Origin of the sequence: Deferribacter thermophilus (assembly GCF_049472675.1) — a bacterium.
Classification (GTDB): Bacteria; Chrysiogenota; Deferribacteres; order Deferribacterales; family Deferribacteraceae; genus Deferribacter; species Deferribacter thermophilus.
Genome location: NZ_JAPNXM010000009.1, coordinates 1 through 57,671, shown reverse-complemented (window position 1 = coordinate 57,671; position 57,671 = coordinate 1). Strand labels below are relative to the sequence as shown.

53 protein-coding genes and 1 riboswitch (1 of these 54 running past the window's edge) are annotated in these 57,671 nt (G+C 31.0%); of the genes, 20 read left to right on the top strand and 33 right to left on the bottom strand.

Annotation, left to right across the window (positions count from 1 at the left end; genetic code table 11):
- The 3 genes in view from OWM07_RS08765 to mraZ are tightly spaced (at most 1 nt apart) and all read right to left on the bottom strand, a layout consistent with a single transcriptional unit that may run on beyond the window.
- On the bottom strand, nucleotides 1-218 hold the 5' portion of the coding sequence (locus tag OWM07_RS08765) for a hypothetical protein (RefSeq protein ID WP_423303331.1). 79 nt of this gene lie to the left of the window's left edge; only the first 218 of its 297 coding nucleotides appear in the window; the start codon lies at nucleotides 216-218; its stop codon lies beyond the left edge, outside the window.
- Nucleotides 215-1,135: a 16S rRNA (cytosine(1402)-N(4))-methyltransferase RsmH gene (rsmH, locus tag OWM07_RS08760; protein WP_423303330.1), complete on the bottom strand. Its 921-nt coding sequence runs from the start codon at nucleotides 1,133-1,135 to the stop codon at nucleotides 215-217. Before rsmH ends, OWM07_RS08765 begins: the two co-directional genes overlap by 4 nt.
- A gap of 1 nt (nucleotide 1,136) precedes the next feature.
- Nucleotides 1,137-1,601, bottom strand: a complete 465-nt coding sequence (gene mraZ / locus OWM07_RS08755; RefSeq protein ID WP_423303329.1) for a division/cell wall cluster transcriptional repressor MraZ — start codon at nucleotides 1,599-1,601, stop codon at nucleotides 1,137-1,139.
- Nucleotides 1,602-1,816: 215 nt separating this feature from the next.
- Here mraZ and OWM07_RS08750 point away from each other — a divergent pair, with 215 nt between their 5' ends.
- Nucleotides 1,817-4,042, top strand: coding sequence for a transporter substrate-binding domain-containing protein (locus OWM07_RS08750; RefSeq protein ID WP_423303328.1), 2,226 nt, complete (start codon nucleotides 1,817-1,819; stop codon nucleotides 4,040-4,042).
- Here OWM07_RS08750 and OWM07_RS08745 read toward each other — a convergent pair.
- The 5 genes from OWM07_RS08745 to fliD are packed head-to-tail and all read right to left on the bottom strand — an operon-like array spanning nucleotide 4,032 to nucleotide 8,410.
- A complete protein-coding gene (locus tag OWM07_RS08745) occupies nucleotides 4,032-4,703 on the bottom strand; it encodes an LOG family protein (protein ID WP_423303327.1) in 672 nt (223 codons plus the stop codon). The two genes, OWM07_RS08750 and OWM07_RS08745, sit on opposite strands and share 11 nt — an antisense overlap.
- A gap of 12 nt (nucleotides 4,704-4,715) precedes the next feature.
- Nucleotides 4,716-5,018 (bottom strand): hypothetical protein, encoded by a 303-nt coding sequence (locus tag OWM07_RS08740; RefSeq protein WP_423303326.1) that lies wholly within the window; start codon nucleotides 5,016-5,018, stop codon nucleotides 4,716-4,718.
- 57 nt (nucleotides 5,019-5,075) lie between these two features.
- A complete protein-coding gene (locus tag OWM07_RS08735) occupies nucleotides 5,076-5,387 on the bottom strand; it encodes a hypothetical protein (RefSeq protein WP_423303325.1) in 312 nt (103 codons plus the stop codon).
- Between the two features lie 2 nt (nucleotides 5,388-5,389).
- Entirely contained in the window at nucleotides 5,390-5,818 is a 429-nt protein-coding gene (gene fliS, locus OWM07_RS08730; protein WP_423303323.1) for a flagellar export chaperone FliS, read from the bottom strand.
- Between the two features lie 9 nt (nucleotides 5,819-5,827).
- Complete coding sequence (gene fliD / locus OWM07_RS08725) at nucleotides 5,828-8,410, bottom strand: flagellar filament capping protein FliD (protein WP_423303322.1); 2,583 nt, start codon at nucleotides 8,408-8,410, stop codon at nucleotides 5,828-5,830.
- A gap of 75 nt (nucleotides 8,411-8,485) precedes the next feature.
- Here fliD and OWM07_RS08720 point away from each other — a divergent pair, with 75 nt between their 5' ends.
- The 9 genes from OWM07_RS08720 to OWM07_RS08680 all read left to right on the top strand — a co-directional run bounded on the left by OWM07_RS08720 (nucleotide 8,486) and on the right by OWM07_RS08680 (nucleotide 17,381).
- Nucleotides 8,486-8,647, top strand: coding sequence for a hypothetical protein (locus tag OWM07_RS08720; RefSeq protein ID WP_423303321.1), 162 nt, complete (start codon nucleotides 8,486-8,488; stop codon nucleotides 8,645-8,647).
- Nucleotides 8,648-8,821: 174 nt separating this feature from the next.
- A complete protein-coding gene (gene accD, locus OWM07_RS08715) occupies nucleotides 8,822-9,670 on the top strand; it encodes an acetyl-CoA carboxylase, carboxyltransferase subunit beta (RefSeq protein WP_423303319.1) in 849 nt (282 codons plus the stop codon).
- Entirely contained in the window at nucleotides 9,628-10,812 is a 1,185-nt protein-coding gene (locus OWM07_RS08710) for a bifunctional folylpolyglutamate synthase/dihydrofolate synthase (protein WP_423303318.1), read from the top strand. The genes accD and OWM07_RS08710 overlap by 43 nt, the downstream gene beginning before the upstream one ends.
- Nucleotides 10,796-12,952, top strand: a complete 2,157-nt coding sequence (locus OWM07_RS08705; RefSeq protein WP_423303317.1) for an LPS-assembly protein LptD — start codon at nucleotides 10,796-10,798, stop codon at nucleotides 12,950-12,952. Before OWM07_RS08710 ends, OWM07_RS08705 begins: the two co-directional genes overlap by 17 nt.
- Complete coding sequence (locus tag OWM07_RS08700) at nucleotides 12,949-13,941, top strand: NAD-dependent epimerase/dehydratase family protein (protein WP_423303316.1); 993 nt, start codon at nucleotides 12,949-12,951, stop codon at nucleotides 13,939-13,941. The genes OWM07_RS08705 and OWM07_RS08700 overlap by 4 nt, the downstream gene beginning before the upstream one ends.
- The gene (locus OWM07_RS08695; RefSeq protein ID WP_423303314.1) at nucleotides 13,904-14,932 is read left to right on the top strand and encodes a hypothetical protein; all 1,029 of its coding nucleotides are present in this window, start codon (nucleotides 13,904-13,906) and stop codon (nucleotides 14,930-14,932) included. Before OWM07_RS08700 ends, OWM07_RS08695 begins: the two co-directional genes overlap by 38 nt.
- A complete protein-coding gene (locus OWM07_RS08690; protein ID WP_423303313.1) occupies nucleotides 14,925-15,920 on the top strand; it encodes a DHH family phosphoesterase in 996 nt (331 codons plus the stop codon). The genes OWM07_RS08695 and OWM07_RS08690 overlap by 8 nt, the downstream gene beginning before the upstream one ends.
- 49 nt (nucleotides 15,921-15,969) lie before the next feature.
- The gene (gene rd, locus OWM07_RS08685) at nucleotides 15,970-16,131 is read left to right on the top strand and encodes a rubredoxin (RefSeq protein WP_423303312.1); all 162 of its coding nucleotides are present in this window, start codon (nucleotides 15,970-15,972) and stop codon (nucleotides 16,129-16,131) included.
- A gap of 44 nt (nucleotides 16,132-16,175) precedes the next feature.
- Entirely contained in the window at nucleotides 16,176-17,381 is a 1,206-nt protein-coding gene (locus OWM07_RS08680) for an FprA family A-type flavoprotein (protein ID WP_423303311.1), read from the top strand.
- Between the two features lie 26 nt (nucleotides 17,382-17,407).
- Here OWM07_RS08680 and OWM07_RS08675 read toward each other — a convergent pair whose 3' ends face one another.
- The 3 genes from OWM07_RS08675 to OWM07_RS08665 form a co-directional block, all read right to left on the bottom strand.
- Nucleotides 17,408-18,067: a potassium channel family protein gene (locus tag OWM07_RS08675; RefSeq protein WP_423303310.1), complete on the bottom strand. Its 660-nt coding sequence runs from the start codon at nucleotides 18,065-18,067 to the stop codon at nucleotides 17,408-17,410.
- Between the two features lie 3 nt (nucleotides 18,068-18,070).
- Entirely contained in the window at nucleotides 18,071-19,348 is a 1,278-nt protein-coding gene (locus tag OWM07_RS08670; protein ID WP_423303309.1) for a TrkH family potassium uptake protein, read from the bottom strand.
- A gap of 81 nt (nucleotides 19,349-19,429) precedes the next feature.
- On the bottom strand, nucleotides 19,430-21,085 hold the full coding sequence (locus OWM07_RS08665; protein WP_423303308.1) for an AMP-binding protein: 1,656 nt from the start codon (nucleotides 21,083-21,085) through the stop codon (nucleotides 19,430-19,432).
- A 231-nt stretch (nucleotides 21,086-21,316) separates the two neighbouring features.
- On the opposite strand from OWM07_RS08665, the gene nifJ reads away from it, so the two are divergent.
- Genes nifJ through pyrE form a run of 3 tightly spaced genes read left to right on the top strand, consistent with a single transcriptional unit; the run spans nucleotide 21,317 to nucleotide 26,196 of the window.
- Complete coding sequence (nifJ, locus tag OWM07_RS08660) at nucleotides 21,317-24,886, top strand: pyruvate:ferredoxin (flavodoxin) oxidoreductase (protein ID WP_423303307.1); 3,570 nt, start codon at nucleotides 21,317-21,319, stop codon at nucleotides 24,884-24,886.
- Between the two features lie 43 nt (nucleotides 24,887-24,929).
- On the top strand, nucleotides 24,930-25,625 hold the full coding sequence (pyrF, locus tag OWM07_RS08655) for an orotidine-5'-phosphate decarboxylase (protein ID WP_423303306.1): 696 nt from the start codon (nucleotides 24,930-24,932) through the stop codon (nucleotides 25,623-25,625).
- A complete protein-coding gene (pyrE, locus tag OWM07_RS08650) occupies nucleotides 25,618-26,196 on the top strand; it encodes an orotate phosphoribosyltransferase (RefSeq protein ID WP_423303305.1) in 579 nt (192 codons plus the stop codon). Before pyrF ends, pyrE begins: the two co-directional genes overlap by 8 nt.
- 22 nt (nucleotides 26,197-26,218) lie before the next feature.
- On the opposite strand, the gene OWM07_RS08645 is transcribed toward pyrE, so the two are convergent.
- The 8 genes from OWM07_RS08645 to OWM07_RS08610 all read right to left on the bottom strand — a co-directional run bounded on the left by OWM07_RS08645 (nucleotide 26,219) and on the right by OWM07_RS08610 (nucleotide 34,637).
- Nucleotides 26,219-27,106, bottom strand: coding sequence for a complex I NDUFA9 subunit family protein (locus OWM07_RS08645; RefSeq protein ID WP_423303304.1), 888 nt, complete (start codon nucleotides 27,104-27,106; stop codon nucleotides 26,219-26,221).
- Between the two features lie 7 nt (nucleotides 27,107-27,113).
- Complete coding sequence (locus tag OWM07_RS08640) at nucleotides 27,114-28,496, bottom strand: DUF4139 domain-containing protein (protein WP_423303303.1); 1,383 nt, start codon at nucleotides 28,494-28,496, stop codon at nucleotides 27,114-27,116.
- On the bottom strand, nucleotides 28,493-29,164 hold the full coding sequence (locus OWM07_RS08635; RefSeq protein WP_423303301.1) for a JAB domain-containing protein: 672 nt from the start codon (nucleotides 29,162-29,164) through the stop codon (nucleotides 28,493-28,495). Before OWM07_RS08635 ends, OWM07_RS08640 begins: the two co-directional genes overlap by 4 nt.
- A 51-nt stretch (nucleotides 29,165-29,215) precedes the next feature.
- Nucleotides 29,216-30,325: a peptidoglycan DD-metalloendopeptidase family protein gene (locus OWM07_RS08630; protein ID WP_423303300.1), complete on the bottom strand. Its 1,110-nt coding sequence runs from the start codon at nucleotides 30,323-30,325 to the stop codon at nucleotides 29,216-29,218.
- Complete coding sequence (locus OWM07_RS08625; protein WP_423303299.1) at nucleotides 30,322-30,924, bottom strand: DedA family protein; 603 nt, start codon at nucleotides 30,922-30,924, stop codon at nucleotides 30,322-30,324. Before OWM07_RS08625 ends, OWM07_RS08630 begins: the two co-directional genes overlap by 4 nt.
- On the bottom strand, nucleotides 30,917-32,560 hold the full coding sequence (recN, locus tag OWM07_RS08620; RefSeq protein ID WP_423303298.1) for a DNA repair protein RecN: 1,644 nt from the start codon (nucleotides 32,558-32,560) through the stop codon (nucleotides 30,917-30,919). Before recN ends, OWM07_RS08625 begins: the two co-directional genes overlap by 8 nt.
- Before the next feature lie 63 nt (nucleotides 32,561-32,623).
- Nucleotides 32,624-33,301: a DNA/RNA nuclease SfsA gene (sfsA, locus tag OWM07_RS08615; protein ID WP_423303296.1), complete on the bottom strand. Its 678-nt coding sequence runs from the start codon at nucleotides 33,299-33,301 to the stop codon at nucleotides 32,624-32,626.
- Nucleotides 33,291-34,637 carry an alanine/glycine:cation symporter family protein gene (locus OWM07_RS08610; RefSeq protein ID WP_423303294.1) on the bottom strand — a complete coding sequence of 449 codons (1,347 nt, stop codon included), beginning with the start codon at nucleotides 34,635-34,637 and terminating at the stop codon, nucleotides 33,291-33,293. Before OWM07_RS08610 ends, sfsA begins: the two co-directional genes overlap by 11 nt.
- 95 nt (nucleotides 34,638-34,732) lie before the next feature.
- Here OWM07_RS08610 and OWM07_RS08605 point away from each other — a divergent pair, with 95 nt between their 5' ends.
- Entirely contained in the window at nucleotides 34,733-35,434 is a 702-nt protein-coding gene (locus OWM07_RS08605; protein ID WP_423303293.1) for a lytic transglycosylase domain-containing protein, read from the top strand.
- A 24-nt stretch (nucleotides 35,435-35,458) separates the two neighbouring features.
- Here OWM07_RS08605 and OWM07_RS08600 read toward each other — a convergent pair whose 3' ends face one another.
- The 7 genes from OWM07_RS08600 to OWM07_RS08570 form a co-directional block, all read right to left on the bottom strand.
- Nucleotides 35,459-35,716, bottom strand: coding sequence for a hypothetical protein (locus tag OWM07_RS08600; RefSeq protein WP_423303292.1), 258 nt, complete (start codon nucleotides 35,714-35,716; stop codon nucleotides 35,459-35,461).
- A 92-nt stretch (nucleotides 35,717-35,808) separates the two neighbouring features.
- Nucleotides 35,809-37,209 carry an amidophosphoribosyltransferase gene (purF, locus tag OWM07_RS08595; RefSeq protein ID WP_423303291.1) on the bottom strand — a complete coding sequence of 467 codons (1,401 nt, stop codon included), beginning with the start codon at nucleotides 37,207-37,209 and terminating at the stop codon, nucleotides 35,809-35,811.
- Nucleotides 37,197-39,425 carry a phosphoribosylformylglycinamidine synthase subunit PurL gene (purL, locus tag OWM07_RS08590; protein WP_423303290.1) on the bottom strand — a complete coding sequence of 743 codons (2,229 nt, stop codon included), beginning with the start codon at nucleotides 39,423-39,425 and terminating at the stop codon, nucleotides 37,197-37,199. Before purL ends, purF begins: the two co-directional genes overlap by 13 nt.
- Before the next feature lies 1 nt (nucleotide 39,426).
- On the bottom strand, nucleotides 39,427-40,122 hold the full coding sequence (purQ, locus tag OWM07_RS08585) for a phosphoribosylformylglycinamidine synthase subunit PurQ (RefSeq protein WP_423303289.1): 696 nt from the start codon (nucleotides 40,120-40,122) through the stop codon (nucleotides 39,427-39,429).
- On the bottom strand, nucleotides 40,122-40,367 hold the full coding sequence (gene purS / locus OWM07_RS08580) for a phosphoribosylformylglycinamidine synthase subunit PurS (RefSeq protein WP_423303288.1): 246 nt from the start codon (nucleotides 40,365-40,367) through the stop codon (nucleotides 40,122-40,124). The genes purQ and purS overlap by 1 nt, the downstream gene beginning before the upstream one ends.
- Before the next feature lie 61 nt (nucleotides 40,368-40,428).
- A complete protein-coding gene (locus OWM07_RS08575; RefSeq protein ID WP_423303352.1) occupies nucleotides 40,429-41,097 on the bottom strand; it encodes a GntR family transcriptional regulator in 669 nt (222 codons plus the stop codon).
- On the bottom strand, nucleotides 41,087-41,755 hold the full coding sequence (locus OWM07_RS08570; protein ID WP_423303287.1) for a GntR family transcriptional regulator: 669 nt from the start codon (nucleotides 41,753-41,755) through the stop codon (nucleotides 41,087-41,089). Before OWM07_RS08570 ends, OWM07_RS08575 begins: the two co-directional genes overlap by 11 nt.
- 87 nt (nucleotides 41,756-41,842) lie before the next feature.
- Here OWM07_RS08570 and OWM07_RS08565 point away from each other — a divergent pair, with 87 nt between their 5' ends.
- Both OWM07_RS08565 and OWM07_RS08560 read left to right on the top strand, forming a co-directional pair.
- The gene (locus tag OWM07_RS08565; RefSeq protein ID WP_423303286.1) at nucleotides 41,843-42,625 is read left to right on the top strand and encodes a patatin-like phospholipase family protein; all 783 of its coding nucleotides are present in this window, start codon (nucleotides 41,843-41,845) and stop codon (nucleotides 42,623-42,625) included.
- Nucleotides 42,597-43,436, top strand: a complete 840-nt coding sequence (locus OWM07_RS08560) for an SDR family NAD(P)-dependent oxidoreductase (protein ID WP_423303285.1) — start codon at nucleotides 42,597-42,599, stop codon at nucleotides 43,434-43,436. Before OWM07_RS08565 ends, OWM07_RS08560 begins: the two co-directional genes overlap by 29 nt.
- A gap of 26 nt (nucleotides 43,437-43,462) precedes the next feature.
- On the opposite strand, the gene OWM07_RS08555 is transcribed toward OWM07_RS08560, so the two are convergent.
- The 3 genes from OWM07_RS08555 to OWM07_RS08545 all read right to left on the bottom strand — a co-directional run bounded on the left by OWM07_RS08555 (nucleotide 43,463) and on the right by OWM07_RS08545 (nucleotide 48,029).
- Nucleotides 43,463-43,741, bottom strand: coding sequence for an FmdB family zinc ribbon protein (locus OWM07_RS08555; RefSeq protein ID WP_423303284.1), 279 nt, complete (start codon nucleotides 43,739-43,741; stop codon nucleotides 43,463-43,465).
- A 93-nt stretch (nucleotides 43,742-43,834) separates the two neighbouring features.
- On the bottom strand, nucleotides 43,835-46,054 hold the full coding sequence (locus OWM07_RS08550; RefSeq protein WP_423303282.1) for an NADH-quinone oxidoreductase subunit G: 2,220 nt from the start codon (nucleotides 46,052-46,054) through the stop codon (nucleotides 43,835-43,837).
- Nucleotides 46,055-46,073: 19 nt separating this feature from the next.
- A complete protein-coding gene (locus OWM07_RS08545) occupies nucleotides 46,074-48,029 on the bottom strand; it encodes an FAD-dependent oxidoreductase (protein ID WP_423303281.1) in 1,956 nt (651 codons plus the stop codon).
- Between the two features lie 177 nt (nucleotides 48,030-48,206).
- On the opposite strand from OWM07_RS08545, the gene OWM07_RS08540 reads away from it, so the two are divergent.
- The 4 genes from OWM07_RS08540 to thiL all read left to right on the top strand — a co-directional run bounded on the left by OWM07_RS08540 (nucleotide 48,207) and on the right by thiL (nucleotide 51,877).
- Nucleotides 48,207-48,923 (top strand): DUF4412 domain-containing protein, encoded by a 717-nt coding sequence (locus tag OWM07_RS08540; protein ID WP_423303280.1) that lies wholly within the window; start codon nucleotides 48,207-48,209, stop codon nucleotides 48,921-48,923.
- 45 nt (nucleotides 48,924-48,968) lie between these two features.
- Nucleotides 48,969-49,063, top strand: a riboswitch (TPP riboswitch).
- A 54-nt stretch (nucleotides 49,064-49,117) separates the two neighbouring features.
- A complete protein-coding gene (thiC, locus tag OWM07_RS08535; RefSeq protein WP_423303279.1) occupies nucleotides 49,118-50,395 on the top strand; it encodes a phosphomethylpyrimidine synthase ThiC in 1,278 nt (425 codons plus the stop codon).
- A complete protein-coding gene (gene thiE / locus OWM07_RS08530; protein ID WP_423303278.1) occupies nucleotides 50,356-50,997 on the top strand; it encodes a thiamine phosphate synthase in 642 nt (213 codons plus the stop codon). Before thiC ends, thiE begins: the two co-directional genes overlap by 40 nt.
- The gene (thiL, locus tag OWM07_RS08525; RefSeq protein ID WP_423303277.1) at nucleotides 50,990-51,877 is read left to right on the top strand and encodes a thiamine-phosphate kinase; all 888 of its coding nucleotides are present in this window, start codon (nucleotides 50,990-50,992) and stop codon (nucleotides 51,875-51,877) included. The genes thiE and thiL overlap by 8 nt, the downstream gene beginning before the upstream one ends.
- 108 nt (nucleotides 51,878-51,985) lie before the next feature.
- Here thiL and pheT read toward each other — a convergent pair whose 3' ends face one another.
- The 4 genes from pheT to OWM07_RS08505 form a co-directional block, all read right to left on the bottom strand.
- On the bottom strand, nucleotides 51,986-54,370 hold the full coding sequence (gene pheT, locus OWM07_RS08520) for a phenylalanine--tRNA ligase subunit beta (RefSeq protein ID WP_423303276.1): 2,385 nt from the start codon (nucleotides 54,368-54,370) through the stop codon (nucleotides 51,986-51,988).
- Nucleotides 54,371-54,382: 12 nt separating this feature from the next.
- A complete protein-coding gene (gene pheS / locus OWM07_RS08515) occupies nucleotides 54,383-55,396 on the bottom strand; it encodes a phenylalanine--tRNA ligase subunit alpha (RefSeq protein WP_423303275.1) in 1,014 nt (337 codons plus the stop codon).
- A gap of 503 nt (nucleotides 55,397-55,899) precedes the next feature.
- Complete coding sequence (locus tag OWM07_RS08510; protein WP_423303274.1) at nucleotides 55,900-57,456, bottom strand: DUF3373 family protein; 1,557 nt, start codon at nucleotides 57,454-57,456, stop codon at nucleotides 55,900-55,902.
- Nucleotides 57,446-57,589 carry a hypothetical protein gene (locus tag OWM07_RS08505; protein WP_423303273.1) on the bottom strand — a complete coding sequence of 48 codons (144 nt, stop codon included), beginning with the start codon at nucleotides 57,587-57,589 and terminating at the stop codon, nucleotides 57,446-57,448. The genes OWM07_RS08510 and OWM07_RS08505 overlap by 11 nt, the downstream gene beginning before the upstream one ends.
- Nucleotides 57,590-57,671 lie beyond the last annotated feature (82 nt).

Sequence of the window (57,671 nt, the reverse complement as noted above, 5' to 3'; positions counted from 1 at the left end):
CTTGTAAAGTATGATATTTCTTCTTCATATTTTTCCACCAAGACCTCTTTCTTAAAGTGTATTTTTCTCAAATCTTCAATTTTATAACCCAATTGAATAGTTTTCACTTTAACTATAACGATAGAAAAAACTAAAGATACAAAAATAACAAAAATTAAAAATGTTCTTAAAAAGCCAAACTCCACATTTTTTAAAGCAACAGCAATAAGTTTACTCATAACCTTTTACCAACCCTCATTTTCGCACTTCTACTTAATGGATTTTCACTTATTTCTTCCTTAGAAGGGACAACTGGCTTTTTCGTTAGAATTTTAAACTCCTTTACTTTATCACATCTACATACAGGGTATTCAGGTGGACAAACACAATCTTTTTCATAAAATTGTAAATACTCTTTCACCAATCTATCTTCTAAAGAGTGAAAGGATATAAAAGCTACAACCCCTCCCTTTTTAATTATTGATGGTATTTTTTTTAGTAAAGATTCTATACTCTCAAGTTCATTATTTATGAATATTCTTAATGCCATAAAGACCTTTGTAGCTGGATGAATACCTGGTTTATGATATCTTTCTGGTATAGCTTTCTTTACGATATCAGCCAATTCTAAAGTAGTTGTTATTCTTTTATTTAATCTTGATTTTGCTATTGCTTCTGCAACTCTATCAGCAAATCTTTCTTCCCCAAACTTTTTAAAAATATTTTTTAAAGTTTCTACAGAATATTCATTGACAATTTTTTCCGCAGTTAGCTCAATTTCCTTATCCATTCGCATATCAAGGGGTCCATTTTTCCTAAAAGAAAATCCCCTTTGACTATCCTGTAAATGAAAGTTTGATATTCCAAAATCAGCATACAACCCATCTACTTTATCGATACCTAAACTTGTTATTACTTTATCTACATCTGCAAAATTACTTTTACAAACTTCAACATTGGAAAAACCATCAAACTTCTTTTTTAATCTTTTAACGGCATCTTCATCTCTATCTATAATAATAAGCTTTTCAGGCTTTATTTCCCTTAAAATCCCTTCTGCATGTCCACCACCACCGCCAGTACAATCTACAATTATCCCATTTTCTATCCCTTTAAAAAAATTTATTAACTCTTTATACAAAACAGGTTTATGCATTTTATAAAGTTATTTCTGGGTAAATATCGGTTATCTCTTCCATAAGAGTTCCCATATCAGCATTTTCAATTTCAGTTTCCCACACATCTTTTGGCCATATTTCAATTTTATTCATCATCCCGACTATCACACACTCACCATTTAACCCCACTGCATTTCTTAAATGAGGTGGAATAATAATTCTTCCTACTCTATCCACCACACAATCTTCTGCTGTAGAAAAAAGTTTCCTCATTAATTTTGCAGCATCTTTATTTTTAGGTGGATTTTCTTCAAATTTTGCCTCAACTTTTTCCCATTCTTTCAATGGATAAGCAGCTAAGTATTTACCAAGATTTACTAAAACAAGAGATTCATCCTGATATTTTGTTTTTAATACATCTCTAAACTTCGCAGGAATACTAATTCGACCAGATTCATTAATAGTATGAACTGATTTACCTTTAAAACTACTAGAAGCTCTCATACCAATTTATACCATTTTATACCATTTCATAACAAATAATACACGATTCACACCATAAGTGTCAAGGAAATTTACTAAAAAATTTTTATCTAAATGTTGAAATAACTCTTTCAGAATCTAATCAGTAAAATATATTTTAAATCAATCAGTTACAAAAAGATAAATTTTGTCACAAATTAATTTTGATTTGTAAAAAATTATGGTATAATAATTTCATGAAAAAGTTTTTTATTATATTTTGCTTCTTAATTTCATTTACATTATTTGGGCAATGCAAAGAAATAAAAATATTCTTTGCTGAATATGAACCGTTCATCTTTATAGATAGCAGAGGAGAAATACGAGGTTTTGATTATGATATATTAAAAAGGTTTTGCGATAAGTATCATTTTAAGTGTAACTTTATCCAAACCACTTTTACAGGGCTTTTAAATGCTGTCAAAAATGGTCTGTGTGATATCGCAGCAGGATCTATTTATATAACAGAGGAAAGAAAGCAGTATGGGCTTTTCACCATACCTTATTTAAACAGTGGCATTGTTGTAGTTGTCCCTTATAATAAAGAATATTCATTAAATGATCTGTTTGCTTTAAAAGTAGGTGTTAAAAAGAATGCAACTGGGCATAGATATATTCAAAATCAAATTTCAAAATATAAAAATTTAGAAGTTAAACTATTTGATAGCACATTAGATTCCTTTAAAGCATTAGAATATGGATATATAGACTGGTTAATAAATGATTATTACAACTCATTAAATCTTATATACACAAACTTTAGAGGTCAATTTAAGATTTTATCTATCAAAAAAAAACCTCTTTTTTTAGAAAAATCTAATATAGCTTTTTACTTACCTAAAAAAGATGTAACTTTATTAAAACTTTTAAACGAACACATTATCACTTTGAAAAAAAACAATGAACTAAATGAGCTTGTCAATAAATGGTTTTACATAACAAAACCAATCTCTTTAAATGATTATATTAGCTTCATTATCATTTTCACCGTTTTGATTGTATCACTTATATTCTTTATAGTTATCTTTTACTTAGCTTTCAAATCTAACAAAAAATTAAAATCGTACAATTCATTTTTAACAGCTGTCATAAATTTGCCATCTTATGTTGTTTTTATCACTGATAAAAATGGAAACATTGTCTTTTGGAATAAAGGGGCAGAATTAATAATTGGTTTAGAAAAGCCGAAGACAATAAACGAAATAATGGGATTTTCCGAAAAAATACAAGATATCTGTTTTGACAAACGCTCACCTCTGGAAAATTATATAGTCAGAATAAACACCTCTAAAGGGGTTAAAACTATTTTATTTGATATTTATCCTATTAGTGGGATATCTTCACAATTTGCCTTTTTTGGTCAAGACTTAACCGAGCTACTTGATAGTATAAATTACAAAATCTTATATGAAAATCTTTTTTATACAATTATTGAAAACTCCCCAAATGGTGTAATTCTAATTGACGAAGAAATGGTCTTTCTAAATAAAAAATCTAAAGAAATTTTTAATATTGAACAATCAAATATCTATATTTACGAACTAAAAAACGAAAATATTATAAATTACTTAAATAAATTCAAAGAAATTAATACAGAAGAATATATTTTTTATGACATTACGGATATAAAAGAGGACTTCATTTTTGATATCTATTTAAAAAAAATTACGACATCTGATAAGACCTATTATCTTCTAATCCTTATTGATAACACAGAAAAAATTAAGCAACAAAAATTAATTCAAGAAATTCAAAGAGATGAAATAATATCCAATTTAGTTACTAGTGTGGTTCACGATATTAACAATATTTTGAGTGTAATAACAAATTACTCAACACTGCTTAAATTTGACAAAAATATAGGGGATCAAAATAAAGAAATCGTTGATAAAATTTTGAAAATAACTGAAGAATCATCAAATTATCTTAAGTCATTATTAAACTTATCAAATATAGGAGATGAAACAAAACTTGTTTTTATTGACAACTTTTTAAAATCAAAAGAAAACTTTTTTAGGCAGATATTAGGTACCGAAATAAAATTTGATTTAATCATTGAAGGAAAAGGTGTAACTCTTAATCTAAATGATAACAAATTGACTCAAACACTATTGAATTTATTGCTTAATTCAAAGGATGCAATAGAATCTGCAAAAATACAAAATGGGCAAGTAACCTTGAGAAAAACAGTCAAAGAAAATAACTTGATTATTGAAGTTACAGACAATGGAACAGGGATACCTGAACATTTAAAAAATAAAATATTTAACCCCTTCTTTACAACAAAAAAAGAGAAAGGAACTGGGATTGGATTATACGCAGCCAAAATTTTTATTGAAGAATTAGGAGGAAAAATTGAAGTAGAATCTGAAAAAGGGTTGTTTACTAAATTTAGGATAATAATTCCATTAACTAAAACTTAGATAAAAAAGCCTTAATTACTTGCATTATTTCATAAACATCATCTTTGATCTGTATCAGATCCAAATCTTCAGGAGAGATAAACCCCTCAGTAAGCATTTTATCCTTTATCCAATTTATTAACCCACTCCAATAATCACTATCTACGAGTATTAAAGGGAAAGGCAATATCTTCCTTGTTTGAATTAATGTTAAAGCTTCAAAGAATTCATCCATCGTGCCAAAACCACCAGGAAAAATAACAAAAGCACTGGCATACTTTACAAGCATAACTTTTCTAACAAAAAAATAATTAAATGTAATAACTTTATTTGCATAAGGGTTCGGCTTCTGCTCAAAGGGCAATTCAATGTTAATTCCAATAGATCTCCCTCCAGCTTCAGCTGCACCTCTATTAGCAGCCTCCATTATACCTGGACCGCCACCAGTTATTACAGTGATCCCTTCTCCAGCAAGCAAACTACCTAGCTCTCTTGCCCTTCGATAATCTCTATGCCCCTCTTTAACCCTTGCTGAGCCAAAAACACTCACAGCAGGCTCAACACCTGATAAATGCTCAAACCCCTCAACAAACTCTGATAAAATTTTAAAAATACGCCAGGTGTCACCTACTTTTATCTCATCAATAAGATACTGTCTGCTTTGAATATTATTGTTTTTCATACCACACCAGTTTTAATTATAATACTTCTTGATTTTCTCTTTTTTATTAACTTTATTAATTTCACTTTTTAGAATCTCTTGTGTTTTCTTCAATCTTTCCAGCAAAGCATTATTTTTATCATTAATCTCAATTAATATATTTTTAGACTCTTCATCCATATAATTCATATTGTTTGTAATCTGGAGAAGCTGAGCAAGAAAATTTTGATACATTTGCAATTTTATGTAAAAATCGTCATTTATATCCATATCTAATAACTCATTTAAAAATCTTAAAAGATTTTCCGCAACTATCAAAAAATTATTTTTAGACATAAAAATACTGTATAGAATTTTTTAAAATTATCAAGAGGAAATAAGGGGACAATTACTTCATTCAAAGGGGTAAAACTTTAATACCTTATCCGCATTTGCATTATCATGTGCCAACAACGCTTTCTTGCTATCTTTTGTAAACAGGTTTTGCAATCCGTCCAATATCTCCTTGGCTTGCTCTTCACTTTTAACTTCAATATTTGCAGCCAACCAATTTTCATTCTTGATTTTAACGATATCAACTAGATTGGACTTCAAAACAGACTTTGATTCACCTTTTTTCTCAGTAGAAATTATACCCCTTTTACGCCCCAGCTCTTCAATTTTTTGTTTAAAATTAATTATGTTACTATCAAAATTAATAGTCATACTTATCCTGATATATTAATTTTTTTCTGCACTACCTCATCATTACCCTTAATATCAACCTTCTCTTCTTTATCCACAATTTGCTTCCAACCTTCCCTCAAAATCATCATTATCTTAATCACCGACTCGATCTTACTTTTATCCTTGTCTTTATTTGCCATGATAAGTTGATATACCATAAAATCATAAAGTTTGAGCAGATTTTCAGCAATCTCACCACCAGCTTCCATATTTAAAGTTGACATTAACTCATAAATAATATTTTCAGCTTTTACTATATTTAAATGCGCTTCAGGAATATTTTTATCATCAATATATTTACATGCCAATTTCATATACTTAATAGCTCCATCATAAAGCAATAAAACCAGCTTCCCTTTTGTAGCACCCTCAATCTCATTTTTTAAATATGTTTTAATAGGATTTTTCATAATACCCCCTTATACACTCTGTTTTGCTAATAGTTGGGCTATATAATTACCTTGCTCTTGTAAATCTGCAATTATCTGTTCCATATAAGAAAATTTTTGCCACAACCTGTTCAAGTATGACTCTACATAAGTCTCTTTAGCATCGATTTGTTTTGACAAATTGTATAACTCTCTGTCAATGGAACCAAAAGGTCTTATTTTTAAATCAATAATACCATTAGTTGATACAAACTGGTTAATAATTGACTCATACCTTCTTGCCCAACCATCAACATCACCTTTTGTAGCAAATAATTCATAAACATCATCTGGATTATTTTGCAAAGCTTCAATAAAAGTGCTGTTCTCTTCAAGTTTTTTCTTAATTGTTGAATAATCAGAACTATCTACCAATAAATAACCTTTCTTTTCAATTTCAATATTACCATCACCTGCGATATCGATACCGATATCAAACAATGAATCGTATTTACCGCTTAACCCAGAAATATTACTTAAGAGGTTGGATCTTAAAGTTTGTTTTAAGCTTCTCAATTCAGAACTTTTTCTTATAATTTCATAAGTATTAAATTTTTTCCAGTTGTCTTCGTATTGCTTCACCTCCTCTTCAGTCATATTAGACTTTTCATCATCTGTTAAAGCATCTAAATATTTTTTATCCTCATCATCAAGCTCAGGTGGATTTAGTTTCTCCACCAAAGCATTATAATGACTGATAAATGTAGCCACTGCGTCCACAGCCTTTTCAGTATCAACAGAAACATTTAAAGTTACTGTTTCGGTAGAAGAATTTAAAATGTTTAAAGTTACACCAGGAATGATATCATCTATTTTATTACTTTTTCTAATATAATCTATCCCATCAACATTTATTGAAGCATATTCCCCTTCATAACCCATCGATTTTTCAGTTTGAGTATCATCGGTAAGATTTAAAACTTCTAATAAATTACTAGTGTCATTTACTGAGCCAAAGGTTATTTTATCCACATCATTCGATTTAACAAAAACTTTATCTGATGTTGAATCATAACTTAAAGTTACCCCAGCTCCAGAATTATTTATTTTGTAAATAACATCATTCAAACTGTCATTTGTTGCATCAACATATATGGAAACCCCATTGATTGTAATTATTCCTGAAGTAACTGTATCATTTAAGCCAGCACTGTTAAGTTTTTCTGTTGGATCTATACTACCGCTGGTTGAACCTTGAGAAATTGTTGCACCTTCTGCAACAGATAACCTTAAGACAGTCAAAGCATTACTCGTATCAGAGGTATCTCCCAAAGAAATTGTACTTGCCCCATCTTCATTGGATTCAAGTACAATTCTATCATTTGTGTCATCATAATAAGCTGTCACACCAGCACCAGATCCATTAATTTTTGCAAGCAAATCGTTTACAGAAAGACTGGTATAATCATCTATTGTAATCTGAACCCCATTAATAGTAAAAGTTCCATTTATATTTGAATCTACTGTATTTAAAAAACCTGCATTTTGTAAACCAACCACCGAGGTATCTAAGCCAGAGCCAGAGCTAACTGTATTTCCTAATACTTTTGTTTTTGTTGCATAACTAGTATTTAATGTCGCATCTTGAACTATTTTTAAAGACCCTTCAGATAAAGTTCCAGAATCAGAACTAAATGTAACTCCATCAATCAAGCCAGCATTACTATCGTTTATTTTAGTAAATAAAGAGGCCAAATCACTTGAAGCAAAATAGTTATCTATATATTTTGAATTTGATTTTGTAGTTGTGTTCAATCCAAGACCTGCACTATCAGAACTAATTAAAAGAGATTTTTCATCAACTTTTAACTTATATACAGATAAAGACCAATTTGAACCATCATATTCTGCCTTTACTGAAACATATTGTATATTAGTGCTATTTTCAATTACATTAATTTTGTTGTTCAAATCATCTTGTATATTCTTTGCCACACTATTTAAACTTTCACCAGCTAAAGCATTTATAGAAATACTAATACTGTTACCATCATAATCAAAGGATATATTACCAGATTTATTTACAGATAAATTACCTACACTATCTACATCTGTTATATTTGAACCAGATAATTTTGTGACATAAGGTTGATTTAATAGCTCTATTCTATCATGAACAATATAAATAATGCTGTTTTGATAAACTTCAATATTATGTAACCCTTCTATTTGTTCATTAGGTCTACCAGAAATAGATGTAATGCCTGCACCGCTTTCAATAAGTTTTGCATGAGTAAAATTACTAAACCAGTATGCATTTTGTGCTACAGAATTAATCTTTATTGTATGAGTGCCAACAGAAGCTTCACTTGAAGCAGTCGCAGATAATAACGAAGTATTGGATGAAGAAGCTTTCATATTTTTGAATGTTGCTTGAAGTTTTAATGATAATAAATCGGTTTTTAAGTTAACCAAATCTGTGCTAATCTCTTGATAAACATTTTTTTCTAATGTTTTTAAATCATATTTTGCTTTTAAGTTATCTATAGGGATTCTTGCCTGCTTTACCAGTGTATCAACTATACCATTTGTATCTAAACCACTCATTATGCCGCCAATCCTTAGCGCATCCATAGATCCAACCTCCATGTCTTGATTTATCTATCGACATAATGTATAAAATCTTTAGAACTTTTTTCGGAGGAAAAGATGAAAAGATTATCTCTAATTTTGATACTCACGATATTTTTAACAACATTCCTGTATTCTATGTCTGATGAGGATATTTTTTATACAAAATGTACAAACTGTCACGGAACAGAGATTATTTTTAAAAAGAAATTAAATAAAAAAGGTTGGAAAAAATTATAAAAAAGATGAACAGCTATGGAGCAGGCGTAAAAAGCTCAGAAAGGGATGCAATAATAAGATTCCTATTAAAAAACAAGCAATAAAAATAATATGAATTATACTTCAGCGTTTAGTATTGATTTACTGTTCACAATAATCTAATTAGTTTGATTTAGCGAACAAAGGAGGTATAAAGTGGGCTTAAAAGATTTTCTTTTTGATAAGATAAAAAAAGTAAAAACAATTGGAGCCAAAAAAGATATAAAAGAAAATGTCTGGTTAAAATGTCCTGAATGTGGAGAAATAAACTATAAGAAAGAAATTGAAAGAAATTTTCATACCTGCCCTAACTGTGACTACCACTTCAGAATAAGTGCAATGGACAAAATCAAGCTAATAATTGATGAAGGATCTTTTGTTGAAATAGATAAAAATTTAATATCAAAAGATCCATTAAAATTTAAGGATACAAAAAAGTATCCAGATAGACTTAAAGCGGCTATTAAAAAGACTGGTTTAAATGAAGCTTTTATTAGTGGAATTGCTACTATAAACAAGAAAAGTGTACATATTGGTGCTATGGAGTTTAATTTTTTGGGCGGTTCAATGGGAAGTGTTGTTGGTGAAAAGATAACAAGACTTATAGAGTCTGCTATAATAAATAAAACACATGTCATTACCATAAGCTGTTCTGGTGGAGCAAGGATGCAAGAGAGTATATTATCACTAATGCAAATGGCAAAAACTTCTGCAGCTTTAAAAAAATTAGAAAAAGCTGGACTTGCTCATATATCTATTTTAACTGACCCTACCACAGGTGGTGTAACAGCAAGTTATGCAATGCTTGGTGATGTTATCATTGCTGAACCCAAAGCTTTGATAGGCTTTGCTGGGCCAAGAGTAATAGAACAAACTATCAGGCAAAAACTTCCTGAAGGTTTTCAAAGATCAGAGTTTTTACTTGAACATGGAATGATTGATATGGTATTACATAGAAAAGATTGGAAAAACACAATATCAAAATTACTGGAGTATTTTGGCTGATTACAGAATTTGAAAAATTTTTTTCAAATACTTCAGAATACAAATCTATCGATTTAACACTTGATAGAATAAATTCTGCACTAAAAAGTGTAAATTTTCAAGAATCAAAACTTGGCAAAATTATTCACATTGCTGGCACAAATGGAAAAGGTACTACTGCATATATCTTATATCAAATTTTAAAAAACAATGGATACAAAGTAGCTTTATACACTTCCCCTCATTTAAATTGTATTACAGAAAGAATCTTTTATAATGGAACCCAAATAAAGTTTTATACTTTTAATGAACTTTTCAAAAAATATCAGCATATCATATCTTACTATAACCTGACTTACTTTGAAGCAATTACTCTTTTAGCCTTTAAATATTTTGAATCTCTACATCCAGATTTCTCAGTTATCGAAACAGGGATGGGTGGGAAATACGATGCTACAAATATCTTGGATAACAAAATCCCTGTAATTACCACTATATCAATAGATCATGAACAATATCTTGGAAAAACATTAAAAGAGATTGCAGATGAAAAAATTGCTATAATTAAAAATAACCCATTATTGTTTTTAGGATATAACAACTCAACCATATTAAATTACATAAAAAATTATAATAAAGATTTACAAATAATCACACCTTCTCAATCTCTTTTTGAATATGTAAAAAGTTTTTACCCGACCCCTTATTTCAGAAATGTTGCCCTTGCTTTAACAATTTCTGACTATTTAAATATGAATGTAAATATTGAAAATCTTAAATTACCTAAATGTAGATTTGAAAAGCATAAAAATTTTATTTTTGATGGTGCTCATAATTTTAATGGAATTGCAGAATTGTTAAAAAATTTTAAAGAATGTTTCAAAAAGCCTACTATATTATATTCATGCACTAAAGATAGAGATGTCAATAAAATATTATCATACATATTAATGAAAAATTTTGTTGTGATTGCCACTGAAATGAATAATGACCGCAGTATTAAAATTGAAGATATAAAAATTGAGAATGATAATCTTTTCAAAATTAAAGATATTAAAGAAGCGTTTTCAAAAGCTGTTGAGATATCAAAAAATAATGATATACTTGTTTGCGGTTCTTTATACTTTTGTCAGGAGATCAAAGAAATTGCTAAAGAAGTTTAATTTAGCATTTATATTAATTTTGTTTCTTTTAATAAATAACGGTTTCACAAAAGATCAAATCATCCTTGAAGCCAAATCAGTAACAAATGAAAATCAAAATAAGACCGTAGCTTCAGGGGATGTAATACTGCTATACAAAGATATTACATTAACAGCTAATAAAATAATTTACTACAAAGATCGAAATTTGGTTGAAGCATTCGACAACATAACTTTTACTGATTCAAACAATAATTATTTGACTGCTCAATATCTTAAAATATACCTCGACAATCAAACAGGAATTATAGAAAACGCAAAAGGTTTTTACGCTCCATATCATTATTTCTCTGCTAAAAAAATTAATAAAATCTCAGAAAAAAGTTTCATCTTAGAAGATACTAAACTTACTACTTGTGCTGGAGACAATCCTGACTGGTCTTTTTTTAGCAGAAATGCAAGGATAGACTATGGTGAATATTTTTACAGCAAATCGGCTTTTGCTAAAATTAAAAATGTATCTATTTTATATATCCCCTATTTTTTATGGCCTATAAAAGAAAAAAGGGAATCTGGTTTCTTAGTCCCCGATGTTGGTTTTAGTTCAAATAAAGGCTTTTTCTTAACACCTAAATATTTTTATAACATTGATGTGGATAAAGATCTAACAGTAGGTATAAACTACTTTTCTCAAAAAGGTTTTCAATACAATATGGAATTTCGATACAAACCTTCAATCAGTGAAAATATTTATCTATATGGAGATTATATAAAAGATAATGATGTCAAGTTTATTGATAAAGACAGATGGAGATTGTTTACCAATATTAATAAAGATTTATTGGATAAATTAAAATTAAAAATAAATATAGATTTCGTTAGCGATTTTGAGTATTTAAATGATTTCCAAGAATATTCTATAAACAAATATATTCAAGAAAATAATGATAATAAATTCAAAGCTGATGCGAGATTAATATATTTTTCAAAATACACAAATTTTTATACCATATTAAGAGATGATATGCAATTTTATGATATTACAGATGGGTATCAAAAAGAACAGATATACAGAACACCACAAATCATTTTTGAAAAAAATAACTTAAATTTAGGTCTTTTAAAACTTGATTATTATATCGATTTTAATAATATCCGTTTTACATCATATATAAAAACAGTAAATAATGATTATTATCAAAGTATTAAGAAGTATAATAGGGAACATATAAGATTAAAATTTTATAAACCACTAAACCTTAAAATAGCCACCTTCACCCCAATTTATACTCAATATTTTACAAGATGGCATAATTTTAATTTTAATTATAATTACTCTTTAGTAAATGATAGAGAAAACAGTATTTTAAGTTTTAAAAGTAATAGCGACGAAATAAAAAGAGCGATTTATAACATTACCTTGAAGTTAGAATTTAATGAAATATATAAAAATTATAAAAACTTTAAGCACTCCATTTTTAACAGTTTTGAATTCAGTCAAACACCTTACATAGATCAATCAGTAGCTCCATCACTAATTGAAGAAGATAGAATTGAAGAAGTCAATTACTATAAATATATACAAACAAATTACTTTAAAAGTAAGCGATGGAAATTAAAAATTGAGCTGAGTCAAGCGTATAATATGGTTAAAGATAGTCAAAGATTTGAACCTTTGACATATTTGATAGATTACTCATATAATAAATCAAAACATTTTGAGATAAATTTCAATAAAAAGGGAAATTATGATTACTATGATAAAGAATTAACTTACAGCAAAGACTTTTTGAAGTTAAAATTTAACACATTGTATATTTCCACAGAGTATATTTTTGACAAAAGCATTACTACCAGTGAAAACACTTCTTGGGATAATAAATTAGGTTTTACTAATGACAAAATAGATTTCTCAATATCTCTAAAAAAATCTGGGATTAATGAAAAATTCAATTATTTCAGCAGCTCTTTAAAAACTAATGAGTTTAACACTTCTTTAATTTATAAAAAGGATTGCTGGTCTATTGGACTTAAATATACTATAAAATCTATTACAGATATAAGCAGTTCAAATATAAGTGACAAGTATGAAAATATCGTATATATTTTTATCGGTTTAAGAGGATTAGGAGACACAACCAGGGAGATTTATAAAAAGTGAAAAACATATTAATCTCAGGTGCATTAGGTTATTTGGGGTGCAACTTAGCTGTGTTTCTCGCAAAGAATTTCCCAATGTATAACATTATTGCAGTTGATAACGAATCTGACGAAAAATACATAGACAACAAAAAAATTTTAGAAAATTATAGAAATATTAATTACATAAAGCATGACATCTCAGACCATCATTTTTTAACTAACATTTTAAGTGAACAAAAAAGTGTTTTTTCCAATTATTTAAATGGTAATATTGATATAATTTATGCATTCGCCTTTGACAGTAAGTTAAATATACTTAATAACAACTCATTTGATATATTGAATAATCTAAAAAACATTCTTGAAGTAGCTATACAATCAGTTAAATCATGGTTTGATATAGAATTTAATAATAAAAAAATAATTTATATAAGTTCTTATGATGTTTATGGAAATAATAAAAATATATTGTTTACTGAAAATGATTGCATTAACCCAGAATCTATCAGAGCAGGATTACATGCATCAAATGAATTGATACTAAAAACACTCAGTTTAAATTATGGACTTCCAATAATAATTTTTAGGATTCCTGAATACTTTGGCCCAAATTGTAAGCATAATAATATCCCAACATATATATTAAAAAAACTTATAAACAATGAAGAGATAACTTTATCTATCTCTTTAAAATCTGAGATAAATCTAATTTTTATAGAAGATTTAGTTTACGGTTTAGAAAATGGTATTAAGGTAAAAAATCGTTTTGATATATTTAATTTGGGTGGTTATAACATTTCGATAGAAAAATTTATTGAAATTGCAAAACAAATAATTTATGACAAATTTAAAATAAAATATGATAAAAACATTTGCAGTAACCATGACAAAAAGATATACTCTAACATATCATCTGACAAGGCTCTAAGAGAGCTAAACTGGAAAAACTATACAGAACTAGAGGATGCCATTGAAAAAACTGTTAGTTCTTATCTTAATAATATTTAGTTTTGCAGCTTCAAGTTTTAGTGCTACTTATGAAAGTATTGGTGAAGCAATAATTGAAAACAATAATCTAAAAGTTGCGGATAAGAATGCTTTAAACAACGCTTTGATATCTGCTATAAAAAAACATTTTGAATACATCACAGTTGATAAAAGTAAAATCCCTGAAATTACTTCTGACTTTATTAGATTCATAAAATCTTACAAAATATTAGATCGATATGTTAAAGAGTATACCGTTTATTATCACTTACTCGTTGATGTTGATGAAATTACGGTTGAAGATCTCCCGCTCTTCTTCAATACTCTAAAACAGTCTATTGTTTTTTACTCTTTTACTCCAATAGAAAATCTTAATGATGAAAATATTAACAAGACATTTGAAAAGTACGATTTGTCTTTAAAATATCAGGGAAATTTCCTTTTTAATCTTCCTGCAAATCCAACCTATGATGATATTTTAAATGAATTCACTAAAAATGATGCAAAATATCTATTAATTATTAACTTTAAACAGATAGAAGATGACAGCTTTAATGAAATCTGTAAAACTGAATTAAGTGTGGACACTTTTACTAAAAATCGTAAATTTAAAACAATAAAAATAATTTCTACCAAATCCAATAAAGCTGACTTAGATGAATGTTTAAAAGACTCTTATATCTCCTCATTAGATAGAGCATTAAAATACATAAAAAACAATTATATAAAGTTACCTACTTTTGAGAAAAATAATCAATTAATAACAATAACTTTTATAAATTTTAGAAATTTCACCCCTATACAAAATCTATTAGAAGAGTTAAGCAATAGAAGATATATCACAGAATATAAAGTAAAATCTTTTTCTATGGATGAAGCTATATTCGATGTCAACTCTGTCTTTAACACTGAAGATCTCATTGCAAAACTAAAACTCTTGAAAAACAGTAATAAGTACAATATTATAAATTTTGCAGAAGGGCAAATAGTTATCGACTTTCAAAATGATTGATAAAATATTAGAGCTGGTTAAACCAGCAAGAAAAATACTTATATTAACTCACAACAACCCAGATCCAGATACCATAGCAGCTGCAAACGGTTTAAAATACATCTTTTATACAGTGTATAAAAAAAGATGTACTATTGCCTATGATGGTCTTATTGGACGAGCAGAAAATAGAGAGTTAGTAAAAGAATGTAAAATAGATATGCATAAATCTAAAAAGTTAAATTTTGCCCGATACGATACTTTAATTTTAGTCGACTCACAACCTACAGCAGGGAATGTATATATACCTGATGGTTACTTCCCCCATATTGTTATTGACCATCACAATTTTAGAAAAGCAACTGCTAAAGCACAAATTTACGATATAAGAAATGATATTGGCTCTACATCCACAATCATTACAGAATATATTAAGACTTTGGGCTTAAATCCAGATAGATATGTTTCTACAGCATTATATTACGGAATAAAAACTGATACTATCGGTTCTGGAAGAAACAATTCTAAAGCTGATTTAGAAATGATGAGTTTTTTATTACCAAAAATCTCGCTGAAAAAACTATCCAAGATTGAGTCCCCTGAATTACCAAAATATTATTTTAAAAATTTAAAAAAGGCTATAGAAAACAGCGAAATAATTGATGATCTAATTTTTTGTAATCTATATGAGGTTAGAAATGCAGATCTAATCGCAGAGACATCGGACTTTCTACTTAGAATGAGAGATATTAAGTGGACTTTTGTAATAGGTTACATTGATGACATGTGTTATTTCTCATTAAGGTGCAAGTCATTAAGAAAAAAAGTGGGGCTTATTGCATTACAGATTGTAAGAGGCCTAGGCACTGGTGGCGGACATATGAAGTCCGCAGGTGGGCAAATCTCATTAAATAATAAAACCTATGAGGAAGTTGTGGATATTTTGAAAAAAAGGATATTAAAAAAATTAGGTTTTGATTTGAATAATACAGAGGTTAAAAATATTTGACAAAAATTATAACATAATTTATAATAATTCTAAACTAGGAGGTGTAAATATGAAAAAATATGTTTGTACTATATGTGGTTGGATTTATGATCCTGAAATAGGTGACCCAGATAACGGTGTTGAACCTGGCACAGCTTTTGAAGATATCCCTGAAGATTGGGTTTGCCCTGAATGTGGTGCAGGTAAAGACGCGTTTGAACCACAAGATTAATACAAAGGGGCAGCAAGCCCCTTTTTCTTTTTAAGGAGGCGGAAATGGGTGCAGTAAAAATTAAGGATAACATATATTGGGTTGGTGTATTTGATCCAGATTTAGAAATCTTTGATATCGTAATACCTACTGAGCATGGTACCACTTATAACAGTTATTTAGTAATAGGAGAAAAGAAAAAAGCTTTAATAGAAGCCAATAAGAAAAATTTTACAGATGAATATATAAAAACCATAGAAGAAGTATGCCCTATTTCAGAAATCGACTACATTATCTTAAATCATAATGAACCTGATCACTCAGGTACATTACCTGCGATAGTAGATAGAAATCCAAATATAGAAGTAGTCTATTCAAAAACTGCAAAATCATTTGTAGATAACATAATTAACAAAGAATACAAAGGAAGAGCAGTTACTGATGGAGACTCTATAGATCTAGGTGGTAAAACATTAACATTTTACCACACCCCATTCTTACACTGGCCAGACACAATGTTTACATACTTGGTGGAAGATCATATCCTTTTCCCATGTGATTTTCTTGGTGCTCATTATTGTGATTTTAATCTATTCAACGATAAATTAGAAAATAAAGAAGAAGCAAAAGCTGCTTTTAGATTCTATTACAGCATGATAATGAGACCATATAAAGAACACATATTAAAGGCATTCAAAAAAATAGAAGGTATTCAAATAGATATGGTTTGTCCATCTCATGGACCTATTTTAAGAGAGGATATTGATTACTATCTAAACTTTTACAAAGAACAGGCTAATAGATATTATATGAATAACCCATATACTCAAATTACAATAGTTTACGGAACTGCTTATGGTAACACTAAAATGCTTGCTGACAAAATAAAAGAAGGGATTGAAGAAACAAGTGTGAAAGTTAAAATGTTTGATGCTGCTGCAGATAATATGAATGAAATCATTGATGAAATAGAAATTTCTCATGGTTTATTAATTGGCTCCCCTACTCTAAATGCAAAAGCTGCTAAACCTATATTCAATCTTTTTGCAAATTTAGTAGTGTTAAATGTTGCAAATAGAAAAGCTGGAGCTTTTGGCTCATTTGGATGGAGCGGTGAAGGGATAAAAATGACTGAAGATATATTAAGAACTATGAGAATGAAACTCCCATTACCATCATTTAAGGTAAAAATGACCCCTTCACCTGAAGAGTTAGAACAGGCTAAAGAATGGGGAAGAGAATTTGCATTAAAAGTTTTAGAAGGAAATTAAGGCTATTGCATAGGCAATAGCCTCTTTTATTTTGAAAATACCTCTTTAATTTTATCCTCATCACCAGCTATTACGAGTTCATCACCACTTTTTAACTTTACAGAAGCATCCCTAATAAGCTTTGTCTCACCATCTCTAATCAAAATAATTGCAGTTATATTATACTTTTTCCTTAAATCTATTTCTTGCAGGCTTTTTTCATAAAATCTATCAGGCACCTTTACCGTAGCAATAGCTGTTTCATCCCCTAATTCAAAAAAATCTAAAATGTTGGGTCTGGCAATTTTTTCTGCCAATTTCATAGCAATCTCTTTTTCAGGCAAAATAACTTCATCAGCACCAATCTTTAGCAATATATCCTTTTGTATCTCTGTATTTGCCTTAGCAATAATATATTTTGCTCCTAATTTTTTAAGATAAGTGATACAAAGGATTAAACTTTCAAAATTACCACTTAACCCTAAAATAACTCTATCAAATTTATCAACCGATAACTCTTTTAAAGCATCCTCATTGGCAGCATCTGCTACAATCGCATCCGTTACTTCATCTTTTATCTGGTTTATAATTTTTGTATTTTTATCAACAGCTAATACATTCAACCCCTCTTTTGCTAATTTTACGGCAACTTGATAACCAAAAATTCCCAGTCCTATTACCAAGACATCTTTTGCCTTTTCAAACATAAATCACCCCAATACAACTTTTTCTTCAGGATATTGAATAAAGCTTTTCCTTTCTTTACCCAGCATAGCCATTATTAAAGCAGCTGGTCCAACCCTTCCTAAAAACATACATAAAATTATGACTATTTTACCAGCTAATGTTAGTTTTGTTGTTATACCCAATGTTAGCCCCACAGTACTTAAGGCAGAGGTGACTTCAAATAACATTTTTAAAAAACTAAAATCATATAAGTATAACAAAATCAATGTAGCTACTATATCAACAAATAAATATAGAAATATCAAAGCAAAAGCTCTTAATATAGTTTGATAAGGGATTTGTCTTTTGAAAATTATAATCCTATTTTCCCCTTTTAAAACTTTCGTTATTGATACAAGGGCAACAAAAAAGGTAGTTGTTTTTACACCTCCACCAGTGGAACCAGGAGAAGCACCAATAACCATCAAAATTATTATGAAAAACTTACTTATATTATGTAAGTTTGTCAAATCCACAGTATTAAAACCAGCTGTTCTTGCAGTAACAGACTGAAACAGACCATCTATTATCCCCATATCCTTTTCTAATAAGCTAAAAATAACAAAACCTGCTAAAATCAATATCGATGTTGCTAAAAGAACAACCTTTGTGTGAAGCTTAACCCTTTTTTTCTTATAAAAATTTTGCAAATCTAAAAAAACATAATACCCTAACCCACCTAAAATGATTAAAACCATCGTTGTTATTTTAATAATATTGTTAGTATTAACAAGACTGTTATCAAAAGTTGAAAAACCAGCATTACAAAATGCTGATATAGAATGAAATACTCCATAATACATTGAATCAAAAATATCAAACCCCTGCAATTTAAATCCTAAACTCAAAAAAATAGCTCCAAGAAACTCAATGATAAAAGTATATTTAATAATATAAACTAGTATGCTTTCAACTTCATGTAATGCAAAAATATCTGTCAACTTTGCTACCATTATCCTTTGATCTAATTCTAATTCACCCCGCAAAAAAATATAAAGTGAAGAACTCAAAGTCATTATACCAAGAGCACCCAATTGGATTAATAACAATATTATTGATTGACCAAATGGAGTAAAATTTGATGTATTTGTAACTATTAGTCCAGTTACACAAACTGCAGATGTCGAGGTAAACAGAGCATCAATATAGCTTAATTCCCCATTGTAAGCTGCTTTAAATTTTAAAAGAATAGAACCTATAAATATCAATATTAAAAATGTTAAAATAAAATATGTCCAGGGATTTAGCTTTATATTTTTCATGCGAGCATAATATTATTTTTCACATTAAAGTCAATTTAATAAATTTACAATAACATCAAATCAAAATTTTATTATTTAAATTTATTTATTAAATACTGGTTCCAAATTAAGCTTCTCTATTGCTATCTCTCTAAGCTTGTATTTTTGAATTTTACCGCTTGCTGTCATTGGGTATTCATCTACAAACTCAATATACTTTGGAATCTTATAATCAGCAATCTTACCTTTGCAAAATGCTCTAATATCATCAGATGTAATCTTACCTCTGTATTTCGGTTTCAATTTTATAAAAGCCATAACTTCTTCACCATATTTTTTATCAGGAACGCCTACAATCTGCACATCTTCTATAGCATCATAAGTATAAAGAAAGTCTTCTATCTCTCTAGGATAAATGTTTTCGCCACCCCTTATTATCATATCCTTTATTCTTCCAGTAATCACATAATAACCATCTTCAGTTTTTAGAGCTAAATCACCTGTGTGTAACCAACCATCTTCATCAATAGTTTTTTTGGTGGCTTCTTCCATCTTATAATATCCTTTCATCACATTATATCCTCTAGCACACAGCTCACCAGCCACATTAGGTGGACACTCTTTGCCAGTTGTTGGGTCTATAATTTTTACTTCCACTCCCGGTAGCTCTTTACCAACTGTTGCAACCCGTTTTTCAATATCATCATCAACCCTTGTTTGCGTAATACCTGGAGATGCTTCAGTCTGTCCATATACGATTGTTATCTCTTTCATATTCATAGTGTTCATAACCTTTCTCATAACCTCTACTGGACAAGGGGAGCCAGCCATGATACCTGTGCGAAGCGAAGAAATATCAAACTTTTCATGCTCTAGAACTTGAAGCTCAGAAATAAACATTGTAGGGACGCCATGCAATGCTGTACACTTTTCTTTTTCCACAGTTTTTAAAACCTCTATCGGATTAAAATTTTCAACAGGCACCATAGTAGCACCATGTGTTAAACACACTAAAATACTTAATACGAGTCCAAAACAGTGGAAAAATGGCACTGGAATACACAACCTATCTTTATCTGTAAACCTCATCACATTACCTATAGCATATGCATTATTCAAGATGTTGTAGTGTGTAAGCATCACACCCTTTGGAAAACCAGTTGTTCCCGATGTGTACTGCATATTGATAACATCATCATAGTGCAAAGAATTCATAACTTCATATAACTTTTTATAATCAATATCATCCCCCCTTTTAATCAATTCAGAAAAATTCATTATCCCATCATATTTTTCATCATCAAAAATAATTACCTTTTCTAACAAAGGAAATTTTTCTGACTTTTTAGATTTTTTAAGTTCTGGATAAATGTTATAAAGAGTCTCAACATAATTTAGCGTTTTATATTTCTCCACCAAAAACAAAAATTTACTGTCAGATTGTTTCAATAGATACTCTAATTCTCTTTCCCTATAAAGTGTATTTACTGTAACAAGGACTGCACCAATTTTTGCTGTAGCAAACAAAAGGTAAATCCACTCTGGGATATTATTAGCCCAAACAGCTACATGATCCCCTTTTTTTACACCCAACTTTAATAAAGCATACGCCAACTTATCTGTGTATTCATCAAGCTCCTTATAAGTCATCCTTAAATTTCTAAAAGGGTAAACAACTGCTTCATTATCTGAATACTCTTTAGCTATATGTTTTAAATAATCCCCGATAGTTTGTTTAATAAAACTAAATTCTTTCATATATCACCCCAACATGTTTAATTATACTAAATATTATAAAGCAACAGCAAACTTATATCACTACAATCTTTTTTTTGCAACTTTTTTTATAAAAATTTTACAGTCAATTTAAAACAAAATTATAGTTTAAGTGAGCTTTAAATGCTGAAAAATCAAAGAAAATTATTTGACTGAAATAGATTAAGGTGCTATAAAATTTTATCATTGATAAATTTCAATAAGGAGGTTTTAATGTCTCAGAGAAAATATGTAAATGTAGATGGTAATACTGCAGCCGCTTATGTGGCTCATGCTACAAATGAAGTAATAGCAATTTATCCAATTACTCCATCATCTGTTATGGGTGAATTGGCTGATGAAATGAGTGCAAAGGGGCAAAAAAATATATGGGGAACTGTTCCTAAAGTAATAGAAATGCAATCTGAAGGTGGTGCTGCTGGTGCTTGTCACGGTTCACTTTCTGCTGGCGCTTTAACTACTACTTTTACAGCATCTCAAGGTCTTCTTTTAATGATCCCTAACATGTACAAAATAGCTGGGGAGCTTACACCTACTGTATTTCATGTAAGTGCTAGGGCTGTTGCTACACACGCTTTATCAATTTTTGGAGATCACTCTGATGTAATGGCTTGTAGACAAACCGGTTGGGCATTACTTGCATCCAACAATCCACAAGAAGTAATGGATTTTGCACTAATAGCACAGGCTTCTAGTTTAGAGTCAAGAGTACCTTTCCTACACTTTTTTGATGGCTTTAGAACATCTCATGAAGTTCAAAAAATAGAGCAGCTTTCCTTTGATGATATGAGAGCAATGATCGATGATGAGTTGGTTAGAAAGCACAAAGAAAGAGCTTTAAATCCTGAAAGACCTGTAATTAAAGGAACCTCACAAAACCCAGATGTTTTCTTCCAAAGTAGAGAAGCTGTAAATAAATATTACGAAAAGGTACCTTCAATTGTTCAAAAGCAAATGGACAAATTTTTTGAACTTACAGGCAGAAGATACAACCTTGTTGATTATGTAGGTGCACCAGATGCAGAAAAAGTTATTGTAATTATGGGTTCTGGTGCTGATGTAGCTCATGAGACAGTAGAATATCTCAACTCATTGGGTGAAAAAGTTGGCGTATTAAAGATCAGATTATTCAGACCATTCCCTCTAGAAGCGTTTATAAATGCTCTTCCAAAAACTGTTAAAAAGATAGCTGTTCTTGACAGGACAAAAGAACCAGGCTCTCTTGGTGAACCACTTTACTTAGACGTTAGAACTGCTATTGGCGAAGCAATGCAGAAAAAGATGGTTAACTTTAATAGATATCCAGTAATTGTAGGTGGTAGATATGGCTTAGGTTCTAAAGATTTCACACCTGCTATGGTTAAAGCTGTATTTGATAACCTTGATAAAGATGAGCCAATCAACGGTTTCTCAGTTGGTATCAAAGATGATGTTACTTTTAAAAGCCTTGATTACGATCCAAATTGGCTTACACCTCAGGATGATGTTTTCAACGGGATGTTTTATGGTCTTGGCTCAGATGGTACAGTTGGAGCAAACAAAAACTCTGCAAAAATTATCGGTGAATTGACAGATAACTTTGTTCAGGCTTACTTTGTGTATGACTCAAAGAAATCTGGCTCAATGACTGTTTCTCATGTAAGATTTGGTAAAAGACCAATTAGAAGTTCTTACTTAATACAAGAAGCTGACTTTGTTGCATGTCACAACTTTTCATTCTTGGAGCAGTACGATATTTTAAAACCACTTAAAAAGGGCGGAATCTTCTTGCTCAACAGCATTTATACAAAAGATGAAGTATGGGATAAACTTCCAAAAGAGGTTCAAGAACAAATTATCGAAAAAGAAGCTAAGTTTTATGTAATAAATGCTAACAAAATAGCAGAAGAAATAGGGCTTGGTGGAAGAGTAAATGTAATCCTTCAAACAGCATTCTTTAAAATATCAAATGTTATCCCATTTGATAAAGCTGTTGATGCTATTAAAGACGCTATTAAGAAAACTTATGGAAAATATGGTGATGAAGTGGTTAATATGAACATTAAAGCTGTAGAAGCTGGAATGAATGAAGTTTACGAAGTAAACTATCCAAAACAAATTACTTCTAATACAAAAATGCATAAATATATAGACAATCCAGATGCTCCAGAAATAGTTAGAAAAGCTATTAGCAAAATGATTGCAATGGAAGGGGATGATATCCCTGTTTCATGGCTTCCAGATGATGGAACTTATCCAACAGGTACATCTAAATATGAAAAAAGAAATATTGCTCTAAATGTTCCTGAATGGGATCCAGAGGTTTGTATTCAGTGTGGTATCTGCTCATTTGTATGTCCACACGCTACAATTAGAATGAAAGTTTATGATCCAAAATACTTGGAAAATGCACCAGAAACATTTAAAGCAGTAGATGCGAAAGGCAAAGAGTTTGCAGGTATGAAATTTACTATTCAGGTATCAGTTGAAGATTGTACAGGTTGTGGTGCTTGTGTTTATAACTGTCCTGCTAAAAGTAAAACTGATCCAACTAAAAAAGCAATCAATATGGTACCTCAACCACCTATTAGAGAACAAGAAAGCAAAAACTGGGAATTTTTCTTAACAATCCCTGATTTAGATTACTCAAAATACAATAAAGCCACACTAAAAGGTAGTCAGCTTGCTCCACATCTGTTTGAATTTTCTGGAGCTTGTGCTGGTTGTGGTGAAACACCTTATGTAAGACTTGTTACACATCTTTTTGGAGATAGAGCAATTATTGCCAATGCTACAGGTTGTTCATCGATATATGGTGGTAACCTCCCAACAACACCTTACACAAAAAGAGCTGATGGTAGAGGCCCAGCTTGGTCAAATTCACTTTTTGAAGATAATGCAGAATTCGGTTTTGGTATGAGCTTGGCTGTAGAAAAATTTAAACAACAAGCTACTGAGCTATTAACCGAATTAAAAGATAAAGTTGGAGCAGATTTAGCAGAAGAAATCCTTAATGCAGACCAATCTGATCAAGTAGGTATTGAAAAACAGAGAGAAAGAGTTGCTAAACTTAAAGAGATACTAAAAGGGCTTGATGATAATAAAGCTAAATTACTTTATGATGTTGCTGACTATCTAATCAAAAAGTCTATATGGATTATTGGTGGAGATGGTTGGGCATATGATATCGGTTATGGTGGTTTAGATCATGTATTAGCACAAAAAAATAATGTAAACATACTTGTTCTTGATACAGAGGTTTACTCAAACACTGGTGGGCAATCATCTAAAGCGACTAATATCGGTTCTTTTGCAAAATTTGCTTTTAGCGGTAAAGAAAACCCTAAAAAAGACCTTGGTATGATGGCTATGAGTTATGGGCATGTTTATGTGGCTCAGGTTTCACTTTCAAATCCAGCTCAATGTATCAAAGCATTCGTTGAAGCAGAAAGCTATGATGGCCCATCACTCATAATCGCTAACAGCCACTGTATCGCTCACGGTATTGATATGAGTAAAGGGGTTGAGCATCAGAGATTAGCTGTTCAATCTGGATACTGGCTACTTTATAGATTTGACCCAAGACTTGCAGAGCAGGGTAAAAACCCACTTCAACTTGATACAAAAGAATTGAAGAAATCAGTATCCGAAGTACTTAAAGCTGAAAACAGATTTAGAGCGGTTGCTAAGATGTTCCCAGATAGAGCAAAGATGCTTGCTGAAGCTCTCGATGAAAGTGTCAAAAGAAGATTTAGTATTTACAAGCAGTTAGCTACCAAGTTAGAATGTTCTGAAGAGAATTAATAAGCGGGGTAAATCCCCGCTTTTTTTATGTTTAGAGGTAGATATGAAACCAGAGATAATAGTTGCTCTTGATTTTTCAGATTTTGATAATGCAAAAAATATTGTAGAAACATTAGACAAAGAAATAACATTTTATAAGATTGGATTAGAAGCATATTTATCTATTGGAGAAAAACTGATTGATTATTTAGTATCAAAAAATAAAAAAGTTTTTCTTGACTTAAAATTTCATGATATACCAAACACTGTAAAAAAAGCATCACTGGCAGCAGCCAAAAAAGGAGTTTTTATGTTTAACCTTCACATACAGGGTGGCTATGACATGATGAGAGATACAGTTGACGCTGTAAAATCTATAAACAGTGATGTTTTAATAATTGGTGTTACATTATTAACTTCGCTTGATGAAAATTATCTAAATCAATATAGTATTAACTTTAGTAGTTCTGCAGACTATGTACTACATTTAGCTACTATTGGGAAAGATGCAGGTCTTGATGGAGTAGTATCTTCAGCAAAAGAAACACCTCTAATAAAAAAACATCTTGGAAAAGAATTTATCACTGTAACCCCTGGGATTAGGCTTGCTTCTAATAATATTGATGATCAAAAAAGGGTTGTTACTCCTAAAGATGCTAAAAAAATGGGAACAGATTTTATGGTAATAGGCAGACCAGTTACTCAATCACAAGATCCAAAAAATACAGTAAAACTGATTAAGGAGGAGCTAAATGGATAAGAATGAAATCTTAGAAATTTATAAAAGACATAACGCACTCTTAAAAGGGCACTTTTTATTATCTTCAGGTCTTCATAGTGATACATATTTACAATCAGCTTTAGTTATGCAATACCCTGTAATTGCAGAGGAAATTATCAAAGAATTAGTTAAAGAGATTTATCATCTAAATTTTGTAACAGTTGTCAGTCCTGCTATTGGAGGTATTAGGTTTGGATATGAATTAGCAAGAATATTAAAAAAACGAGCTATATTTACTGAAAGAGTAGATGGGAAAATGACACTAAGGAGAGGTTTTACCTTAGAAAAAGGGGAAAAAGTTTTAATTGCTGAAGATGTAGTAACCACAGGCAAATCCACAAAAGAGTGTATAGATGCTGTTTTAGAACATGGCGCTGAAGTGGTTGCTATATGCAGTCTAATTGATAGAAGTAATGGCAACGCAAAATTTGACTACGAATTTTACCCTTTACTTAGAATAAATGTAGAAACTTATGAACCTGAAAATTGCCCTCTTTGTAAACAAGGTGTACCTATTGAAAAGCCTGGAAGTAGATTTATAAAAAAATAGGGTGTAATAACACACCCTAATCTTATTTTAAGTATGTTATTAAAACCTCTTTTAAGTTCTTTGGTTTTATACCTAAAATTTCATATATATCCATATTTTCGCAAGTATTACCCTCTCTAAGCATTTCAAATTGATCTCTTGTTAGAGGGAACCATTGAAACTTTCCAAACAACATAATCATAATATTTATTATAAACTCAGGGATTGGGATAAATAGTCTCTTTTTATTAGTAACTTCACAAATCAGTTTTAACAATTCTTTATAACTTAAAACTTTTGGCCCGCATACAGTAAATGTTTTATTGAACGTATTACTGTTTTCAATAGCATCAACAAATATTTTAGCAACATCAGCGACATAAACAGGCTGCATAGGATAACTTCCATCCCCAAAATAGCTAAAAACTGGTGTTTTCTTCAGAAAATCATTTAACATATTTATAAAAGAATCACCTTCCCCATAGATTACGGAAGGTTTAAAAATAGTATATGTAAGACCTGAATTTCTAACATACTCCTCAGCTAAATATTTTGTTTTATGATAATCTGTAATAGCATCGTTTCTAGCTCCATTAGCAGACATGTGAATAAACCTTTTTACATCAGCCTCTTTAGCTGCATCTACAATCATTTTAGTAGCTTGAAAATGGTATTTTTGGAATGTTACCCCATTTTTAGGAATTTCTCTAATAATTCCCACAAGGTGAATAACACAATCTACATCGTTTAGTTTATCACGGTAAGTCTCAGGTCTTAAAACATCACCAACAATAATATCAATTTTTTCATTTTTAATCTTTACCTTATCAGGATTTCTAACAAGCAAAGAAACTTCATAATCTTTTGATAATACATATTTTAAAATTTCGGTACCGACAAAGCCTGTACCACCCGTTAAAAAAATTTTCATATAAACCTCAGTAATTTATTTCGATATCCTTATCGTATAAAATAGTAAAAGTAACTTTGATATCAACATTTTGATTTGAATCTAATCTTATATTGCACAATAGCTTCCCATCCTTTTTTATTTCACAGTTATCATTGTTAATCTGAACATCTTCAACCTTGATTTTTTCATTTTTTGAAACTGGAATTCTATCTACAACTTTTATAAGATAACTTTTATTAGAGATGTTGCTCAGAGAAATCAGATAACCATCCTTTATCCTCTTTTTATTACCAAAAAAACCTGCTTCTTCCTGAAAATCAATTAATCTATTTCTATCCACTTTTATGTCATACACTTTCCCAGCTAATAAGGTATATCTGTCTTTTTCTAAAAACCCTTTAACATTGCTAAAAACCTCATTTCCTATCCTTATTTGCCATAGGTTATTTTCTAAATCAAAAGGGACATCAAATGTAATTTCTCTATAAACACTTTTTGACAAATAGGGGTAAGTAATAAGACCATAATCGGCAAATACTACCATGCTATTTAAGATAAACTCTTTTTTACTCCCATCAGATGGTAGTACCAAATTTTTAATAGAATATACTCTGTTCCCTTCTGATTCGACAGAACCTTCCTGATAATCTTCCAAACTTAAGTCACTTTTTTCGATACTTTTAGCTTTCATAAAAGCTCTAATTGGTTGAAAAACATCTACTAACCATGGAGAAAATTTCAAGTTACCTTCAACATTTTCACTTCTTTTCAAAAATAGTTTAGCTTCTTTTGCTAAAATATCTACCCCACTCTTATTTATCAAACCAACTTTTTTAACTACCCTAATTTTAGCTTTGTTTTCGCTTATCGAATCCACTGTTAAAGTATTGTAAAGATCAAATTTAATTCCAGAGAATTTTAACTCGATATCATCACATTTTGATGTTTCTAAATAAAAAGGTGAATTATTTGGAGCAGATCTCTTAAAAACATTATCTATTTCTTTTAACTCTTTATTGACTTTCTTAATTTCACTTTTAATATTAAAAAGCTCATTTGTTAATCTTTGGTTAAAATCAAAAAAATCATTTGAATTAACTGTTACATTTTTGAGTAAAATATTGGTAGTCTCATAGGCAGTATTTAGCTTTTCAAGCTGTAATGTTAAACTCTGATTTTTATTGTAATAATAACATAAATAACATTTTTCATTTAATTCATCTTTTGCAATCAATTTAGCAATATCACCATTACACTTTACATTCACACTATTATTAAAACCTATAAAATTACTTTTTAGGTCAGGTTTATAATAAATAACATCTTTATAAATATTAACTGTAGATCCCCAACCAGCTGCAACTAATAAGGTAAACGATAGTAAAAAAAAGCCTAATATTTTTTTCATAGTAATCCCTCCTGTTTAAAAGATAAAAACCCTTTATGCGAAACTATAATGTGATCTATGAGAGCGATATCGACAACATTTAATGCATCCTTAACATTCTTAGTATACCTAATATCGCTATTTGATGCTTTTAAATTACCTGAAGGATGATTATGAGCAATAATTACACCCACAGCATTTTTTATAAGAGCCATTTTAGCAATCTCTTTTGGGGGGAAATAGGATTCATTAACGCTTCCATTACTTAAAATATTATACTCTTTTACTCCACCCTTTGAATCAAGAAAGATTGCCACTAACTTTTCTGTTTCGTCAAAACCTATTTCATATTTAATAAAATTATATACAGCAGACGGTGTATTTAAAATAGATTCACTACTTTTTATTTTTGCATATTCGCACCTTTTATATAGCTCTTTTATAATTTTAAAAAACAAAACCGACTCACTACCAATACCATCTATTTTATCGTTTATCTGAAAAATATTCTCTATCCCATTTAATTTCTCAATGACCTTTTTAGCTTGAGGCTTCACATCTTTTCCACGGATTACATATCCCAGTAAAAGCTCTATAATCTCATAATCTGCTAATGAGTTAGGATTTTTTATAAATCTATCTTTCAACCTTTTTCTATGCCCAAGATAGTGCGGAATTTTAGATTTCATAACTATATTATACCACAACTAATAGGCAAGGCAATCATTATAAAACTTAATCTATCTTGTAATAAACAATTTCGCAAACTTGTAATAAGATGAGTCTAACAGAGAGGCCACATAATTAGTTTTAGCTAAAAAATCAGCTATCATATTTTTTGAAAGCTTTTTTGAAGGGGATTTAAAATGTAAAGGGTTAATCCATCTCCCATTTTTTTTAATTCTATAGTCAACATGAGGACCACTTGCATAACCTGTCATACCAACATAACCGATAACATCCCCCTGTCTAACATAAGAGCCAACTTTTAAACCTTTTTTAAATTTAGACATGTGTAAATAATAAGTATAATAACCGTTATTATGTTTTATTTTTACATAATAACCATTAGATTTCGAATAACTTTTTGCAACTACCCTTCCATCAGCTGTGGCATGAATAGGGGTTCCAATCGGTGCTGCATAATCAACACCATAATGTGGTCTATAAACCTTTAAAACAGGATGTAATCTTCTGTATTTGAAGGTTGATGTAATCCTTCCAAACTTTAAAGGAGCTTTTAAAAAACCTTTTTTAAGGGACTCCCCTTCAGGTGTAAAATAACCTTTTGTATATTTATTTTCATAATATAGAGCTCTTATATGTCTACCTTTATTAACGAAATCTGCACCCAAAATCTTGCCATATCCTATAAACTTCCCTTTACAAAATAATTTTTCGACCACTACATAAAATTCATCACCTTTTCTGATATCTTTAAAGAAATCGATTTCCCATTCAAAAATCTCAGCCAACCTAACAGCCAAAATTTCATCTTCACCCGTTTTCACAACCGCTCCAAAAAGGCTATCTTCAATCTCTCCTGAAACAACTGTAACAAGCTTATTTATAGAATATCTAACTTCTTTAACAACCTTTGTATCTAAATCAACAATAATATCTCTTGCTATCCCATCATGAAAAACTATTTTATCATTTTTAATTTCATATTTCTGTCCAGCCTTTAATTCAAAATCAAGTTTTTTTAATTCTTTAGAAATATCTAAAATATCCTTAGGACTCATATAGCTTTTTAAAATGCCAAATAAAGTATCACCAAATTTTACCTCAAATGCGAAAAGATTATAGCAGATAAAAATTAAAACCAATATATACTTAAAAATCCTCATATTTTACCTCTCCTTTTTGTAAACAAAACATAAATTATAACTATAATAGCCAAAATGGGTATCATATATATGGTTATAACATGTAGGTTCTTTTTAACCAGCTCAATATTATTTCCAACAAAATAACCCACATACGCTAAAATAACAACCCAAATTCCAGCTCCAATAGCAGTAAATAGAATAAATTTAAAAAGATCCATTTTTGCCAAACCTGCAGGAAAAGATATATACTGTCTTATGCCAGGTAAAAGTCTGCCTATAAAAGTTGTTATTTCACCATGTTTGTTAAAAAATTGCTCTATTTTATTAAACTTTGATTCATCTAAAAAAACATACTTCCCATATTTTAATAAAAAAACCCTACCAAATTTATATGCGATATAATAATTAATCAATGCACCTAAAATACTACCAAATATCCCTGATAAAATAATCAAAACTAAATTCATCTCCCCTTTAGCTGCAAGATATCCTGCAGGCGGAATAACAACTTCGCTGGGAAAAGGGAAAAAAGAACTTTCAAGAGTCATCAAAAATATAATTCCCAAATAACCTAACTGATTTATCCCTGAAACAATAAAAGCTAAAAATTTAACCATTTTCTGCCAACAATTCCAATGCCTGTTTTAATGAATGCTCTGTCACTCTTCCAGCAATCATAGTAGCTAGAATCTCTTTCTTTTCATTGTCATCTAATTGTCTAATAATAGCCTCTGTTTTATCCCCCTTTGAAGTTTTTTCAATATGAAAGTGTGTATCACCAAATGCTGCTACCACAGGCAAATGTGTAATAACAATAAGTTGTTTTTTTTGTGATAATCTTTTTAATTTTTCACCAACCTTTTTAGCAGTTTTACCACTTATCCCAGTATCCACTTCATCAAAAATCAGTGTATTTATACTATCATATTCAGAAAATATACTTTTTAGTGCCAGCATAATCCTAGATAACTCACCGCCAGATGCAATTTTATGCAAAGGTGCAGGTTCAAAACCTTTGTTTGTAGTGAGTAAAAATTCAGGTATTTTACTACCATATTTTGTTATTTCATTATAGTTTTGAAAATTTAAAAATAGTTCTGCATCCTTTAGCTCTAACTCTTTCAATATCGATTCTACATCCTTTTTTAGCTTTTTAAAAACATTTAATCTATTAAGATACAATTCATTATCAAGAAGTTTTAACTCTTCAAGTAAATTATTTAAATCATTATTTAATTTATCTATTGTATTATCATCTACACTTAATAAATCAAGTTCACTCACAATATTTTCTTTGTATTGTAAAACATCCTCTAAAGTAGGACCATATTTTTTACACAACTTATCGATCGCTATTTTTCTATCAATTAGGTTGTTAAGCTCTTCAGGGTCATAATTTTCAAAATCAAATACGCTCTCTAGTTGAGAAACTAAATCATTTAACAAATAACTAATCTCCTCTGCCCTTGTATAAGCATTAAAGATACTTTCCCCGCTATCTTTAATAGAAGAAAGATTTGATAATACTTCATTTAAAAGACCTTCAATATTAATTTCAGAATAACTCAGCAGCTGTAAAGAATTATTAATGGCATTTTTAATTTTTTCTATATTTGATAAGAATTTTATCCTATCTTCTAATTTAGAATCATTATCTAAATCAATTTGTAACTCTTCAATCTCGTTAAGTTGGCTTTGTAAAAGCTCCCTCTTAAATTCTATTTCACTTCTATTTTCTATAAGTTGTCTCAATTTTGATTTTAGGTTTTGGTATCTTTCATAACAATCATTAAATTTTTGCAAAATTGATTTATCTACAAACTTATCAATGTAATTTTTATGGTTTTCAGGGTTTAACAAAAGCTGATGGTCATGCTGACCATGAATATCTACCAAATACTGTGATATTATCTTTAATTCATTCAATGTTATAGCATAACCATTAACAAAAATTTTGTTTTTACCATTTGAATCAATTTCTCTTCTGATTACTAAAATATCTTCAACATTATACCGTTCAACAATCTCGTCAGGAACATTAACTTCTTCAAAAACTGCTTCAATATATGTTTTTTCATCAGGTTTTCTCTGTTTTTCTTTTGAAAATCGCTCACCTAATGCCATTTTTATAGAATCAATCAAAACAGACTTACCAGCACCTGTTTCACCCGTAATAATATTAAGCCCTTTACTGAACTCAATTAATACATCTTCAAATACAGAAAAGTTTATAATTCTTAAACTTCTTAACACTTTCTCACCAGCCTTTAATTAAAAATATTTATCATAGATTAAATCACTCTTCAACAAATTAATTTAAAATGGTACAATATTAGAAATTCTTTTAATAGGATCAAATATATGTTTATACAAAAGTTTATTAACACCATTTTCAATGGCTTCATTATAAGCCATACAATAATCCCTATCAATAAAATCTGCACACTTAAAACTATCTGCATCAACACCAACAATATATAAAATAAAACATTTAAAACCGTTTTTTGCAAATTTGGACAACAGTTTTAAATGTTTACTCCCCCTTTTGGTAATAGTATCTGGAAAATAGGCCGTATTTTGATATAGTAAAGTTACATTCTTTACCTCAACTAAATATTTTTCATCCTTTTTTTCGATATAAAAATCGATTCTACTGTCATCTATTTTATATTCAGGTTTTAAATAGGTATATCTTTTAAACTCGCTAATTATGCCATCTTCTATCCCTTTTTTAACAATGTTATTTATATTGACAGTATTTGTATATACCCAATAACTATCTAATTCAAAAGCTTCAACAGTATACTTTAATTTTCTTGTAGGATTATCAGATTTAGAGAGAGCTACTTTACAACCTTTATTAAGTAGCCCTCTCATAGAACCAGTATTGGGATTATACGCAGTTAAAATTTCCCCATTATATTCACAATCAACAAAAAATCTTTTATAACGCTTTATAAATTTACCTATTAAAAATTCATTACTATACTTCATCAATCTTACTTTTTGTAATTTTAACCAGCATACCTGATAACAAAATAAGACCAATTAAATTTGGTATAGCCATCATCCCATTAAATAAATCAGCCATATCCCACACAAAATCAGTTTTCCTAAAAGCACCATAAAAAACACTCAAACTATAAATAATTTTATAAAAATAACTAAATTTATAGCCAAACAAAAATTTTGCACATTGTTCTCCATAATATGACCAACCCAAAATCGTAGAATAAGCAAAAAACATTAATGCCAAAGCCAAAAATAATTTCCCGTTACCTCCAAATACTGATACAAAAGCCATTGCAGTAAGCTCTGTACTTGTTTTACCACTATCCCAAACTCCTGTAAGAAGTATAATAAATGCAGTTAAAGAACATATAACGATTGTATCAAAAAAAACACCTGTCATCGCTATTAAACCTTGTCTTACTGGATTATCTGTCTTTGCAGCTGCATGAGCAATCGGTGCGCTACCTAAACCTGCTTCATTGGAAAAAACCCCTCTTGCCACCCCATATCTGATGGCATCTTTCACCGCTGCACCAGCAAAACCACCAACAGCGGCAATAGGTGAAAAAGCTGATTTAAAGATTAATACAATGACATCAATGATATGACCAATATTTAAGATTATTATGATAATAGCAAAAATAAAGTAAAAAACAGCCATAAAAGGGACAATCTTTTCAGTAACTTTCCCTATCCTTTTTATTCCACCTATAATAACCAGAGCAGTTAAAATCATCAAAACTAAACCTGTGACCCCTTTTGGGATATTAAAAGCATCATTTACTGCCAAAGCCACAGAATGAGACTGTACCATACTACCTATACCAAATGATGCAATAATTCCAAAAATGGCAAATAATACACCTAAAACATTTCCTAAAAATTTATTTTTTATCCCATCTTTTAAATAATACATTGGTCCACCAATACTTGTGCCATCTTCAAGTTTTTTACGATAAGTCACAGCTAATACTGCCTCAGCATATTTTGTAGCCATCCCAAAAAAAGCTGACAACCACATCCAAAATATAGCTCCAGGCCCACCTGTAGCTATCGCTGTTGCAACACCAGCGATATTTCCAGTACCAATCGTCGCAGACAACGCAGTAGTTAGAGCCTGAAAAGGTGTTATATCACCTTCCCCTTTACTGCCTTCACCTTTTGAAAATATAAGTTTCAATGCCTTAGGTAATAACCTCACCTGAACAAACCCAAGTCTTACTGTAATTAAAACACCCGTACCTATAAGTAAAACAAGCATAAAAGGTCCCCAAACTATTGAATCCAAGTACTTAATTAATTCATGAATTTTTTCCATTTGATCACCTCACAAAAAATCATTTACAATTTGCTCATTTTGTATATTTTGAATATTGACCATAAAATAATTTAAGGGATTTTTCAAGATTAACCATGACTTTAGAAAAAGAATTTTTAAAGATTAATGTTTTTTGTAAGGTTTTGTTCCTTACCTTATTTACATATAGTTTACTTGTTACAAGTTTAAGCCAATATTACTTTAACAAAATAGATTTATTAGAAGAGTTATCATTAAAAAAAACCGATTATCTCGCATCTTTATATAATTCTAAATCTAAAAATAAATACCTCATATCAAAATATAATCAAATAATTGATATAAACAATGTATTAAGTTATCTTACAAATAATAATGTACCATATTCTACAATGGATATATCTTACACAATAGTTGAAGAATCTACTAAGGAAAATATAGATCCATATCTTATTCTATCTTTAATACTTACTGAAAGCTCTTTTAATCATAAAAGTATTTCCAGAAAAGGAGCAATAGGTTTAATGCAAATACTTCCTAATACAGCTTATTATATTTCTAACTTAAATGACGATATAGAAATATCTCACAAAAAAGAATTGTTCGATCCTATTACAAATATTAAAATTGGCATAAATTATTTTGCTTACCTGATAAAAAAATATAATGGTAATGTTAAATATGCAATTATAGCCTACAATTTAGGACCTTCAAATCTAAATTATAGATTAAGAAAAAAGAAAAGAATACCAAAATTTTATTACAACCGTGTTATTAGAAACTACCAACTAATCTCTACAATTAAAAATAACGCATAATAGGGGTATATATAGCACCCCCTATTATAAATTCAAAAAGTTCACAATTTTTATAAAAATTTCTTCAGCATCATCAATACCCCATGAAACGGGACTACCGTTTATAGATACATAAGGTAGAGGAAGTCTATTTTCCACTATAGTGCTAACTTCATCAATATACTCTAAAACTTCTGGTGAGGAAATATCCACATATCTAAAATCAACACCATCTAAACCATATTTTTTAACTAATTTACCTTCCAGTTTATTAGCTATATCAAAGTATGGATCTTCACTCACCCCACAACCTGCGGGGAAATAAGAAGGGCTTCAACCAGATACAAATTCCATACTTGAGCCAAAAAACCTAATTTTTACTTTCTCACTCATCTTTATACCTCACTTTTTGGGTTAACACCTAAACCATTTTTATGGAGGGTAGGATATTTACCACTAAAACAAGCATCACAAAACTTATAAGGTTTTACACATTCATGTAAACCTTCCAAACTTAAATAAGCAAGAGAATCAGCAGTAATATATTTTCTAATTTCTTCAACTGTGTGATAAGAGGCAATTAATTCACTTCTTGTTGGCGTATCTATTCCATAAAAGCATGGATAACAAGTAGGGGGGGAAGATATTCTCATATGCACTTCTTTAGCGCCAGCTTCTTTAAGCATTTTCACAATCTTTCTACTAGTTGTACCTCTAACTATAGAATCATCAATTACCACTACCTTTTTACCTTTTATAACACTTTTCACAGCATTAAGTTTTAATTTTACTCCAAAATGTCTAATAGATTGCGCTGGTTCAATAAATGTCCTACCAACATAATGATTCCTTATTAACCCCATTTCATAAGGTATTTTGCTTACTTCAGAATAACCAAGAGTAGCTACAACCCCTGAATCAGGCACAGGTATCACCACATCGGCATCAACAGGGCTTTCTTCAGCAAGTTTTCTTCCAAAACTTTTACGAACTTCATAAACACTTTTACCAAAAATCCTACTGTCAGGTCTTGCAAAATAGATGAATTCAAAAATACAAGGGGTTGGATCAATCTTTTCAAATGGATGCAAACTCTTTAAACCATCATCACTGATAACAACCATCTCACCTGGCTCAATCTCACGGATATACTCTGCATCAATCAAATCCAAAGCACAGGTTTCACTAACTAGTACATAACCTGATCTAATTTTTCCCAATATAAGAGGTCTAAAACCATTTGGATCCCTCAATCCAACCATCATATCCTTTGTCATAAAGATTAAACTGAAAGCACCCTTTAGAAACTTAACACTATGAGTTATCGAATCGATAAAATTATTTTTACCAGATTTGGCCATTAAATGTATTATAATTTCGCTATCTGAGGTTGAAGTGAAGATAGCTCCATCTTCTACTAATTGACTTCTCAAACTTTCAGCATTAACGATATTTCCGTTATGGACAAGGGCTACTTGACCTAAATTAATATCAGCCACTATCGGCTGAGTATTTTTTAACATCGATTCACCAGTTGTAGAATATCTGTTATGACCAACAGCTATATCCCCTACCAGCCTTTCCAACACTTGCTTTTTAAAAATATCTGCTACAAGACCAAGCCCCTTTTCTACTCTAATCAAATGACGATCTGAAGATGCAATACCTGCACCTTCTTGCCCTCTATGCTGGAGAGAGTAAAGCGATAAATACACTAAATTAGCAGCATCTTTATCACCAAAAACCCCTGCTATCCCGCATTCTTCATGAAATTTATCAAAAACTACTTCATCCATTTATCAATAGCTCCTTCGTATTGTGCAATTAATTCATCAAGGTCATACATTAATAAAACTCTTCTACCTTTTTTTACCTTAAATTCTTTACCCCCAGTCATTCCCACACGCTCAGTTCTAACGCCAAAATTTGCAGCCAGTTGCAAAAATTCTTTCTCTTTAGATGGATCAACTTCAACAAAAGCCATACCTTGAGTTTCGCTAAAAAGATATCTAAAATCCTCCATTTTATAGTCAAAATTAACCTCAACACCTATTTTATTCTTCACACACATCTCAAATAAACTGATTATCAAACCACCTAAAGAAACATCATGCGCACTCAAAACTAAAGATTTATTAGCAACTTCTATCATAAAGTTTATAAGTTTTATATTTTCTTCAATATTAGGTTCAGGAACTTCCCCTTCATCCATCTCCAAACAATAGGACACAAATTCACTACCACCAATTTCACCTTTATTTTCACCCAACAAGTAAATTATACTGCCATCTTGCTTGAAAAATGATACCAACCTTTTTTCTACATCATCAATAACACCAACCATGACAACTGTAGGTGTTGGATAAATCCCTTTACCGTCCGTTTCGTTATAAAAACTGACATTACCACTAACAACAGGTGTATTTAATTTTTCGCATGCAAAACTCATCCCCTCTATCGATTTTACAAACTGCCACATAACATCAGTTTTCTCAGGATTTCCAAAATTTAAACAATCAGTTATTGCAAGAGGCCTACCACCAGCCATTGCAACATTCCTTGCTGCTTCTATCACAGCTATTTGACCACCTTTATATGGATCTAAATAACAATATCTACTATTACAATCCATTGACAAAACAAGACCTTTTTTACTTCCTTTCAACCTAATAATAGCAGCATCAGAACCAGGCAATACAACAGTATTAGTCCTGACCATGTGATCATACTGCTCATATATCCACTTTTTAGAAGCAATATTAGGGTTTGATATCATCATTTCGAAGGTTTTATCCAAATTTAAATTTACAAAAGCAAAATCGTTATGTTTATATTCTCTATAATATAAAGGCTCCTTATATGGTCTCTCATATACCGGAGCTTCATCACCTAAAGGTTTTGCTGGTAGCTCGCCAACTACTTCCCCTTCCCAGTACAATCTAACATATCCATCATCTGTCACTTTGCCAATAATAGCTGCATCTAAATCCCATTTATCAAAAATCTCTAAAACTTTATCTTCATAACCTTTCTTAGCCACAAGCAACATTCGTTCTTGAGATTCAGAAAGCATAATTTCATAAGGGGTCATACCCTTTTCTCTGCAAGGAACTTTATCCAAATATAATTCAACCCCTGCTCCCGTTTTTGATGCCATTTCAAAAGACGAACTAGTAAGTCCTGCAGCACCCATATCCTGAATACCAATGATAATATCTTCTTTCATTAGCTCAAGACACGCTTCTAAAAGCAATTTTTCCTTAAAAGGATCACCAATTTGAACATTCGGTCTCTTACTCTCAGAATCAGCTCCAAACTCCTCACTTGCCATAGTTGCACCATGAATCCCATCTCTTCCTGTCTTTGCACCCACATAAATTACTGGATTGCCTACACCTTCAGCTTTAGCTTTAAAAATTTTATCTTTCTTAACAATACCAAGTGCAAAAGCATTAACTAAGGGGTTTTTTTCAAAGGACTTATGAAAGAAAGTCTCTCCGCCAACAGTAGGGACTCCAAAACAGTTACCATAACCAGCAATACCTGATACTACCCCTTCAAATAAGTATCTACTTTTTTCATCTTTTGAAATATCACCAAATCTCAAACCATCCATACACGCAATGGGTCTTGCTCCCATCGTAAAAACATCTCTCAAAATTCCACCCACTCCTGTAGCTGCTCCCTGATAAGGTTCTATATAAGAAGGGTGATTATGACTTTCCACTTTAAAGCATGCGCATATTTCACCATCAATTTCAATTATCCCAGCATTTTCACCAGGTCCCTGCACAACCCAAGGAGCATCAGTAGGGAATTTTTTCAAATGTATTCTACTACTTTTGTAGCTACAATGTTCACTCCACATTGCAGCAAAAATTCCAAGCTCTATATAATTTGGAGTACGCCCTAAAATCTCAACTGCTTTATCAAACTCCTCTTTAGTTAACCCCATTTCATTTGCAATTTCATAATTTACTTCAGGATAATTGAATTTTTCATAAACACCCATCTCAACCCTCTTTAATAAAATCGATCACACTTTTAAATAGATACAATCCATCTTTACTACCTAAAATAGATTCGGCAGCTCTTTCTGGATGAGGCATCATACCCAAGACATTCCCTTTTTTATTAATAATGCCAGCTATATTTTCAACAGATCCATTCGGATTAGAATCATTTGTTATCTCACCAAATTCATCACAATATTTAAAAACAATTTGTGAGTTCTTCTTCAGCTTAGCTAACCCATCTTCATCTATAAAATAGTTACCTTCCATATGTGCAATGGGTATTTTAACAATCTCTCCAATTGAATATAGATTTGTAAAAGGTGTAAAGTTATTCTCAACCCTAAGATAAACATATTTACATATAAATTTTAATGACCTATTTTTTAATAACGCTCCTGGCAATAATCCAGCTTCCGTAAGCACCTGAAAACCATTACAAATCCCAATTAAAAACCCACCTTTATCTGCATATTCACAAACAGCATCCATAACAGGGGACTTACTGGCTATAGCACCACACCTTAAATAATCGCCATAAGAAAACCCACCTGGTAACACTATTAAATCATAACCACTAACATCTGTATCCTTGTGCCAAATAAAAGAGGTATCAACTCCACAGAGATGCTTCAATACATGATAACAATCATGATCACAATTTGACCCGGGAAATACTACAACCCCTGCTTTCATTACTTATCCTCAACTATTTCATATTCATACTCTTCAATAATTGGGTTTACCAATAGTTTTTCACAAATCTCTTTTATTTTATCATCAAGTAAATCCATTTCTTCGATAGCCAATTCAATTACCTTTCCCACTCTCACATCTTTAACAAAACTATATCCAAGCTTATTTAAAGAGTTAAGGACTGTCTGCCCCTCTGGATCTAAAACTGTATCTTTTAATTTTACATAAACCTTCACTTTAGGCATCTGCCCCCCCAAGATAATTTTATGGCTTTCTACATTAAAATACTTTTTTTTTCAATTAATATTAATTCTTTTTAGAAACTTTTGATCTAATGAAGTTCCAACCATTTTGGATATGTTTTTCTACAAGCTTTTCAACTTTTAAAGCATCTTTTTCCTTAAAAGCCTCAATAATCTCTTTGTGTTCATTTAAAACATGTTCTATTCTGCCAGTTTCTGTAAATGAATACGCTGTTGCTCTTTTAAATTGAGATTGTAAACTCTCTAAGAATTTGATCAATCTCTGATTTTCAGACTTCCTTATAAAATAATCATGAAAGTCACTGTTAGCTTTAATCATACCAGCTACATTTTTATTTGAATAAAATCTCTCCAACCTGTTATTCAACTCTTCTAATCTCTCAACATCCACTTCTTTCATATTGTTTACAGCCAATTTAGCTGCAAGTGATTCTAAGCGAATTTTTAAAATAAAAATTTCGTCAACATCTTTATCTGTAATTTCTGTAACAACTGCACCCCTTCTAGGAATTATCTCTACAAAACCATCCATTTCCAAAAGCCTCAAAGCCTCTCGAATGGGTGTTCTACTAATACCCAATATATCTGACAATTTTGGCTCAGTTAATCTTTCACCAGGCTTTAAAACCCCTTTTAAAATATAATCTCTAATAGTTTCAGCAATCTTTTCACTTAAAGGGGTATTATCAATACTAACATCTCTAATAGCCATCACTCATCACCTTCTTTTTTATGTATAACCAGCTATTTTCTATATGCCATCTTACTTTATTCTCTACCAAATTTGGATCTTTTGATTTAAAAGCTTTAATAATTTCCAGGTGTTCATTATAAGCTTTCAATGCCCTTTCGCTCTTAGAGATTAACATCCCTTTTATACGCTGAAAGTTTTTAGACAAACCTTCAAGTATCTCTATCAATTTATCATTTTTAGAAAGCCTAATAAAAATATTATGGAAATCCACATTATATTTAAGATATTCTTCCACAACACCTTCATTCTTTTTTGCCAATAATAAAAATCTCTCATTCAACTTTTCCATCTCTTTTATATCTTCATCAGTTATATGTTTTATTGCTTGCCTTGCAGCTAACCCTTCTAAGTTAGCTTTGATAAGATATAGATTGTCCACATCTTCAAGAGTCATTTTTTTTACAACAGCACCTTTTCTAGGGATAATTTCAATAAATCCTTCATTTTCGAGCTGCCTCAAAGCTTCTCTAATAGGTGTCCTGCTTATACCTAAACTTTCTGCTAATTTAGGCTCTACCAGCCTTTCACCATCTTTGTAGACACCTTTTATAATATCAGCTCTAATCTTATCAGCAATTTTCTCTCTCAGTGGTTTTGACTCTAAAATCTCTTCCATTCCCCACCAAATAAATTGTATACAGTATGCAATATTAATACATTATTTTATTATAGTCAAACACAAATTTATATGTTATTATTAAATATGTTTAAAAAAGTTAAGCGTGATGTTTCTTTAGCTTTAGGTAGTGGTTCTGCAAAGGGGTTAGCCCATATTGGTGTCATTGATTATTTATTAGAAAATAATTTCAGAATAAAAGCTGTTGCTGGATCTAGCATTGGTTCTGTAATTGCCTCTTATTATGCGTTTAACAAGTTAGATTTATATAAAGAATTTGTATTATCTCTTGACAAAAAGAAAGTTTTTTCTCTTTTCGATATAAATTTTATACCAACTAAAGGATTAATAGATGGTGATAAAATCTTTGATTTTTTCATGGAAAGTATCGGAAATGTTAACATTGAAGATGCTCCTATCCCTCTATACATTGTAGCTACTGATCTAGAATCAGGAAAACCTATAGTTTTAAAAAAAGGCTCTCTTACTAAAGCTGTTAGAGCTAGTATTTCTATCCCAGGTATTTTTTCAACGGTAAGTATAAATGGGCAGATACTAGTCGATGGTGGTGTTTCAAATCCATTACCAATAACTGTACTTTCCAAAAATAACCATAAAAATATTATAGCTGTAAACCTCAACGCTAAATTAAAAACAAATAATTACAACAAATCTCCAAACATTATAGCTACATTTTACAGATCATTTAGCATTATGAACTATTATCAATCAGAATGTATTATAAATTCTTCTAAATACTATAAATTAATCGAACCTGATTTAGAAGAAATTGGGATGTTCGACTACCATCTTGCTGAAAAAATAATCAGGGAGGGGTATAATGCAACTAAAAGAATTTTTGAAAGATAAGTATATTCTAATTACTGGTGCAACTGATGGCATTGGAAAGCGATTAGCATTGAGGTTAGCTAAATCAGGTTATAATTTGATATTGCACGGAAAAAATCCGAAAAAGCTGGAAGAGGTTATAAATTCGATAAATCAATCGCATATAAAATTACATAAGTTAGTAGCAGATTTCTCTGATTTAAAAGAAACCTATGATGCTTTTAGTAAAATTGTTAGTTTTAAAATATATGCACTCATAAATAACGCTGCTACTTTTTCACACAAATTAACTACTACTAAAGATGGCTTTGAAATAACATACCAAGTTAATTACCTCGCTCATTTCTTAATTACACACATTTTACTGAAAAATTTGATAAATTCTGAAGAAGCCAAGATTATAAATGTAGCTTCAATGGCACATTCAAATAGCATAAATCTAACTGATTTAAAAAAAAATAATTTCCCTACTGGTTTTGAAGCTTACTCTCTATCTAAATTATGCAACATTCTGTTTACTTTTAAATTGCATAACTATTTTATGGAAAATGATATTAAAAATGTTTCAGCAAACTGCCTTCATCCAGGTGTGTTAAATACAAAACTTTTAGTAAACAACTGGGGCCCAATAGGTAGTGATCCAGAAAATGGAGCTAAAATGATCGAATATGTTTTAAACCAACCAATTAATGTCTCAGGGAAATATTTTTCTGATTTCAGTGAAAGTAAAGCCTCTAATATTGCTTATGATAAAGATATTCAAAACAAACTTTATAACATAACCTGTAAACAAATAGAAAAAGCTGGCCTTACTATAGAAAAAATTCAATAAAAAAAAGCTGGCTTAAAGCCAGCTTTTTAATTATTTTGTGCTGCTGCACAAGTTGTACAGCTATCTGATTTTGAATCACATGAAGCAGAACTACTTGAAGGCTTGCTACTACCTGAACCATTATTATTTTTATAATCTGTCACATACCAACCAGTTCCTTTTAAATGAAAACTTGATAAAGATATAATCCTTTTAGCTGTAGCTCCACATTTTGTACATGACCTTTCATAAACATCTGAATGGATGCTCTCCATTAACTCAAAAACTTCACCACATTTACTACATTTGTACTCATAGATTGGCATCACTCACCCCCGAGTGCTAATATTTCGCTTTATATAATAGATGGAAAAGTCAAATTTTCAAGGGAAAAATGGGGAAAACCCCAAAACCAAAATTTAATTTTTTGGAACTATAACTACCCCTTTTGCAATACCCCTTGATAGACTACAAAGATTTCGATCACATTTAGCATCTTCACCAACAATAACAGACCTATCAACATCAAAATAATATTTTCTATACACATCATCACCTTTCTTTTCTATAGCAGCTTTAGTTGATAAGAAATTATTATGATATTTTGCATTTACAAAAATCTCTTTTGTCCCTTTTGGCTCTTCGATATATTTATATTCAGTGTTATTGATTTTGTAGTCTTTTATTTTATAAATTAAACCATTAATTTCATGATAATCCACATCAGGTAGCCCAAAATTACCTTTGACACAATTTTCCCATACTGCTTTACTATATGATTCCAGCTTAACCCCTTTGGCAAAACCTATCAAATATGCAATTTCAATATCTGTTTTAGCATCATTTACTGGTTCTATCACTTTAACAAATTTAACCAATCTACCATCAATAGTTATAAAGCTTCCTTCCGATTCTAAATGTGTCAATACTGGCAATATTACATCAGCATTCTTATTAAAATCGTTTAAGAATATGTCAGCAGACACAAAATACTCTACTTTTTCTATTGCTGTTTTTATCTTCTTATAATTACCTTTTGTATCAAAAGGGTAAAAATCAGCAACAAACAAAAACTTTATTTTACCATCACTTATCTCGTCCACCAATTTATTAACATCATATTTATTGAAAAGTTCAAAGCTGAACAGTCCATTTATATTTGGTTTATCAAATGTGTAGAAAAATCCATTTAAATTATCATGCCCCACATAATCTACAAATGCAAAAAGGGATTTATAATTTGCTTCTGCTTCGATAAATTCATTACCTACAATAAAAGTGATATTCTTAGCTTTAGAAATATACTCTCTAATATCTTTATATATTTGATCATCATCAGATTTTATTTTTTCAAATATGTTGGCAAAATTCCCATAATCAGCGATCAGTGAGGCATCAGTTAGATAATCATATTCATACTTTTTAAGTCCAACTGTAACAAGTTTGGAATCATTGTGAATAACTGCATTTGTTAAAAACCACTTATAACCCAATGATTCTCTTTGCAAATCAGCTCCTATAACAAAAATCAGGTCTGACCTCTTAATATCATCAAGCTTGCCTATTACATCGTAAGTATTAAATTTTTCAAAATACTCTCTAAAAAATTTAGCATTATAAAAATCAACATCTGTTACAATCTTATTTATTCCAATCGATTCTGCTAATTTTTTATAATTATAAAGGGCTTCTGTTGACAATCTACTACCCAAAATAAAAGCTGCACTATCAACTCCATATCTATCAATGACTTCATCCAGCTTTGCTCTTACATTATCAATAGCAGCATTCCACTCTACACTTTTAAATTCTCCATTTTCTTTAATTAATGGCTTGTTCACTCTATCCTGATTGTCAGTATATTTATATGCATATCTTCCTAATGAACATATATAACTGTTATCCCCTTTTGAGCTTTTATATATTACATTTTCATGTTTCCCATATTTTACTGAACACCCTACAGGGCAATAATTACATGTAGTCTCTACATATTCTAAATCCCAGTTTCTTACACTATGTTTATAAGGTTTATCAAGCAAAGCCCCAACAGGGCAAAAATCAACACAAAGACCGCAAAAATCGCAGTCCAACCCTGATTCTTTGACTGTAGTAATGAGGTTATTAAATCCCCTCTCCTCAATTTTCAACGCGCTACAACCAGCAACTTCATGACAAATTTTAACACATCTTTCACATAACACACATAAATTAGCATCATGAACAATCATTTCCCAGTCAAATTTAGGTTTGTTTGGTTTAACAGATTTTATTGATTCTTCATTTATACCAAACTCGTAAGTAGTATCTTGAAGCATACATTCCCCTGCTTTATCACAAACAGGACAATCTAAAGGGTGTTTTATAAGAATAAACTCGAGATTTCTCTTGCGCTGTTTCCAAACAGTTTCTGTATCTGTATAAACTTTCATCCCATCTATTGCATAAGTTACACATGATGCAACAGGCTTTTCTATGCCCTCTACTTCGACAAGACATAATCTACAAGCACCAGTAGGAGTAATATCTTTTAAATAACACATTACAGGGATATAGATATCATTCCTTCTTGCGACATCTAAAATAGTCTCACCTTCCATAAATTCGTATGGATTGTCATTTATAAAAATCTTTCCCATAACATTACCCCTACTCATTTTATTTCTCCAAGCCTATCATTGCCATTCTAACACATCTTAAGCATCTCGTAGCTTCTAAATAAGCCTGTTTCTCAGTATAAGGTTTTTCTATCTCTTCAAAATTTCTAACCCTAACCTCAGGAGGCAGTTTCTCTTGATGAACTCTTGGTATTGTATGAGTTTCCTGAACCCTTTCATTTTTATCAAATACTTTATTTTTATATAATGTTAACTCTAACTTCTCTTCATCAGTAAGATATGGCTCACCTTCCATCAAATATCTATCAATCATTTTTGCAGCCCATCTTGCAGCTCCAATAGCTTTTACAACTGTAGCAGGCCCCCACTCACAATCACCAGCAGCAAAAATACCTGGAACATCTGTCATATATAAATCTTCTTTTACAGCAATTGTATTCCATTTAGTAACTTTAATTCCATCCTCTTCTGTTAAGAAATCTAAATCAGGATATTGACCAATTGCAGGGATAATAGTGTCACACTCTATAACAAAATTTGAACCAGGGACTGGTTCTGGCCTTCTTCTTCCAGATTCGTCTGGCTCTCCAAGTTGCATTCTTACGCATTCCACACCAACTAACTTTCCATTTTCTGCAATCAGTTTAACTGGATTACAGAGGAAATGAAACTTTACTCCCTCTTCTTCAGCATCAGCCACTTCATAATCTTCAGCTGGCATTTCAGCTCTTGACCTTCTATATACAAGATTTACATCATCACTCCCTAATCTTAATGCAGTCCTAACACAGTCTATTGCAGTATTACCACCACCAACAACCACAACCCTTTTACCTATCTTTACTTCTTCACCCAATGCAACTTTTCTAAGAAATCCAATTCCACTGTCCATAACACCTTCATAACCTTCTTTTTCCCCTTCAACACCCATATCACGGCTTTTGAAAGCACCGATAGCAAGCAATACAGCATCATATTTCTGCTTTAAATCCTTTAAAAATATATCTCTCCCAAGTTTTGTGTTGTATTGAATTTCAACCCCTAACGATTGAATTATTTCAACTTCTCTTCTTAAAAGATGTCTTGGCTGTCTATAATCAGGTATTCCTACAGCTACCATACCACCAGGTTCTGGTAGCATCTCATAAATTTTTACCTGATGCCCCAAAAGAGCTAAATAATATGCTGCTGTCAAACCAGCTGGGCCAGCTCCCACGATGGCAACCTTCTTACCAGTATCACCTTCTCTAAGCCTTTCAATATCTGGTTCTTTATGATGATAATACTCGTAATCCCAGGGTGTTCTTTTTAATACCATAATATTAACAGGGTCATCCACAAGCCCCCTTCTACAATTTGATTCACAAGGGTGTGGGCAAACTCTACCACAAACACCAGGAAGGGGCATAGTAGTCCTTATAATTTTTAAAGCTTCAAGATATCTATAATCTTTTATAGCCTCAATAAATTCAGGAATTTTAACATTAGATGGACATCCAGCTGTACATGGTGCTGTCAAATGTTTTACATAGTTTAAACTTTTATTGTTCACTGAATCTAATGTTTCAAATTTGCCACTCATAAAATTCTTTAAAAATTGTCTTACAGGTATAGTTGCAGTTGGAGCAACAGTACATTTTGCAGAAACGTAAATTGAGTAAGCTATATCATAAGCAAGATCTATATCTTCCTTTTTAAAACCATCATTTTTCAGTTTTTGAAGCTGCTCTGCAAGGATTCTTGTACCCATGCGGCCAGGGAAACATCTACCACAGCAACCATAACTACTTATTTGATACATATATTCTGTAAGAACATCCAAGATATTAACATCTTTATCAAAAACCAAAAAACCGTTCCAATTTACAAATACCTTTAGTTTTTTCCCATTAAAATTCTCATCAATTTTTATGGGTGCATCAGTCCACTCATCATAACCTTTTTCTCTATTATCTATGATCTGGTCATTCCAAAAACCGTAGTAAACTTTTGCCATAAGCCTCTCCGCAAAATAATTATGGTATACTGTATACAATTTGGTTTTATAACACAAAAAAAATTCAATGTCTATATTAAAAAGTAATTACCCACTACATTTATAACATTATTTTATTAATTTAATAAATCAAAAAAATATGCTATAATATTTTATAAACAAAAGCAGGAGGTCTATATGAAAATAATTAATACAATAATTATAATTGTTCTTTTTTCAACTTTAGCACTTGCAGATGTAATCATTACAGCAAAACAAAGAGGAAACCTTGTTAAGACTTTTATAAAAAAGAATTTGCTCAAGAACAAGACTACTGACTTTGAATTTATATTTAATGGCAACACTGAAACCTTCTATACCGTTGACCACAAAGAAAAGAAGGTAATAATTACTACAAAAGATGATTTAGAAAAGCTTAAAATGTTTTCTGCCATGTTTGGAGGCAATTTTAATCGTTTTAACCAAAATAACGATTCTAATCAAAATCTGACAATAACAAAACTTGGCACAAAAGTAATAGCATCTTGCAACACTGATGGCTATAGATTTATTACCACTAACAGCAATAATGATGTTTATTTCTGCAAAGATAAAAAAATATTGAAAAATATAAATTTAGAGACAACGGATAAGTTTTTAGAATTTCTCACTATTAACAACAAACAAAAAATGCTAACTTATAATATGGAAAAATATGGTATCCCTTTTTATGTAAAAGATAATTTAAAAAATGAAGTAATTTATGAAGTTGAAAAGATTGAATTTAAAAATTTAAAATTATCTATCTTTGACTATCCAAAAAATTATCAAATAATGAAAACATCTGAAATGCTTAACCAAATCCCTCAAATACCACAAGGTCTACCAGAGAATATACCTAACATACCAAATTAAAATTAATTAAATAACTTGAAATTTGAATATTTTAAACTATTATAAATTTTACCGTGGGGGTGCTCCTTATGGGGCTGAGATAATACCCCTTGAACCTGATCCGGATAATGCCGGCGCAGGGAAACGGTTTAGGAAAAATACAATCCTTTCCGTTTACTGCGGCGGAAAGGATTTTTTTTTAGAAAGGAGAAGCTATGACTCAAATTGAAGCAGCTAAAAAAGGGATAATCACAGATGAAATGAAAAAAATTGCTTTGGATGAAAAAATTGATGCTGAAGAGTTAAGAAAACTCGTTGCTGAAGGGAAAGTTGTTATCCCTAAAAATAAAAACCACAATTTTCCAAATGTTATGGGTATAGGTAAAAAACTCCGCACTAAAATCAACGCAAATATAGGTACAAGTATCGACTGCCCATCTATTGAAAGAGAAATAAAAAAACTTCATGTTGCCATAAAAGCTGGAGCCGACAGTGTGATGGACTTATCAACTGGTGGAGATTTACAGGCTATCAGAAAAGCAATATTAGAGGAATCCACTGTTATGGTGGGAGCTGTCCCAATCTATGCTGTTGCTGCAAGATTAGCCGAAAAAGATATCCCTACATACAAAATGGATCCAGATGAACTTTTTAAATCCATTGAAGAACAATGTAAAGAGGGTATAGATTATATAACTGTTCATTGTGGTGTCACTAAAGAATCAGTTGAAAGGATGGATAGAGCCGATAGAGTGTGCGGAATTGTAAGCCGTGGTGGTTCTATTTTGGCTGACTGGATTAGAAGAAATAAAAAGGAAAACCCTTTATATGAATATTTTGATGATTTACTCTCAATAGCATATAAATATGATGTCACTTTGAGTCTTGGTGATGGTTTCAGACCTGGAGCTATAGCAGACGCTACTGATAGAGCTCAAATTGATGAGCTTATAATTTTGGGAGAACTTGCCAAAAGAGCACGTGAGAAAAATGTTCAAGCCATGATAGAAGGTCCTGGACATGTTCCAATAAATCAAATCGAAGCAAATATCCTTTTAGAAAAACGATTATGTGACGAGGCTCCTTTTTACATATTAGGGCCTTTACCCACAGATATTGCACCAGGTTATGACCATATTACAAGTGCTATTGGTGGAGCAATAGCTGGAGCAGCTGGAGCAGATTTCCTATGTTATGTTACTCCTGCTGAGCATTTATGTTTGCCTGATGAAGAGGATGTCTATCAAGGTGTAATTGCCTCTAAAATTGCCGCACATATTGCTGATATTGCAAAAGGGGTACCTGGAGCTTTTGAAAGAGATTATATGATGAGTAAATATAGGAAAGAACTAAACTGGGAAGGGATGTTTTCTTTAGCAATTGATCCAGAAAGAGCAAGAGAAAAATTTCAAAAAAATAGGGATATAGATTCTTGTACAATGTGTGGTAAATTATGCGCAGTAAAGATAGATCAAAAATTGCCGACTATCTAAAATGCTATATAATTTTAGAAACAGACTTAATTAAACTACCTTTAGAAGAGTTTTTTAATCAATGCATCGAAGCTGGAGCTAAAATGTTCCAGCTTCGTAATAAACATAAAACAGCAAAAGAAAACTTTCAAATTGGAGAAAAAATAAGAACCATTTTAGATGGTCAAGATGTTCTTTTTATAATTAATGATAGAGTTGATATTGCTCTTTGCTTGGATGCAGATGGAGTTCATTTAGGGGAAAAGGATCTACCAGCAGACATTGTAAAAAGAAAATATAATAATCTTATCATTGGATATTCTTGTAATAATCTAAAAGATATTAATTATGCAAATCAATCAAATGTAGATTATATAGGAATTGGACCAGCATTTCCAACTAAAACAAAAGAGGATCACAGAACAGTTTTATCTAAAGAAGATTATATCAAATTATTAAACAATACAAAGCTACCAGCTGTTGCTATAGGTGGAATAACCGCAAATAATCTGGATAAATTTAAAAATATTCCAATTTCTGGATTTGCCATAAGCTCAAATATTTGCTCTTCAGAAAACCCATTTGAAGCTGTTAAAAACATTTTGAGATTCTTTAATGAATGAACTTGATTTCATAGAAGCATTAAAAATATTATCAAAAGATAAAGAGATTTCTTTAAATTTTACTGATGATGCCGCTATTTTAGGGGAATATATAATAAGTAAAGATATTTTAATCGAGGATGTGCATTTTATCTATAAAAATAATTTAAATGATATAATATTTAAGGCTGTCACCTCAAATGTCAGTGATATTGCTGCAATGGGTGGCACAGCAAAATATATATTGGCTGGTTTTGGTCTATCTCAAAAAATAGATAAAAAAGAGCTAATAGATTCACTCAAAAATGTATTAGATTTTTATGATTTAGATTTAATTGGTGGGGATACATCCTTTTCCGAAAAACTTTTTATTTCAATAACTGTAATCGGAACAAAAAATAAATATCTATTAAAAAGAAGTGGTGCTAAATCTGGCGATCTGGTATGTATCTCAAGACCTGTGGGGTATGCAAAAAAATATTTAGAGGAAGAACTTGCTGGAAAAAATGAAAACAGACATTATAAATTTACTGCAGAAACAAAACTTGGCGAATATCTTGGCAATCACGAAGGTGTTACCAGCTGTACAGACATAAGTGATGGTTTAGGAGTTGATACAGATTCCATTGCTAAAGCTAGCAGTAAAAAGATTGTTTTATCTAAAGAAAAACTATTAGAGCTATCACCAGATTTACCAATTGAAGATGTTTTAAGTTCTGGCGAAGAATACGCCCTTTTATTTACAGTAAACCCCACATATTTTGAAAATCTTTCAAAAAATGCCCCAAAAAAATTCTATCATATCGGTTTTGTTAAAGAGGGTAATGGTGCTTACCTAATTGATGAAAAAAATTTAATCAATATATCAGCTTTTGGTTTTACACATAAGTTTTATCGATAGCCAAACAAACAGTTATAATTACCTAAAAAATTAATAAAATTAGCAGTTTTAATAATAAAAAAAGCATTTATAGGCTTTAGTGCCTACAAATGCTCAAAAACAGATAATTTATCTTAGTGAAGCGTCGAATTTATCCTTTAACAATTCTATTATCTTATCCAATAGTTTATTGGTTTCATCATCAGTAAGTGTTCTTTCTAGTGAGCTAAAGTAAACTCTAAAAGTTAAACTAACTTTATTTTCACCTATATTTTTACCTTCATACACATCATACAATACCACATCATCAATCAACTTACTTATATTTTTTATCTCATTAATCATATCACTTACTAAAGTGCCTTTATCAACTATTACAGAAATATCTTTTGTAACAAATGGGAATTGTGAAAACTTTTCATATTTTAATTTTCTATTCTCTATTATTTCCACTAAATCATCAAAAAACAGCTCAGCAACATAAAGCTTCTTATCCACATCCAATTTTTCCAAAATATCAGGGTGCAACTCACCCATAAAACCTACAACTTTGTCATCAATTTTTAAATATGCAGATTTGCCAGGATGAAGAAACTCTTTATCTGCTCTCTCGTAATCAGCTTTTAGCTTATAACAACCTAAAATATCGTCAATTACCCCTTTTAAATAATAAAATGGCTCAATATCGTTTTTCTCAGCCCAAGATAAAGGCCAGAAATTCTCTGTAATACCTATTGATAGATGCATCTTCTGTAAAGGCAGCTCTTTCTCACCTTTGTTTATAAAAACATTTGCAAACTCAAAAAATCTAAGACTTGCATACTGCTGCCTGATATTACTAACCATATTGGCTATCAATCCTGGGAAAACAAAGGTTCTTAACGCATTCATATCCTCACTGAGAGGATTTTTTAAATATACAAAATTTTCTTTACTATCAAAATTTGATAAAAATTCATCACTCATAAAGGAAAAGTTTATAGCTTCATAAAATCCAAGGGATTTGAGGAAATATCTTATCTCTCTTTGAGTTTTTAAGCTTAATGGTGGTTGATTGCTATCTGCATTGATTTCAGGCACTGTTGTATCAATTTTATTATAACCGTAAATTCTTGCTAGCTCTTCAGCAATATCAACCCACCTTTCAATATCCACCCTATATGTTGGCACTTCTACTTTAAAATCATCCCCCTGCTCTTCAACAATTTTAAAGTTGAGCTTTGTTAAAATATCTTTTGATTCTTCCTTTGATAATTCTGTCCCAAGCAATCTATTTACTCTGTCAAGGTTAAAACTTACACTTTTTGGTTTTACCTCTTCATATTCATCAGTGACAACACCTTTTAACACTTTACCATTTGCATACTCTTGTAAAAGATATGCGGCATAATCAACCATTTTAAAGACATTACCTTTATCTATCCCTCTTTCAAACCTGTATGATGAATCTGTCTGCATCCCAAGTCTTCTTGCAGTAATCCTAATACTTTCTGGTTTAAAATATGCACATTCTAAAAAGACATCCTTTGTATTGTCATCAATTCCTGAAAACTCTCCACCCATAACACCAGCTACAGCAATCGCCTTTTTCTCATCTGCGATTACAAGCATATAATCCTTTAATTCTCTCTCTTTGCCATCAAGAGTCATGATCTTTTCGCCAGATTTTGCAGTCCTGATAATGACATTACCTTCAAGTTTATTCATATCAAATGTATGCAGGGGCTGGCCATATTCAAAAAGGACATAATTTGTAATATCAACCACATTATTTATTGGTCTCACACCAACAGATCTAAGTCTATTTTGCATCCAGATAGGAGATGGCTTTATTTCAACATCTTTTATAACCCTACCAAGATAAATTGGGCATTTATCTTTATCTTCTACTATCACTTTTTTAATATTTTCAGCTGGCTCATTCTCTTCTTTCAAATCAAAATGTTTCTCTTTTAAGCTGAGTCCATAAAGGGCAGCAATCTCTCTTGCGATACCAATGATACTCAAACAATCTGCTCTATTTGGAGTAATGGAAATATCCAATATAACATCTTCAAGCCCAAGATAGGAGCTAACATTTTTTCCAAGATAAGATTCATCCACATCTAAAACCATTATCCCATCACTCTTTTCTTCCAACCCAAGCTCAGCAGCAGAGCATATCATACCAAAGGATTCTACACCTCTGATTTTAGCTTTTTTAATTTTTAGCCCTATAGGTAATTTTGCCCCAATTTTTGCAAAAGGGATTATTTGACCAGCAGCAACATTTGCAGCACCACAAATCACCTGAAAAGTTTCATCCCCATCAAAAACTTTACAAATAGATAGTTTATCAGCATCAGGGTGCTTCTCTTTTTCCAAAACCTTTGCAAAAACGACATTTTCTACCTTTTCTTTAACGATTAGTTCTTCTACCTCAAGTCCAGCCATTATGAGCTTATCTACAAGATCCTTTGGGTTAATCCCATTTACATCTATAAAATCTGACAACCAGCTATAAGAAACTTTCATCTTTCTCTACCCCTAAAATTGTTTTAAAAATTTTATTTTGTTATCGTAAAATAGTCTTAAATCATCTATACCAAATTTGAGCATTGCAATACGCTCAATCCCCATACCAAAAGCATAACCCTGATACTTTTCTGTATCATAATTTACAGCTTTAAAAACCTCTGGGTCAACCATTCCGCACCCAAGTATCTCAAGCCAACCTGTATGACCACAAACTCTACACCCACTTCCACCGCAAATCACACATCCCATATCCACTTCTGCACTTGGTTCAGTAAATGGGAAAAAGCTTGGCCTAAATCTGACAGGTATATCTTCACCAAACATACGCTTAATAAAAAGTGTCAAAATCCCTTTCAAATCAGCGAAGGTTACTTTTTCATCTACAAGCAACCCTTCCACCTGATGAAACATCGGTGAATGGGTAACATCATGGTCACATCTATAGACTTTACCTGGTGCAACAATCTTTATTGGTGGTTTATTTGCTTCCATTACTCTGATTTGGACAGGTGATGTATGAGTCCTAAGGAGTATCTCATCTGTAATATAAAAAGTATCCTGCATATCCCTTGCAGGGTGCTCTTTTGGAATGTTTAATGCCTCAAAGTTGTAATAATCAAACTCCACCTCAGGGCCAGTTGCAACTTCAAAACCCATTGAGGTAAAAATATCTACAATTTCATAATATGTTATAGTAATTGGGTGAATAGCTCCAGGCTTAAAAGGGAAACCTTCTCTTGTGATATCAATAAACTCTTCTTTTAATTTCTTTTCTTTTTCAAGCCTTTTAAGCTCATTATATTTTTCATCATAAAGTGCTTCAAATCTTTTTCTTACTTCGTTTATCTTTTTACCAGCTTCTGCACGATTTTCTGGTGCAATATTTTTGAGCTGCTTATTCAAAAGTGTAATGCTACCTTTTTTACCAAGATATTTAACTTTTATCTGATAAAGCTCATCAAGATTTGTTGCTTTACTTATCTCTTCTTCAAAACCTTCTACACTTCTTAAATCCAAATCCATTTTATCACCTCAAAAAATTTTAACCTATTTCGATTTAGCTATATTAAAAAATGTTTGATAAAAATTCCAAACAATCATAGTTTTTTTAACAAATTTTTCAAGGAAAAGTTTTAAATTGATGAATAACGTGTGAACGTTTTAACGTTTAAACGTTAAAACGTTGAACTTACCCTTCTACCAGAAAAAATTGCTAAAAAACATGCAACATTCAAAGTAAAAAATGTAAAAGATTACAATATTAATATATTATTTTTGTCATTGCGAACGAAGTGAAGGAATCTCCTAACTTATTGTCATAATAGAGATTGCTTCGGCAACTTTTGTTGCCTCGCAATGACCCAAAAATGCCGTCATTGCGAGCGTCAGCGAAGCAATCTCAGCTTTTTGGCACTGCGAGGAACGATAGTAATGAAGCAGTCTCTGTTTTGTAACTAAAAAAACGTTAAACAAAAAAAGCCGGGCAAAATACCCGGCTTTTATCTATCTCATACCTACAGGAGATATTAGAATCTAAATGTCAATTTAGCGTAGTAGTTATCTACTTTATCAACTACAGGCATCAAAGTGTTGAATGCTGTAGCATCATCAATTTTAACTGGCTCACCCATATAGTTACCACTATTTGTATATTCGTAGTCATAATGGATATAGCCAAGTGTTAAGAAGAAGTTGTTGCCTACGATTGGCTGATGATAGTAAACTTCATACACATCACCACGAGTAGCAAGTTTTGCAGCATCCCATGTGTTCATAAATGGCTGCCAGTATTTGCTACCATGGTTGTATTCAAAACCAAGTTTACCAGCAGTAAATGGAAGCTCTGGAGTCATAACACCTAACCAAAGGCTATAACCGGTACCATCCATCATCTCAGATTGTCCCATAAATTGATACATCGGATTCTCACTCTCATTTGTAGGGTCAGTCTTACTCATAGAGTATGCTGCAAACCAGCTAAAATCAAAAGTATTACCTTCCACCATTATAGTATGCAAATCAATATTACCAACTTCACTTGTTGGCTCTACTCTTGAAACAAATGCAGCAAAGTTTGGCTCAAGAATATAAGTAGTATGGGCTGCATCACCCCATCTTACATAAAATGGCATTACAGTCATTCCGATGAAACCATCAGTAAGTCCATAACCATGTGCCCAATTGTAAACAACTCTGTAATCATCATTATCAAAAAGTTTTACTATAGCACCGAAGAAATGAACATCATTTACATCAGCTTGAGAATTTAAAGAATTATATGTACCATACTGACCTTCAAATCCCTGACCATAGCAGAATTTAACATTTAATCCAGGAATACCTGTCAAATCTTCCAAATCAAATCCTAAAGATGCACCATCAAAGTTCATCTGAATGATAGAGCCAAGTGGAGAACCACCCAATACTGCATTTTCACGATTTTCCATACCATAACCATAAGCTGCAGGTCTTCTACCTATAGAGAAATGCCAGTGAACATCACCTATGCTGTTTTTATAGACAAAATAAGCTCTTTCAACCCTTACACTATCATCAGTTGGATACTGAGCAGAATTACTATCTAAGAACATACTGCTCATAGTTCCATTGAAAAAGTGAACAGGTGTAGAATCGCCAAAAGTTTTATACATTACGAGACGGCCAGTAAAAGAAAGATTCTCATTTACTTTAGATTTAAGACGAAGTCTTAATCTCTCAGTCAACATATAATCATTATTTGCATCATACTTTTTAACATTATTTTTATCAAAAAAATTCAATATTTTATTTTGTTGAGGGTCAGTTGTGGGATATTCAAACATAGTAGCATAATTTTGTAATGTTGGTAACATATCTTGTGCTGTATAACCACCGCTTTGATCAGCATCAATATAAAGTTGTCCATTAGGTCCAGGAACATAAAAAACACCATTCGCAATATTCAACATCATACTTTCCATCATTTGTGATTGATATTCATTTAATGATCTTACATCTTTGTACTGAAAGCTGTCGAGTCTTGTCATAAATTCTGCACTGATTGAAAGCTTATCAGTTGCTGCATGACGAGTGTTAGTGTACAAACTTGCTCATCTGATCCACTTGTGCTTGTAAGTCTGCAACCTGCTTTTTCAACTGCTCAAGATTTACATCCTGTGCAAAAACAAACGATGAAGCAAATAAAACCCCTAATAAAACTGCTAAAAACTTTTTCATAAACAACCTCCTACGAATTATTATGGTATTTATTTTTTATGTTACTTAAATATAATGCTATGTTCGCTGTTAAGCTGGGACA

Coding starts and splice junctions, on each gene's coding strand:
- OWM07_RS08565 (WP_423303286.1), top strand. CDS start 41,843: ATGTTTAAAAAAGTTAAGCGTGATGTTTCTTTAGCTTTAGGTAGTGGT.
- OWM07_RS08680 (WP_423303311.1), top strand. CDS start 16,176: ATGGGTGCAGTAAAAATTAAGGATAACATATATTGGGTTGGTGTATTT.
- OWM07_RS08665 (WP_423303308.1), bottom strand. CDS start 21,085: ATGAAAGAATTTAGTTTTATTAAACAAACTATCGGGGATTATTTAAAA.
- OWM07_RS08605 (WP_423303293.1), top strand. CDS start 34,733: ATGACTTTAGAAAAAGAATTTTTAAAGATTAATGTTTTTTGTAAGGTT.
- nifJ (WP_423303307.1), top strand. CDS start 21,317: ATGTCTCAGAGAAAATATGTAAATGTAGATGGTAATACTGCAGCCGCT.
- OWM07_RS08745 (WP_423303327.1), bottom strand. CDS start 4,703: ATGAAAAACAATAATATTCAAAGCAGACAGTATCTTATTGATGAGATA.
- OWM07_RS08740 (WP_423303326.1), bottom strand. CDS start 5,018: ATGTCTAAAAATAATTTTTTGATAGTTGCGGAAAATCTTTTAAGATTT.
- rsmH (WP_423303330.1), bottom strand. CDS start 1,135: ATGCATAAACCTGTTTTGTATAAAGAGTTAATAAATTTTTTTAAAGGG.
- OWM07_RS08560 (WP_423303285.1), top strand. CDS start 42,597: ATGCAACTAAAAGAATTTTTGAAAGATAAGTATATTCTAATTACTGGT.
- OWM07_RS08625 (WP_423303299.1), bottom strand. CDS start 30,924: ATGGTTAAATTTTTAGCTTTTATTGTTTCAGGGATAAATCAGTTAGGT.
- OWM07_RS08540 (WP_423303280.1), top strand. CDS start 48,207: ATGAAAATAATTAATACAATAATTATAATTGTTCTTTTTTCAACTTTA.
- purF (WP_423303291.1), bottom strand. CDS start 37,209: ATGGATGAAGTAGTTTTTGATAAATTTCATGAAGAATGCGGGATAGCA.
- OWM07_RS08550 (WP_423303282.1), bottom strand. CDS start 46,054: ATGGGAAAGATTTTTATAAATGACAATCCATACGAATTTATGGAAGGT.
- rd (WP_423303312.1), top strand. CDS start 15,970: ATGAAAAAATATGTTTGTACTATATGTGGTTGGATTTATGATCCTGAA.
- thiE (WP_423303278.1), top strand. CDS start 50,356: ATGCGCAGTAAAGATAGATCAAAAATTGCCGACTATCTAAAATGCTAT.
- fliS (WP_423303323.1), bottom strand. CDS start 5,818: ATGAAAAATCCTATTAAAACATATTTAAAAAATGAGATTGAGGGTGCT.
- mraZ (WP_423303329.1), bottom strand. CDS start 1,601: ATGAGAGCTTCTAGTAGTTTTAAAGGTAAATCAGTTCATACTATTAAT.
- OWM07_RS08555 (WP_423303284.1), bottom strand. CDS start 43,741: ATGCCAATCTATGAGTACAAATGTAGTAAATGTGGTGAAGTTTTTGAG.
- purQ (WP_423303289.1), bottom strand. CDS start 40,122: ATGAAAGCAGGGGTTGTAGTATTTCCCGGGTCAAATTGTGATCATGAT.
- OWM07_RS08640 (WP_423303303.1), bottom strand. CDS start 28,496: ATGAAAAAAATATTAGGCTTTTTTTTACTATCGTTTACCTTATTAGTT.
- OWM07_RS08750 (WP_423303328.1), top strand. CDS start 1,817: ATGAAAAAGTTTTTTATTATATTTTGCTTCTTAATTTCATTTACATTA.
- pyrF (WP_423303306.1), top strand. CDS start 24,930: ATGAAACCAGAGATAATAGTTGCTCTTGATTTTTCAGATTTTGATAAT.
- pheS (WP_423303275.1), bottom strand. CDS start 55,396: ATGGATTTGGATTTAAGAAGTGTAGAAGGTTTTGAAGAAGAGATAAGT.
- OWM07_RS08675 (WP_423303310.1), bottom strand. CDS start 18,067: ATGTTTGAAAAGGCAAAAGATGTCTTGGTAATAGGACTGGGAATTTTT.
- OWM07_RS08645 (WP_423303304.1), bottom strand. CDS start 27,106: ATGAAAATTTTTTTAACGGGTGGTACAGGCTTTGTCGGTACCGAAATT.
- sfsA (WP_423303296.1), bottom strand. CDS start 33,301: ATGAAGTATAGTAATGAATTTTTAATAGGTAAATTTATAAAGCGTTAT.
- OWM07_RS08735 (WP_423303325.1), bottom strand. CDS start 5,387: ATGACTATTAATTTTGATAGTAACATAATTAATTTTAAACAAAAAATT.
- OWM07_RS08635 (WP_423303301.1), bottom strand. CDS start 29,164: ATGAAATCTAAAATTCCGCACTATCTTGGGCATAGAAAAAGGTTGAAA.
- purS (WP_423303288.1), bottom strand. CDS start 40,367: ATGCCTAAAGTGAAGGTTTATGTAAAATTAAAAGATACAGTTTTAGAT.
- OWM07_RS08570 (WP_423303287.1), bottom strand. CDS start 41,755: ATGGAAGAGATTTTAGAGTCAAAACCACTGAGAGAGAAAATTGCTGAT.
- OWM07_RS08545 (WP_423303281.1), bottom strand. CDS start 48,029: ATGGCAAAAGTTTACTACGGTTTTTGGAATGACCAGATCATAGATAAT.
- OWM07_RS08720 (WP_423303321.1), top strand. CDS start 8,486: ATGAAAAGATTATCTCTAATTTTGATACTCACGATATTTTTAACAACA.
- fliD (WP_423303322.1), bottom strand. CDS start 8,410: ATGGATGCGCTAAGGATTGGCGGCATAATGAGTGGTTTAGATACAAAT.
- OWM07_RS08610 (WP_423303294.1), bottom strand. CDS start 34,637: ATGGAAAAAATTCATGAATTAATTAAGTACTTGGATTCAATAGTTTGG.
- OWM07_RS08670 (WP_423303309.1), bottom strand. CDS start 19,348: ATGAAAAATATAAAGCTAAATCCCTGGACATATTTTATTTTAACATTT.
- OWM07_RS08630 (WP_423303300.1), bottom strand. CDS start 30,325: ATGAGGATTTTTAAGTATATATTGGTTTTAATTTTTATCTGCTATAAT.
- OWM07_RS08505 (WP_423303273.1), bottom strand. CDS start 57,589: ATGAAAAAGTTTTTAGCAGTTTTATTAGGGGTTTTATTTGCTTCATCG.
- thiL (WP_423303277.1), top strand. CDS start 50,990: ATGAATGAACTTGATTTCATAGAAGCATTAAAAATATTATCAAAAGAT.
- OWM07_RS08690 (WP_423303313.1), top strand. CDS start 14,925: ATGATTGATAAAATATTAGAGCTGGTTAAACCAGCAAGAAAAATACTT.
- purL (WP_423303290.1), bottom strand. CDS start 39,425: ATGGGTGTTTATGAAAAATTCAATTATCCTGAAGTAAATTATGAAATT.
- pyrE (WP_423303305.1), top strand. CDS start 25,618: ATGGATAAGAATGAAATCTTAGAAATTTATAAAAGACATAACGCACTC.
- OWM07_RS08575 (WP_423303352.1), bottom strand. CDS start 41,097: ATGGCTATTAGAGATGTTAGTATTGATAATACCCCTTTAAGTGAAAAG.
- thiC (WP_423303279.1), top strand. CDS start 49,118: ATGACTCAAATTGAAGCAGCTAAAAAAGGGATAATCACAGATGAAATG.
- pheT (WP_423303276.1), bottom strand. CDS start 54,370: ATGAAAGTTTCTTATAGCTGGTTGTCAGATTTTATAGATGTAAATGGG.